Source organism: Verrucomicrobiota bacterium, assembly GCA_034440155.1.
GTDB lineage: Bacteria > Verrucomicrobiota > Verrucomicrobiia > JAWXBN01 > JAWXBN01 > JAWXBN01.
Genome location: JAWXBN010000128.1, coordinates 1 through 43,075, shown reverse-complemented (window position 1 = coordinate 43,075; position 43,075 = coordinate 1). Strand labels below are relative to the sequence as shown.

Annotated in this window: 41 protein-coding genes, 1 tRNA gene and 1 pseudogene; 22 read left to right on the top strand and 21 right to left on the bottom strand. The window is 48.7% G+C overall.

Features of this window, described 5'->3' with window-relative positions; genetic code table 11:
- The 11 genes from SGI98_13045 to SGI98_12995 form a co-directional block, all read left to right on the top strand.
- A partial coding sequence (locus tag SGI98_13045; protein ID MDZ4744329.1) for a hypothetical protein occupies positions 1-231 on the top strand: 231 nt, incomplete at its 5' end.
- A gap of 297 nt (positions 232-528) precedes the next feature.
- A tRNA-Ile gene (locus tag SGI98_13040) sits at positions 529-604 on the top strand.
- Positions 605-674: 70 nt separating this feature from the next.
- The gene (locus tag SGI98_13035) at positions 675-1,832 is read left to right on the top strand and encodes an aminotransferase class I/II-fold pyridoxal phosphate-dependent enzyme (protein ID MDZ4744328.1); all 1,158 of its coding nucleotides are present in this window, start codon (positions 675-677) and stop codon (positions 1,830-1,832) included.
- A gap of 168 nt (positions 1,833-2,000) precedes the next feature.
- Positions 2,001-3,986 carry a squalene--hopene cyclase gene (gene shc, locus SGI98_13030; protein MDZ4744327.1) on the top strand — a complete coding sequence of 662 codons (1,986 nt, stop codon included), beginning with the start codon at positions 2,001-2,003 and terminating at the stop codon, positions 3,984-3,986.
- A 259-nt stretch (positions 3,987-4,245) separates the two neighbouring features.
- Positions 4,246-5,661 (top strand): CorA family divalent cation transporter, encoded by a 1,416-nt coding sequence (locus SGI98_13025; GenBank protein MDZ4744326.1) that lies wholly within the window; start codon positions 4,246-4,248, stop codon positions 5,659-5,661.
- A gap of 216 nt (positions 5,662-5,877) precedes the next feature.
- Positions 5,878-6,126: a hypothetical protein gene (locus SGI98_13020; GenBank protein MDZ4744325.1), complete on the top strand. Its 249-nt coding sequence runs from the start codon at positions 5,878-5,880 to the stop codon at positions 6,124-6,126.
- A gap of 117 nt (positions 6,127-6,243) precedes the next feature.
- Positions 6,244-7,098 (top strand): DUF692 domain-containing protein, encoded by an 855-nt coding sequence (locus tag SGI98_13015; protein ID MDZ4744324.1) that lies wholly within the window; start codon positions 6,244-6,246, stop codon positions 7,096-7,098.
- Complete coding sequence (locus SGI98_13010; GenBank protein MDZ4744323.1) at positions 7,079-7,972, top strand: putative DNA-binding domain-containing protein; 894 nt, start codon at positions 7,079-7,081, stop codon at positions 7,970-7,972. Before SGI98_13015 ends, SGI98_13010 begins: the two co-directional genes overlap by 20 nt.
- A complete protein-coding gene (locus SGI98_13005) occupies positions 7,972-8,478 on the top strand; it encodes a DoxX family protein (GenBank protein ID MDZ4744322.1) in 507 nt (168 codons plus the stop codon). The genes SGI98_13010 and SGI98_13005 overlap by 1 nt, the downstream gene beginning before the upstream one ends.
- A gap of 24 nt (positions 8,479-8,502) precedes the next feature.
- Entirely contained in the window at positions 8,503-9,126 is a 624-nt protein-coding gene (locus SGI98_13000) for a sigma-70 family RNA polymerase sigma factor (protein ID MDZ4744321.1), read from the top strand.
- A gap of 17 nt (positions 9,127-9,143) precedes the next feature.
- On the top strand, positions 9,144-9,425 hold the full coding sequence (locus tag SGI98_12995) for a hypothetical protein (protein MDZ4744320.1): 282 nt from the start codon (positions 9,144-9,146) through the stop codon (positions 9,423-9,425).
- On the opposite strand, the gene SGI98_12990 is transcribed toward SGI98_12995, so the two are convergent.
- Positions 9,412-11,466, bottom strand: a complete 2,055-nt coding sequence (locus SGI98_12990; protein ID MDZ4744319.1) for an aldo/keto reductase — start codon at positions 11,464-11,466, stop codon at positions 9,412-9,414. The two genes, SGI98_12995 and SGI98_12990, sit on opposite strands and share 14 nt — an antisense overlap.
- Before the next feature lie 134 nt (positions 11,467-11,600).
- Here SGI98_12990 and SGI98_12985 point away from each other — a divergent pair, with 134 nt between their 5' ends.
- Complete coding sequence (locus SGI98_12985) at positions 11,601-12,434, top strand: AraC family transcriptional regulator (GenBank protein MDZ4744318.1); 834 nt, start codon at positions 11,601-11,603, stop codon at positions 12,432-12,434.
- 1 nt (position 12,435) lies between these two features.
- On the opposite strand, the gene SGI98_12980 is transcribed toward SGI98_12985, so the two are convergent.
- Positions 12,436-12,891 carry a cytochrome c gene (locus SGI98_12980; GenBank protein MDZ4744317.1) on the bottom strand — a complete coding sequence of 152 codons (456 nt, stop codon included), beginning with the start codon at positions 12,889-12,891 and terminating at the stop codon, positions 12,436-12,438.
- Between the two features lie 151 nt (positions 12,892-13,042).
- Here SGI98_12980 and SGI98_12975 point away from each other — a divergent pair, with 151 nt between their 5' ends.
- Together SGI98_12975 and SGI98_12970 are read left to right on the top strand one after the other, a co-directional pair.
- Positions 13,043-13,432, top strand: a complete 390-nt coding sequence (locus SGI98_12975) for an RbsD/FucU domain-containing protein (protein ID MDZ4744316.1) — start codon at positions 13,043-13,045, stop codon at positions 13,430-13,432.
- Between the two features lie 4 nt (positions 13,433-13,436).
- Complete coding sequence (locus SGI98_12970) at positions 13,437-15,683, top strand: LemA family protein (GenBank protein MDZ4744315.1); 2,247 nt, start codon at positions 13,437-13,439, stop codon at positions 15,681-15,683.
- 184 nt (positions 15,684-15,867) lie between these two features.
- Here SGI98_12970 and SGI98_12965 read toward each other — a convergent pair whose 3' ends face one another.
- Complete coding sequence (locus SGI98_12965) at positions 15,868-17,337, bottom strand: UbiD family decarboxylase (protein ID MDZ4744314.1); 1,470 nt, start codon at positions 17,335-17,337, stop codon at positions 15,868-15,870.
- A 257-nt stretch (positions 17,338-17,594) separates the two neighbouring features.
- Here SGI98_12965 and SGI98_12960 point away from each other — a divergent pair, with 257 nt between their 5' ends.
- Positions 17,595-17,807 (top strand): hypothetical protein, encoded by a 213-nt coding sequence (locus tag SGI98_12960; GenBank protein ID MDZ4744313.1) that lies wholly within the window; start codon positions 17,595-17,597, stop codon positions 17,805-17,807.
- On the opposite strand, the gene SGI98_12955 is transcribed toward SGI98_12960, so the two are convergent.
- Genes SGI98_12955 through SGI98_12945 form a run of 3 tightly spaced genes read right to left on the bottom strand, consistent with a single transcriptional unit; the run spans position 17,800 to position 20,326 of the window.
- Positions 17,800-18,759 (bottom strand): bile acid:sodium symporter family protein, encoded by a 960-nt coding sequence (locus SGI98_12955; GenBank protein MDZ4744312.1) that lies wholly within the window; start codon positions 18,757-18,759, stop codon positions 17,800-17,802. The genes SGI98_12960 and SGI98_12955 overlap by 8 nt on opposite strands.
- Entirely contained in the window at positions 18,759-19,292 is a 534-nt protein-coding gene (locus tag SGI98_12950) for an adenine phosphoribosyltransferase (GenBank protein ID MDZ4744311.1), read from the bottom strand. Before SGI98_12950 ends, SGI98_12955 begins: the two co-directional genes overlap by 1 nt.
- Before the next feature lie 29 nt (positions 19,293-19,321).
- Positions 19,322-20,326, bottom strand: a complete 1,005-nt coding sequence (locus SGI98_12945; protein MDZ4744310.1) for a sigma-70 family RNA polymerase sigma factor — start codon at positions 20,324-20,326, stop codon at positions 19,322-19,324.
- A 132-nt stretch (positions 20,327-20,458) separates the two neighbouring features.
- On the opposite strand from SGI98_12945, the gene SGI98_12940 reads away from it, so the two are divergent.
- Positions 20,459-22,282 carry an NADPH-dependent assimilatory sulfite reductase hemoprotein subunit gene (locus SGI98_12940; GenBank protein MDZ4744309.1) on the top strand — a complete coding sequence of 608 codons (1,824 nt, stop codon included), beginning with the start codon at positions 20,459-20,461 and terminating at the stop codon, positions 22,280-22,282.
- A gap of 165 nt (positions 22,283-22,447) precedes the next feature.
- On the opposite strand, the gene SGI98_12935 is transcribed toward SGI98_12940, so the two are convergent.
- The gene (locus SGI98_12935) at positions 22,448-22,837 is read right to left on the bottom strand and encodes a DUF2007 domain-containing protein (protein ID MDZ4744308.1); all 390 of its coding nucleotides are present in this window, start codon (positions 22,835-22,837) and stop codon (positions 22,448-22,450) included.
- 73 nt (positions 22,838-22,910) lie between these two features.
- Between SGI98_12935 and SGI98_12930 the strand changes: the two genes are divergently transcribed.
- Positions 22,911-23,429 (top strand): peroxiredoxin, encoded by a 519-nt coding sequence (locus SGI98_12930; protein ID MDZ4744307.1) that lies wholly within the window; start codon positions 22,911-22,913, stop codon positions 23,427-23,429.
- A gap of 52 nt (positions 23,430-23,481) precedes the next feature.
- Here the strand turns inward: SGI98_12930 and SGI98_12925 are convergent, their stop codons facing one another.
- From SGI98_12925 to SGI98_12910, 4 genes and pseudogenes are all read right to left on the bottom strand, one after another.
- Positions 23,482-23,841: a PIN domain-containing protein gene (locus tag SGI98_12925; GenBank protein MDZ4744306.1), complete on the bottom strand. Its 360-nt coding sequence runs from the start codon at positions 23,839-23,841 to the stop codon at positions 23,482-23,484.
- Positions 23,842-24,036: 195 nt separating this feature from the next.
- Positions 24,037-24,456 (bottom strand): excisionase family DNA-binding protein, encoded by a 420-nt coding sequence (locus SGI98_12920; protein MDZ4744305.1) that lies wholly within the window; start codon positions 24,454-24,456, stop codon positions 24,037-24,039.
- A gap of 323 nt (positions 24,457-24,779) precedes the next feature.
- Positions 24,780-25,586, bottom strand: a complete 807-nt coding sequence (locus SGI98_12915; protein MDZ4744304.1) for a hypothetical protein — start codon at positions 25,584-25,586, stop codon at positions 24,780-24,782.
- A pseudogene (locus SGI98_12910) lies at positions 25,582-26,003 on the bottom strand (helicase HerA-like domain-containing protein). The gene SGI98_12915 and the pseudogene SGI98_12910 overlap by 5 nt, the downstream one beginning before the upstream one ends.
- A gap of 244 nt (positions 26,004-26,247) precedes the next feature.
- Between SGI98_12910 and bioB the strand changes: the two are divergent.
- From bioB to SGI98_12890, 4 genes are all read left to right on the top strand, one after another.
- On the top strand, positions 26,248-27,228 hold the full coding sequence (bioB, locus tag SGI98_12905) for a biotin synthase BioB (protein MDZ4744303.1): 981 nt from the start codon (positions 26,248-26,250) through the stop codon (positions 27,226-27,228).
- A gap of 109 nt (positions 27,229-27,337) precedes the next feature.
- Positions 27,338-27,823, top strand: coding sequence for a hypothetical protein (locus SGI98_12900; GenBank protein MDZ4744302.1), 486 nt, complete (start codon positions 27,338-27,340; stop codon positions 27,821-27,823).
- A complete protein-coding gene (locus SGI98_12895) occupies positions 27,816-28,007 on the top strand; it encodes a hypothetical protein (protein MDZ4744301.1) in 192 nt (63 codons plus the stop codon). Before SGI98_12900 ends, SGI98_12895 begins: the two co-directional genes overlap by 8 nt.
- An 86-nt stretch (positions 28,008-28,093) precedes the next feature.
- The gene (locus tag SGI98_12890; protein ID MDZ4744300.1) at positions 28,094-29,029 is read left to right on the top strand and encodes a phytanoyl-CoA dioxygenase family protein; all 936 of its coding nucleotides are present in this window, start codon (positions 28,094-28,096) and stop codon (positions 29,027-29,029) included.
- Between the two features lie 797 nt (positions 29,030-29,826).
- Here the strand turns inward: SGI98_12890 and SGI98_12885 are convergent.
- The 9 genes from SGI98_12885 to SGI98_12845 all read right to left on the bottom strand — a co-directional run bounded on the left by SGI98_12885 (position 29,827) and on the right by SGI98_12845 (position 37,465).
- On the bottom strand, positions 29,827-30,261 hold the full coding sequence (locus SGI98_12885) for a type II toxin-antitoxin system VapC family toxin (protein MDZ4744299.1): 435 nt from the start codon (positions 30,259-30,261) through the stop codon (positions 29,827-29,829).
- Complete coding sequence (locus SGI98_12880; GenBank protein ID MDZ4744298.1) at positions 30,258-30,488, bottom strand: type II toxin-antitoxin system prevent-host-death family antitoxin; 231 nt, start codon at positions 30,486-30,488, stop codon at positions 30,258-30,260. Before SGI98_12880 ends, SGI98_12885 begins: the two co-directional genes overlap by 4 nt.
- A gap of 363 nt (positions 30,489-30,851) precedes the next feature.
- A complete protein-coding gene (locus tag SGI98_12875) occupies positions 30,852-31,151 on the bottom strand; it encodes a type II toxin-antitoxin system RelE/ParE family toxin (GenBank protein ID MDZ4744297.1) in 300 nt (99 codons plus the stop codon).
- Positions 31,151-31,381 carry an addiction module protein gene (locus tag SGI98_12870; GenBank protein ID MDZ4744296.1) on the bottom strand — a complete coding sequence of 77 codons (231 nt, stop codon included), beginning with the start codon at positions 31,379-31,381 and terminating at the stop codon, positions 31,151-31,153. The genes SGI98_12875 and SGI98_12870 overlap by 1 nt, the downstream gene beginning before the upstream one ends.
- Positions 31,382-31,576: 195 nt before the next feature.
- A complete protein-coding gene (locus SGI98_12865; GenBank protein MDZ4744295.1) occupies positions 31,577-32,434 on the bottom strand; it encodes a histone deacetylase in 858 nt (285 codons plus the stop codon).
- A 7-nt stretch (positions 32,435-32,441) separates the two neighbouring features.
- Positions 32,442-33,446 (bottom strand): 2-enoyl thioester reductase domain-containing protein, encoded by a 1,005-nt coding sequence (locus SGI98_12860; protein ID MDZ4744294.1) that lies wholly within the window; start codon positions 33,444-33,446, stop codon positions 32,442-32,444.
- Between the two features lie 14 nt (positions 33,447-33,460).
- On the bottom strand, positions 33,461-34,162 hold the full coding sequence (gene araD, locus SGI98_12855) for an L-ribulose-5-phosphate 4-epimerase AraD (protein MDZ4744293.1): 702 nt from the start codon (positions 34,160-34,162) through the stop codon (positions 33,461-33,463).
- A gap of 58 nt (positions 34,163-34,220) precedes the next feature.
- Complete coding sequence (gene araA, locus SGI98_12850) at positions 34,221-35,738, bottom strand: L-arabinose isomerase (protein ID MDZ4744292.1); 1,518 nt, start codon at positions 35,736-35,738, stop codon at positions 34,221-34,223.
- 44 nt (positions 35,739-35,782) lie between these two features.
- Positions 35,783-37,465 (bottom strand): ribulokinase, encoded by a 1,683-nt coding sequence (locus tag SGI98_12845; GenBank protein MDZ4744291.1) that lies wholly within the window; start codon positions 37,463-37,465, stop codon positions 35,783-35,785.
- Positions 37,466-37,874: 409 nt separating this feature from the next.
- Between SGI98_12845 and SGI98_12840 the strand changes: the two genes are divergently transcribed.
- Positions 37,875-41,972 carry a right-handed parallel beta-helix repeat-containing protein gene (locus tag SGI98_12840; GenBank protein MDZ4744290.1) on the top strand — a complete coding sequence of 1,366 codons (4,098 nt, stop codon included), beginning with the start codon at positions 37,875-37,877 and terminating at the stop codon, positions 41,970-41,972.
- Here the strand turns inward: SGI98_12840 and SGI98_12835 are convergent.
- Positions 41,950-43,005 (bottom strand): GntR family transcriptional regulator, encoded by a 1,056-nt coding sequence (locus SGI98_12835; GenBank protein MDZ4744289.1) that lies wholly within the window; start codon positions 43,003-43,005, stop codon positions 41,950-41,952. The genes SGI98_12840 and SGI98_12835 overlap by 23 nt on opposite strands.
- Positions 43,006-43,075 lie beyond the last annotated feature (70 nt).

Genomic DNA, 43,075 nt, shown 5'->3' with positions numbered 1-43,075 from the left:
GAAATAGGGAGGGTCGAGATTCTCGCTCGGACCAGCATGGGGGAGGAGAATGTTCTCAGTACTAAGTCAGCAGAGTGTGTAGGGCAAGCGGCCCTCACTTGCCACGGGTCAGAGTTTCACGGCGACATCCGACATTTGGTAACCGAGCCGGTCGCCCTACACAAAAGAGGTTTCTCGGCACACCGCAGCAAATTGCACCACGAAGCCACGAAGCGCACGATGATGAAATAGGGAGGGTCGAGATTCTCGCTCGGACCGTAGCCATGGGATCCAGCAGGAATATCACGATCAGGTTTCTCTTCCCTGTGCCGAGAAATTCCTTTTCCTTTGTGCGCTTCGCGTGAGCAACTTGCGCACCGTGTCGGGCAAGCGGCCCGCGACTTTTCCCAGCGACTTGCCCTCTAGGGGAACACACGCATCTGACTCGCCACCGGGCACGGAGAGCTAATTTCGCTCGTTTTGTTCTTTGCATTCCGCGCTGGACGAAAGGGCGTAAAGTGGTTAAAAAGGAAAAATCCTTCACAGGAAGGGCCTATAGCTCAGTGGTTAGAGCAGGGGACTCATAATCCCTTGGTCCAAGGTTCAAATCCTTGTGGGCCCACCAATTTCCCCCCTATCGCAATCCTTCTGGAATATTGCATCAGCGGGGGCAATCCTCTAAGAATGGGCGTCCTATGCCAGTGACTGCATCACGATTGAATGTTTTTACCGAGTCCGTCATCCGAGGGATGACCCGATTGGCGAATGAATACGGGGCGATTAATCTCGCACAAGGATTTCCTGACGGGAATCCGCCGGAGGTTTTGGTCCGGGCCCTTGAAAAAGCGGCGCGGGGGCCATTCCACCAATATGCGATGACTTGGGGGGCACCCCGATTCCGGGAAGCCCTTGCGCGGAAGATTAATCATTTTTCCGGTGTGCCAGTCGATCCTGACGGGAATCTGGTCGTGACCTGTGGAAGCACGGAAGCCATGATGGTGGCGATGATGACGGCTTGTAATCCCGGTGATAAAGTCATCATTTTTTCGCCATTCTACGAGAATTACGTCGCCGACACGATCCTTTCAGGAGCCGAGCCGATTTATGTGCCCCTGCATCCACCTGATTTTCGTTATGACCCGGAGCAACTTGCGCGGGCATTCGACCAGAAACCCAAAGCAATCGTCGTCTGTAATCCCTCGAACCCGAGTGGAAAAGTGTTTACTAGGGAGGAATTGTTTGAAATCGGTGACCTCGCTGAAAAGCATGATGCATTTATCATTACGGATGAGGTTTATGAACACATTATCTTTGCCCCGCACAGACACACGATGATGGCTTCACTTCCCGGATTTTTCGACCGGACAATCACGTGCAGTTCGCTCTCTAAAACGTATTCCATCACCGGATGGCGTCTGGGGTATGTCATGGCATCGAAACAAGTCATCGACCAAGCCAAAAAAGTCCATGATTTCCTGACAGTGGGTGCGGCGGCACCCTTACAAGAGGCGGCAGTGGTGGGTTTGGAATTACCGGATTCTTATTATACTGGACTGACAGAAGCATACACCCAGAAGAAAAATGTCTTTGTCGAGGCCGTGGAACAAACTGGACTTGAGTATACAAAGCCCGAGGGGGCTTATTTTGTATTGGTAGATATATCTCCCCTGGGTTTCGCTTCGGATACCGAGGCGGCGGAATGGATGGTCAAAACCATTGGCCTCACCGGTGTGCCGGGGTCGAGCTTTTTCCGGGAGCCGGTAAATCATTTGATCCGGTTCCACTTCGCCAAGGATGAAGCCGTTCTCCGTGAGGCGGGCGCGCGGTTACTTACGGTCAAAGCCTTGCGCTAATTTCGTGAGAAAGAATAGTCTTATTAATTTATAAAGTATTTAATAAGAATATGTTATGTTTTGATAGACTCACATTTAAAAAGAGCTGATAGGGGAGTGTTTTTTTGAGGGGAAAAGTGATGGTTAAGAAACCTTGAAAGACTCGCAGCAATTTGTTCTAATAAAAAAATGGCTTTAAAGTACAACACTGAATCTCATTCCCAAGTACGGACAACACTGAAGGAACCTGATATTATCTCTCTTCCGAGTATCGAGCAAAAAGTCGATACGGCCATGAAACTCGCCCAGGATCATATTTTAAAGCTTCAGCTGGAGGAGAAATACTGGTGCGGGGAGTTATTTGTGGATACCACTTTGGCCAGTGACCTCATGATCTGGATGGTTTGGCAGGATAAGGTCGATCCCGTACTGAAAGATAAGCTGGTTAAGCATTTATTGGACAGGCAGTTACAAGATGGTGGATGGACGATTTATCCAGGAGGACCGAGTGAAATCAATGCGAGTATCAAGGCCTATACCGCCCTGAAATTAGCGGGGTACAAAGCTGAAGAACCCCTCATGAAACATGCCCGTAATAATATTTTACGTCTTGGTGGCATCCCGAAATGTAATACCTATGCGAAGCTGGCCTTAGGCCTGATCGGGCAATTTCCATGGAAACATATCCCGGCGATCCCCCCGGAAATCATTCTCCTGCCTGATTGGCTTTTCTTTAATATTTACGAAATCTCCTCTTGGAGCCGGGCTATCGTCATCCCTCTGGCGATTATTAATGACCTAAAGCCCACCCGCGTTTTGCCGACAAATATGCAGCTCCATGAGCTTTTCCCGGTCGGCACGGAAAATAGCGATCTTTCCCTCAAACGGAGTAAAAAGCTTTTTAGCCTGCGTAATGGATTCCTGCTCGTGAATAAAATCCTGATAGCTTATAATAACCACCCGATCAAATTCCTCCGTCGCAAGGCCATTAAAAAGTGTGAAGCATGGATGGGTGAACGTATCGAGAAAGCCGACGGGATAGGGGGGATTTTCCCGAGTACCCTTTTTTCAGTTTTTGCCATGCAGGCAATGGGTTATCCTGAGGATCATCCTTGGTTGGTCAGCTCGATCAAGGCGATTGAAAAGCTCTACGTTAACGATACGCAGAATAATGATTTCAGAATCCAACCATGCCTTTCCCCGGTCTGGGACACGGCTATCGCGCTGATTGCCCTACGTGAATCCGGAGTACCTGAGAACCATCCCCAGCTGTCCAGGGCAGCTGAGTGGTTACTGGATAATGAAATTAAAATCAAAGGTGATTGGGTCCATAAGAATCCCTCCGCCGAACCCAGCGGTTGGGCCTTTGAATTCCGCAATGAACATTATGCCGATGTGGACGACACGGCCATGGTGCTCATGGCCCTCGACCGGGTCAAGACCCTCACCCGTGAAAACGATAAAGCCGCGGCGATCAAACGGGGGAGTCGTTTTATCATGAGTTTCCAATGTGCAGACGGTGGGTGGGCGGCTTTTGACAAGGATGTCATGAAGTCCTGGCTCGAGGACGTCCCGTTTGCGGACCATAATGCGATTCTCGATCCGTCCTGTAGCGATATCACGGCACGCATCTTGGAAATGTGCGGATTATTCCATTGGGACCAGAATCACCCGAATATTCGCAAAGCCCTCAAATACCTCAAAGACACTCAGGAAGAAGATGGTTCTTGGTATGGACGTTGGGGTGTGAATTATATTTACGGCACTTGGCAGGTATTGCGAGGTCTGTTTTATCTGGGCATTGATATGAGGCAGGACTGGGTCTTGCGCGCCCGTGACTGGCTGGAAAGTTGCCAAAATGATGACGGAGGCTGGGGAGAAAGCTGTCATACCTATGAAGACCCGACGACCCGTGGACAAGGACAGAGCACACCCTCACAAACGGCTTGGGCACTCATGGGACTCTGTGCCTGTGGTGACCTCGACCGTGATAGTATCCGCAAAGGAATCGAATATCTCATCCAAACACAAGAACCTAACGGAGAATGGAAAGAGGATGCGATTACCGGGACAGGTTTCCCTAGGGTATTCTACCTGAAATACGATTTCTACCGCCTCAGCTGGCCTCTCTTGGCACTGGCCACCTATAACAAAATGCGCCGCGGCGAACTCTAAAATTTCCTCAAACACAGATTAACCGCCAAGACGCGTGGGGGAGCCAAAAAAATACAGTTCTGAGTGCGAAGTGGGGCGGAGGAATCCTGAACTTCAGAATGTGTCGGGCCGGATTACTTTAACGTGTGACGGGCAAGTGGCCCTGCTTACTACGGGGTATTCGCTGAAAAGAGAGATTGATTTCATCGTTATTTGAGCGCAAATTGTGCGCCATGGGACTGATGGATGGTATCTGTAATCCGGCGGATTTAATCAATATATGAATATCAGAAAGTTGGCTGAAAAAGTGAAGCGGCTGTTGAGGGATGAGAATCAAGGGGTTCTTGCGATATTCGCCTTGGCACTGGCTATCCAGGATGTTTTTTTTACCACGGACTTAGAGTGGAGGGAGGTTTGCAAAACCGTTCAGTATGGTGTGATTTTTGTTTTTGCGATTGAGTACCTCGCTTCCTTTTGTCTTTCGAAGCAGAAGGCGAAGTATATCTTTACGGTCAGGCGTTTATTAGATATCGGGATTATCTCCCTGTGTTTACTTTCACTCCTGCCCAGTGTCTCGGATATGCTTGTCCATAGTGCGGCGCTCCATTTCTTGAGACTGACACCGATTCTTTTTTTTGGGTACCGCAGTACCCGCGAGCTTCTGCTTCCGGATACGTCTCTTGATGCGCATGGTGGTTCCGGGGAAATTGGATTTCACCGGTTAGAGGTCGGTTCAGACAAGACCGTGTCATTTGTCGACCTGAGTAAAAATGATTTTGTGGCTTGGATGAGTGACCCCGTCCGCGTGGGGAGTTATTGTGCCGATTTTGATGATTCAGGTTTGCTAGCGGAAAGCTTGGCCACCCCGTCCATGCCGGCTTCATTTATTCAAAGTGCTTTGGCGAAGACCAGCTACCCCCGTATTTCCCGGTTAGGCAGCACATTTGTCTTCTCCGGATCCTTACCTACCCTCGCGGAACATGATGCCCTCAATTTTTATATTGAGCCGGTCCCTTTCCTTTTTGTCTGTACGGCACAAAGCCTTCTCATTGTCTCCGCTGACCACCATTCAATTGTCCATACGGCTTGCCAACTTTTGACTGCTGAAGACTTTATTTCGGGTCAACCTTTACACGCCCGCCTGACGCTAGGTATGTTTAAGCTCTTGCTGGCACGTTATGAAGATATCGCGACCAGGCTGGAGAGCGAATTGCGCGGCTGGGAGATGCTGCCCCTCGACCGTCCACGGGACACGACTTATTTAAAGATTTATCACCTCCAGCAATCTCTGGCGGGGATGAAATCGGATTTGTGGCGGCTCCGTCATATCTTTGACAAGCTTGAAAATGGCAAGGTCAAGCTCCCCTTCGACAGTCCCGATTTTGCGTCGATGTACAATCTCTTTTCGGACACCTGTGATTACACGGCGGAAGCATTTAACCAGCTTTACGATAGTACCAGCTCGGGGTTAGAACTCCGGATGAATCTCATTTCATTCCAGATGAATAGGTTCATGGGATTACTGGCGGTCGCCACTGCCATTGCGATTATCCCGACCGCCCTTGGCGGTTTTTTAGGGATGAATGTCGAGGGGATAAATTTTCCTGTGACGCTCGGTAATGTTTGTTTTTGGGCAGCGATGCTTGTTGCGCTGGTCTTATATTTCATGAAAACCCGGGGTTGGTTACGTTTTTAGGTGGTTCTTTATGGATAGGCCCCATTCTTTTTTAAGAATCACATTTACGCTTCTTATTGGTAAACAGTCACTTACACGATAAATAAAAAATTCCTAAAGTTTTTTGTAAGGATTTGCACTGACCGGACACTTATTTACGAAACCGTGAATTTTTAATCATACGTTCACTTGGTCATCAAAATTAAACAAACAAATAATAGGACTCACATTATGAAAATGAATAAGAACCTTCTCGTCGCCGCTGCTATCGCAGGATTAATGACCGCAAGCACCGGAGCTGTAATGGCTATGGATAATAATATTGCAGGTACGACAAAACAGCTCGAGAGCAAAGATAGCTGTAAAGGCAAGGACGGTTGCAAATCAAAAGATGGCAGTAAAGACAAAGACAGTTGTAAGTCAAAAGATGGCAGTAAAGACAAAGACAGTTGTAAGTCAAAAGATGGATGTAGTGCAAAAAAGTAGTTTTTTGATTTAGAATCCACCCCTTCCTCGGTTTATGGGGGAGGGGGTTTTCAGACCTTTCATGGTTAAACTTCTCATTCATCACTCTTATCTAATTTTTTAAATTCAAACCATCACATGTCATCAAACCGCTTTAATGCATTTTCGACACTCGGTGTGGGTGTAGGATTAAGGGTTCCGCATTATGATCATATTTTGAGTGAAAAACCGCCGGTTGAATGGTTTGAGATTATTTCAGAAACTTACATGGGCGATGGGGGGAGTCCATTGGCGATCCTCGACAAGATCCTGTCTGATTATCAAGTCATTCAGCATGGGGTTTCCCTTTACCCGGGTTCAGTAGGTCCTCTTAACAAGGATCATTTAAAGAGACTAAAAAGACTTTTGAAAAGGACACATGCGCCTTGGGTCTCAGACCATATTTGCTGGGGGAGTGTGGACGGGACATATAGCCATGATTTATTACCGCTTCCATACACGAAAGAAGCCGTACGGATTGCTGCCGCAAAAATCCGACAAACGCAGGATTATATTGAAAGACCCGTGGCTATTGAAAATGTCAGTAGTTATGCGGAATTTCACGAGTCGACAATGACGGAATGGGAGTTCCTAACGGAAGTCGTGGAGATGGCTGACTGCGGGATATTACTCGATGTGAATAATATTTATGTCTCGTCGTTTAACCACGGATTTAATCCATTCGACTATCTCACGGGTATTCCTCCAGAACGAGTGGCCCAGATCCATATCGCAGGACATTCTCATTACCAAAAATTTATTTTAGATACCCATGACGCACCGGTAATTGACGATGTCTGGGCCTTGTATCAAAAAGCAATCGGGCTTTTCGGTCCGACCCCCACTTTATTAGAGTGGGACGATAAAATCCCCACCTTCGAGGAAGTCTGGGATGAAGCGAGGAAAGCCGAAAAATATTTGGAGGGTTCGTTTCATGGGCAAATTTTCGCTTAAACAATCAAAATTAAAGAAGACTCAAGTGCTTTGGATGGGAGCTTTGAGGGTTCCTTTGCTTGAAGGAGTAGATTCCATGCGCAATTTGCGCGGGTCGGATTTGCCGGCTTCATTCCAGGGACGTCAGGCGGTGGCGAAGGTAAAGGATGGTAAACGGATCACGGCAGTCGAAAGACTCGAAATTTATCGCAGACAGTATTGGTTCCGTATTACTGAATCATTGAGGGAGGATTTTGAAGGGGTTTCCATCATCTTGGGTGAAGCAAATTACCATCAACTAGTCGATGAATACCTGAAGAAAATCCCATCAAGATGTTGGACATTAAAGGGATTAGGAAAGTATTTTTCCGGGTATATCGCCAGGCACCGAGATCAATCAGTGCCTACTCATCTGGCAGCTCGTAACATGGCTGAGCTTGAATGGGCGATGATCGAAAGTTTTGATGCGGCAGAACACAACGGCAAACCCTTTCCTCAAACTGAAGAGGAAATTGCTCGTGCAAAATTCTATCTCACCCCGTCTGTGCGCCTAGTGAGGGCATCCTTCCCACTAGATCGCATTTTTGCACTGGCGAAGAAAGGTGGGCGAAAGCCTTTGTCATTATTATTAAAGGAGAATCAGGAACGTTACTTTGCTGTGTATCGAACGACTTCTTATCAGGTTCGGTGTAAGGAAATGTCATTTGTGGAGTATAGCTGCCTCCAGCAATTTGCTACTAAAGGGGTGACGTTAGGGGATGCTATTACTGCCTTGCCTCGGGATTTACCAGAGGGAGAACTGTTACTGATTCATTTTAAAAAATGGTTTGCTTCATGGAAAAAAGAGCTCTGGCTTGAATGCCGGACAAAACAATCAAAAGGGAGGGTAAAATAATGAACCTTAAAGATCAAAAACATGTTTGTCTCATATCATGCGCGTGTGATTTTACCCAAAAAGCAGGGGTAGCGATGCCATGGCTCCAATCATTTTTCCTATTGGCAGTCAGGCTTATTTGGGGATATGGTTTTTTCCGCACGGGTTTTGGAAAGTTACAGCATTTAGATCAGGTCACTGACTTTTTTAGGGGGCTTGGGATTCCTCTTGCCGAATATCAGGCGCCTTTTGTGGGGTGTTTGGAACTTGTCGGGGGGATATTGATTATTTTGGGACTCGGTACCAGATTGATCTCCATCCCACTCATGGGAACACTTATTGTTGCTTATTTGACGGCACACAGGGAGGAGCTTGGAATGCTTTTTAGAGATCCTGAACCTTTTATGTCTGCGGCCCCATTTTTATTTCTTCTGGCCATGGTCATTCTTTTTCTTTTCGGCCCGGGGTTCCTTTCATTAGATAAATTAATCAGGGGAAAAACCTGTAAAAAATATTCACAGACTTAATAATAACAGATAAAGATTGGCCTCATGGATATCACTAAATTTACACCACTACCCTTGAATGATGAGAATCAATGGGTGGATCTTCATGGGGATTATCTATTCCGTTATGCCTTGTCACGTGTCTCCTCGGAACATAATGCTGAAGATCTTGTCCAAGAAACATTTTTGACAGCATTAAAGTCAAAGGATGCCTTTGAGGGGCGCTCAACTCAGAGGACTTGGTTGACGGGTATTTTGAGGAATAAAATCATGGAACACTACAGGAAGGGTGCACGTTTCAAGGGTATTCCCGTGGATGAATCTTATGAGCAATGTAGCCATGAACTCATGGATAAGCATAAACATTGGGATTTAGATCCAAACCATTCCCCGGCTGATTGGGCACCATCACCTTCACAGTGCCTGGAAAATAGCGAATTTTGGGTAGTGATACAGCAATGTGTCGGTAAACTCCCGGTTAAAGCCTCTCAAGTGTATATCATGCGTGAGATTGACGGTTTGGATACATCTGAGATCTGTGCGGTAACAGGAGTCAGTGAGAGTAATCTCTGGGTACTGCTGCACCGCTGCCGCTTTTTACTGAGGCGTTGTCTGGAGCTGAACTGGTTTGTCTCTCCTGCAAAAGCCACCGGAGGTGATGACCAGTGATTAATCTTAGCAGAACAATGGTAGCCCCTGTTTTTTGGTTGCTCGACAAAGTCGCCATGTCTTGTGATGTGCATACGCAAATTGTTTCAGCATCATTTGACCGGCGGTTGACTTTATTCGAGAAAATCAAATATCATATTCATGGTATTGCCTGTCACTTCTGCCGACGTTATGAGAGACAATTAAATGGTATGCGCAAAGCAGCCAGGATAAATGCCCTCGAGTTCGGCCAACGAACCCACCGGACAATGTCTCCTGAAAGCAAGGCGAGGATAAAAGAATTGCTTAAAGGTGGTTAGTTTCGAGGTTCAGCCAAGAGAGTTCCTCTTGAGTAAGCTCCAGATGAATGCCGAGCAATGAAGTCCGGATTTCCTCGATTGTTTTTGGCCCGATCAAGGCGTAACAATTAAAGGGCTGGTTTAAGACGTATGCCAAAGCAATTTGTGTGGGCGTGACATTTCTTTTCTTCGCGAGGTCCTGTGCCCTTTCAAGCCTTTGGAAGTTCCCTTCATTAAACCAGACACGCGAGACTTCCCGGGTCCAGGCATCCCTCTCCGGCGGAGTATCGCGGTCAAAGGCCCCTGTAAAAAAGCCCGAGGCCTGGCTCGACCACGCCAAAAGGGGAATCCCTGTTTTTTTGAGCCATTCAATAGATGACTGGTCCGAGGAGCTGAAACAACTTCCCCACATCGGTTCGTTCCATTGGGCGAGGGAAAAGTGATTACTGATCGTGCTGAAGCCTTTTAATCCTTTTGCCTTGGCATAAGCATTGGCTTCATCGATACGAGCTGTGCTCCAGTTCGACCCGCCAAAGACCTTAATGCGACCGGCACGAACGAGTTCATTTAAACAGTCGACGAATTCGCTGGCGGGGATCAAGGGGTTATCCCTGTGAAGGCAATAGATGTCCAGATAATCGGTTTCCAAACGGTCAAGGGATTCGTGGAGTTGTTTGACCAGTGTCTCGGGATCACATCCCGGATCGTGGAAGGCCCGGTTTGTGCATGCCAGAGTGGCTCCTTTACCGAGAATGACAAATTGCTCACGCACCCCGCGCAAATTGATCCAATGACCAAGGGCTTTTTCGCAGTTTGGACCATAAACCCATGCGGTATCGGCCCCGTTGCCACCCTTTTCAAAATAGTGATCGAGGATAGCCGTGGTGTAGGCCATGTCATCAAAACGCAGGGACATCGACCCTATGATGACGCGGCTCAAGGGTTTGTCTAATCCATCGATCTTACCCATGGGAATATGATCTGATGAAGCAAATTGTAATGGTTTTCCCGAGAGGGTCGATTTTTTGAGAGTATCATCTTCTTCCACGGGGAATTTGATTCCGGCGGCTTTACGCCATTGATCAAGGGCTTTTTGCTGGCTGATACTGTCGGCCCATGTCATTGCAGGGGCTTGGGCTTGTGTGCGGCCTTCGAGGACTGAGTTTCCAAGAATATCCACTTCGTGGGTATAGAGGTTTTTGTCGCTTGTGACTTCGAAATTTTGTATTTCTTGTCCATCGAGTTGGATGGAGTATTTGCCATCGCTGAACCAAGGGCTTGGAATAATCATATGGCCTTTAGATCCGTAAATCCGGATGGAGTTATGTAGGGTAACCATGAGCCCGGAGGAAAGGTTTGCAATGATGTCCCCGGGGAATTTAGCAATGGCCGTGGACCATTCATCCACACCTGATTTCCCTACATGGGCAAAAGCGGATAACTCTACCGGATCGGCAAATTCCTTGCCGGCAGCTGCCCCAGCGATTAAGCGTGCCGCGCTGATGGAATAACAACCAACGTCCATGATACCACCATAGGATAATTCACGGGAAAGCCGGTTGCTAGAGGAGCCTTCCCCACAGTTAAAGGAGAACTGGGCTTCGATGAGACGGAGTTGTCCAATGGCTCCATTCTCGATGTCCTTGACCCAGGCGGCAGTGCCGGGATGGCAACGCCACATAAATGCCTCCATAAAGAATACTCCGTTAGCACGGACGGCCTCCAGCATGACCATAAGTTCTGCATAATTACTGGCGAGGGGTTTTTCGCAGAGGATATGTTTGCCCGCAGATGCAGCAGCCACGACCCATTGGCAGTGCACACTATTTGGGAGGGCGATATAGACGGCATCAATATTTTTATCTAAAAGTAGCTCCTCATAAGAGCCATAAGCCCTGACTGGATCCTTGAGCTCGTGTTTTTCGACCCATTCTTGGGCTTTGGATAGGTTCCTGCTGGCGATTCCAGCGAGGATGCCGGTTTGACTTGTAGGCATGGCCCGGACAAGTGCATCACTGATCATTCCTGTTCCCAGTATTCCCCAACGGATTTTTCTGCTCATCATTTTTATTTTTCTCCTGTGGATGTCCGAGTGTGATCATGCATGACAACGGGTGAAAGTCAGCGGAAAAGACTTGTACAAAATCATGAAATAATTGATCTTTTGCACGAAAAATAGCTTAGAATATAAAATATATGGAATTCCACCAATTTAATCCTGATTTTCTGGACTTAAAACTACTCATGGAAATGCCCCGCGAGGTCCGGGGATTATTCCGCAATCACGTCCATAGCCATGATTTTTTCGAGTTGGGACTTATCATAAAAGGTGAATGTGATTGTGAATATGGTCAGTCCTCACTCATCACCCTCAAGGAGGGGCAAGGGCTCCTAGTCCCCCCCGGTCAAGAGCATGTGGAGTCAAACCGTAAACAAGGCCTTCACCAGCTGGGCTGGGTGGGTTTCTCAGTGGGTTCCCCGGAATGGTCTGATTATCTCACGGGATCACTCTGTCAACGGGTTCTTTCGATGGAAGGTGATTTTGATGAAATACTGAGGGTTTTCCGTGCCTTGCAGAAAGAGCAAGGTGGGCGCAATTTGCACGGCCCGGCCCGGATACGGTTATTACTGATCGAGCTTTTGATCCTGATGGATCGCTCCCAGAGTAAAGGGTCCCCTACAAAGAAAATAAAAGCAGTGCAAACAAACAGGCACTCGCGGGTGCTGGCATCAGCAGCAGATTACCTCGAGTTAAACTATGGAAATCCGATGAGTATCACGCAAATTGCGCGTTACCACTCCTTGAGTATGAATCATTTTATCGTCCTTTTTACAAAGGAATACAAAGTCACACCTAAACATTATTTACAGCAGATCCGCTTGCGCAAGGCACTAGGAATGATCAGGGACGAAAAACGGCAGATAAAGGAGATTGGGATACTTTGCGGATTCAAGGATCCCGCCCGTTTTTGTCGGTGGATTAAAGCAGAGACAGGAAAAAGCCCGCGGCAATACCGGAAGGACGAGTGATTTAATTTCTCAGGGCTCTGACTTGTGCTGGTTGCACCGGAGGGGTCTCGATGCCTCCAAATTCTGCACGGATGTAAGTGCTGATAGCGGCGATATCCTCGTCTTTGAGATAATTAAGTGGGGGCATGGCGTTGCTGAATTTTTTACCATTTATAGTGCTGCTGCCTTTTTGGCCATTGAGGATCGTATTGACCAGTTGCGCTGGATTCTTTGCAGAGACCACGGGTGATTTATCCAAATCAGGTGCCAGTAGGCTGCCTGAGCCGCTGGAATGACAGACGGCACAATTCATTTTATATGCTACGGCCCCTGTTTGATAGAGTGTTTTGGCATCCATATCCGGGGGAGGAATTGTGGCGGTTTTCTTTTCGTCGGAACAGGCGCATACGATCATCGATAAAAAAAGCAGGGCTGCGAGACGGAAAAAAAATTGATCATAGAGTTTGTTTTTAAGCATGGTTGTTTTTTTTGGGGGGGTGGACACGACATTTGCACGGTCGAAATATCTCTTCAACCGATTATTTTATCAATTTATCGACCTATTGAAAGAACTTCTATTTTCTAGGATGATCGGTCTATAATCCATCAAAACAATAAGGGGGTTAACCATGCTGAAAACAGAAATTCTTAATCCACATATCCTTTTTCCCCTATCACGGATACGTCATACAAATGCCTTGGTCATTGCCGACCGGCGAGTTTCCTTTTTGGCCGGGATCGAAACAGTCGATATTACCTTGGTCGATGGTGTCCCGAGGGTCCTCCGGGCTTTAGAGGCTCTACGCGGGCAAGCGACTTTTGATCAGGCCTACATGGCTGAGGAGTTTATCTCCCATTACTCTCAGGAGACCCGGGAGCAATTTGCGCGGGCTTTGACAGGGATTAATGTGGATTATGAGTTCCATCCTGATTTCAAAAAGCGGGTGCCGCAGGCGATTGGTCTGATCCGGACCGGAGACACTATCCCGTATGCAAATATGATTTTGATTTCAGCCTGATCCGATGAAAGTTTTTTTTCTCATTTTAATGGCTTTGCTCTTGATCGGGGGTGGAATCCTCCTTCAAAGGTTCGGGTTTGATGCCATCCGTAAAACCAGGGAGTTGGCCCGGTTGCCTGAGGGTAAAGTCATCGGGGTTATTCCTGGAGAGGTCCACCTGCGCGGCACGACGAAAATCTTTAATGCCCAGGTTCATACACCCTACACGCATGCCCCGTGCCTCCACTATAGTTACACGCTAGAAGAAGAAACCAAGGATTCCGATGGGGACACTTCCTGGAAAGTCCGTGAGAGGAAATCGGAGTCTGTCCCGTTCCTCCTGAATGATGAAACCGGCCAAATCGTGATTAATCCCACGGATGGCATTAAATGGAATCTCACCCGCAACCAGGTGAATATCGACGGGAAATTCAGGCATACGGAAACATATTTGCAGGGAGGGGAGGTCATTACCCTCTTTGGGTTTGCCCAAGCTAATGAGCGGGGGATATTGCAAGTTGGATTCCAGGAACCCGGGGTTTATGTGCCGATTATTACCACGGGCACGGAGGTGGCGGAGCGTGTGTCGATTGTCTTTAAAGGAGTGATGATGGTCTGGGGGGCATTGGTTTGCTGGTCGCTGGCGACGGTGGTCTTTTGCGGGATACTCGGGGCATATCGGCCCATGGTATATCTGGTGATGCTGGCGGTGATATTAGGCGGCTCTTTGGCTTATTTCGGTTACACCATGATGCATCGCGACGCTATTGCCGCGGTGGAACGACTAAAGCACCAGGAAGAAATGGCCGATCTCATGGTACAGAAGGAGGATGGTTTGCCTTTGTGGGGAAATACCATGTCTCCGAGGCGCGTTGAAATCAGGAGTGAGCTCATTGCGTCCGCTAAAAGGACACGGGAGACTTTATACTCTTTTCCGGAAAATCTTTTCCTCCCGATGTGGGGGTTGTCAGGATTTGAAAAGCAGTTCCCATGTGTTGACTATCCCTTGGATAATGAGCTGCGTTGGAAACAGAAAACAGCTCGTTTTAGTTTTTTACTCGCGGGGAGTATTTGTGCGGGGGCTCTGCTTGTGGCCTTGATAGCAGCGTGGTTTGGATTTGGTCAGTTACGTATCCGCCGATTCATCGACAATGTGACGACGGCGAAACCTGCGGGTATCAGCTACGGACTCGCCGAGACTGTGGGAGTGGTTTCATTTGCCGATGATGACCAGAAATTAGTGGGACCTTTAAGCGGACAGACCTGTTGTTATTATCATTATAAGGTCGAGGAAAAGAAAGGCTCAGGTAAAAACTCCAAGTGGGTGACACTACAAGATGACAAAGAAGTAAAAATATTTTATTGCCGTGATGAGTCCGGTCAGATCAGGGTGGACCCCCAGGGTGCAAAGATTTTTACGAATCACCAGCTTGTCTCGAAAGATGGTGATATGCGATACACGGAAAATTGGGTTCAAGAAGGTGACCAAGCTTATATCCTCGGGGCCGCCCAAGTAGACCCGTTCACAGGGAGCTCCCTTTATATTACCAAACCGGATTTGAAGGAACCCTTTATCTTGGCGAACTTACCAGAACAGACAATCAAACGGTATTATGCGAAGGATGCCATCCTCTGGCATAACACCAGTATTAATACCCTGATTCTTTTTGCCCTCATGCTTTTTGGGTTTGCGGGGAGCTTTGCCCCGTCGAATCTCTTGCTGGCGGGATTAGTGCCAGTTGCTTATCTTGCCCTCGTCATGGTGGTGCTGGTCTTTAATGACCTCGTCGATTTGAGGCAAAGGGTGCGTAAAGCTTGGGCGAATATAGATGTGTCCCTGAAAAAGCGGGCAGACCTCGTCCCGATGCTGACGCAAATTGCAGAGGCCTATTTCCAGCACGAAAGTCCCGTCCAGGAGTCCCTGGCCCAAATGCGCAATTTGCTCGGGAGCCAGAAACAATTCTCCTCGGCGGAGGCTACGCAATTTGCACAGGCAGAGCACCATTTCACCACGAGTTTTATTGCTATCAGGGAGGCTTATCCTGATTTAAAAGCCAGCGAAGTCCTCAGCCAGACAGCCCGGACGCTGACATCACTGGAAAATGAAATCGCCTTGATGCGGGAAGGGTATAATAACAGTGTGGAAAATTATAACACCCGGTGCGGAAAGATTCCGGAAATCATTTATGCCAAACTTTTTGGATTCAGGCAGGCCGACTTCTTTAATGCCCCGTTTGAGATCCAACAGGTACCAAAAGTGAACCTGTCTTAAAGATGCCAGAGTTTATCTGGCAGTATGCTAAAAAAAAATGACATTGCGAAGAATGCTCCTCAAAAAAAACGAATCTTTCAAAGAGCCGAGTCAAAAACGACTTGGCTCACGAGTAGCCTAAAAAAGTAAATGACACCGAAGGGGAGGGGGAATCATATCAGACCAAGCCAATGAGCCGAACGCCTTACCAGCGCCAGTGTTTCAGCACACGCTCGCGGACGCTTTCGGGGTAGTCCCCTTTGAAACTTGAAATTTTGCAACGCCCCTGACCTTCCTCCGGCAACAAGCCGTCGTGCACGATTTTCGGCCCACGGGCTGCTTCACGTTCTTGGTGCGAATAACAGGTGAGAAGCGGTAATATCAGGCCCACTTCGACGTACTGTCGCTCGGTCGGGTGACAGCGCGTGGGGATCGCCCACAAAAGATCCTTCATGTTCGTCGGGTCGATGTCGTCATCGAGGATGTAAAGGATCTCCATGCAGTGTCCAAACAACGACCCCCAAATGATCGACGCTATTTTTTTGGAAAACTCCATGGAAGAAATTCCTGGTAACTTCTGGCGCCAATCGGGCGACACCGTCACGATGAGCCAGCTCACCGCAGTCTCAAATGGCGTCCAGGCCATGGTGACGGGCAGACCCGCCTCGCGCAAAAGCCCTAGACCCTCAACAGAAAAACCAAGCCCTGCGCAGGTGTGAAACTCGTCCACAGGTTTGCCCTCGGGAACGAAAGGCCAGATGGCGCCATCCCGGTAGGAAATGGATTTGATATGGTAGGTGGGTTGCATCCCCGTCTCGGTGGCCTGATAGCCTTGATATTCGCCGAAGGGCCCCTCCATTGAGTCGTTGACAAGCGAAACATATCCTTCGATGACGACTTCCGCGCTTGCTGGGACTTCCAGATCCACCGTCTCACACCGGACCACCTCGATCGGCTCGCCGAAATGAGCTCCCAAATAGTCGGATTCGCTGATCCAATCTTCCAGAGGCATTGCGGAAACGAATGGTAACCCCGGTTCACAGCCCTGGCAAAGGGCGAATGGCATTTCACGGCCAATCGCCACCCACATGTCCCAGATCATGCGGATATGCTGCGGCTTCTGGAAAAGTCCAGTCATACGTTTGCCATCGAGTTTCTCAATGCGAGCGATCGACCAGCTTGTCCATTTGGCGTCGGGTGAACGCACGACGATCGTCCCCCAGGTATTCGCATAGGGCCCACCGTCCCCCTCATGAAGCGTACCAATCGGGAAAATATCGAGCGTGGCCGCCTCTCCTCGTAGGATGTTCTGTTTAAACGGGGCATTCTCGACCAGCTTCGGAGGGATCTTTGGTTTACTCCGGCTCGCCACTAACGCCTCAACGATTTGTAACCAAGTGGCGTTGATCGGTAGGCCGACGGAAAGCGCGACACGTGCCGCCGGGTTATTCGGAAGGGAACTCAGGGCTCCTGGAGCTCCAAGGGCGCGCATTCCGGGTTTGGCTCCTTTAATATTGGTAAAAAGCGGTGCTGGAGCTGGAATCGGCTGGTCGTAACCAAGACGGGTAAACGCGGCCATTTCTAGGTAAGGGTCGACTTCATGGTCGATGTCGCACAAGTCTCCAAGTTCACGGAGGGTTTCGATGTATTCCCTGAGATCGCGAATGCGGTGCATAACCGCATGATATGGTTGCCGCCCTCAGAAAACTAGCTTATTATTCAGCAATATTCGCCGAGAGTCGTTTCTTGCTACGATCTTCTAATCGTGTTACTTATTGGTTCAATGTTGAACCCTGAAGACATTACCAAAGGCTGAGTGGTACCGGCTTGCTCCCATCGACCGTTGGAAGGAAACTGAAAAGCTTTGGTCATTTTTTATTCAAACGGGAGGTAGCCTTGATCCCGAACCCGATACACAAAGTCCTTTCCACGATGCAGGATTTTCAAGTGAAATGCCTGCTAATGGGCGGTCAGGCATGTGTTTTACACGGTGCAGCAGAGTTTAGGAGGAATACGGATTTCGCCCTGATGGCGGGTGATGAAGAGAAGGTGGTTCTTGGACTTGCGCAGGAGGAAATGATTTGCCCAGATATTGATCGCCGCTATTGGCTCCCGCTCAAAAAAAGAGTGAGAAGATTTAGATAGATTTAAGGGGTGAACTTTTATTTAGTCCCGCATCCTTTTTGAGACGCCAATAACCGGCTAGGGCACTGCCGATGAGCGAGTGGAAGACACTGGAAACGGCACAAGGTACGGCAGTTAGGGGATCGGAAAAGTTATTCCTCGCCAGCACCACGCCGAGTCCGGAATTCTGCATGCCGACTTCGACCGAAACGGTACGGGAGGATAACTCATCCAGCCTCATGAGGCGGGCGAAAATGTAACCCACGGCGAATCCTGTACTGTGGAGAGTGAATACCGCCAAGAGAAGTGTGGGGCCGGATTGACGGATAGCTTCTGCATTGAGTCCGATGATTTTGGCGACAATCAGGACCACGCCGAGGACAGCCACCAAGGGAAGCACGGGTAATGCGAATTTAACTTTTTCCCGAGCAAATTGATTCAAGAGTAGTCCTCCGATGACGGGAAGGACGACGACTTGGACCGTGTCAAAAAAGAGGTTCCATCCATTTACATAGACCATGGTACCAGCCAGCCATTTTGTCAGGAGCGGGGTCATGATTGCGGCCGCGAGTGTGCTGCACATGGTCATCACGACGGAGAGTGCTACATTGCTCCGTGCGATGTAACACACGATATTTGATGCCGTCCCGCCGGGACAACAGGCGACAAGGATCAGGCCTACTTTCATCGGGGTGGGGAGATTAAACACGCTCGCAGAGAGCCATCCCATAAATGGCATGATCGTGTACTGGGCGAAAAAGCCGATCGTAACGGCCTTTGGCATTTTACGGATCCCTCGGAAGTCATCAAAAGAAAGGGTCAGCCCCATCCCTAACATGATAATAGCCAAGGTGGGATTGATCCACTTGACATTATACCAATCAAAGAGTGAAGGCTGGATGAGTGCGAGTACTGCTCCGCTGAGCACCCAGACGGGAAAGAGATTGGCTAAGATGGCTAAAATGCGAGCCATTAATACTTCACGACGGAGTGAATCGGCAAATCGCCCAGCTTTTTGCGTCCTTCGAGGAATCCAAGCTCGACTAAAAATGAGATACAAGTGATTTTCCCACCGAGCTTCTCCACAAGGATGGCCGCAGCATGGGCGGTGCCGCCAGTAGCGAGAAGGTCATCGACGATAAAAACTTTGTTTCCCGGTTTGATGGCATCCTCATGGATCGCGACAATATTTTCGCCGTATTCAAGTTCGTAAGATTGCTCAATGGTTTTATAGGGGAGCTTGCCTTTTTTGCGAATGGGCACAAAACCGATGCCGAGATGGTAGGCGATAGCCGCACCAAAAATAAATCCACGGGCATCGATCCCGAGGATGATATCGGGGCGTTCGGCTAGGCAGGGCTCAGCTAAGGCATCGACAGCGAGTTTGAATGTGTCTGGGTTCAGCAGGACGGGAGTGATATCTTTAAAGAGGATGCCTGGTTTAGGGAAATCAACAATGTCACGTATGGTATTTGAAATGGTTTTGATCGTAATTTCGTCTGGCATAATAATTTCCGGCTTATCGGGGTGGTAGGTTAATCAATTGAAATGAATTGGCGGTCTTTTTTACCCATGGCCTTAAGCATTTTATTCAGGGCGATATTCTGGATTTGGCGTACACGCTCACGGGTGATCTTGAATTTTACCCCGACTTCTTCTAAGGTGCGTTCATTCGCCCCGTCCAAGCCGAAACGGAAATTGATAATCTCGCGTTCGCGTGCGTCTAGGATGGCTAATAATTCATCCAAGTCATCTTTGAGTTTTTTACTGCGGAGCATCTCGTAGGGATTGAGTGCGGATTCATCCTTGATAATGTCACCAAAATTCGCCGAGTCTTCGTCATTACTGATCGGGGCATCTAATGACGCCGGGCGGATTGCCGCTGTGCGTAGCCGTGCGATTTTTGTCACACTCATACTCATTTCATCGGCGAGCTCTTCATCGGTGGGTTCCCGTCCAAATTCCTCACTCATCCGTGCCGCGACCCGGCGCATCTTACTGATCTTATCCACCAAATGGACAGGGAGTCGGATTGTTTTACTTTGGTTGGCCAGAGCGCGTTTGATGGATTGTTTGATCCACCAAGAGGAATAAGTGCTCAGTTTTCCCCCTTTATTCGGGTCGAAACGTTCCACAGCCTTCATCAGACCGATATTTCCTTCGGAAATGAGGTCAATTAAGGGGAGTCCGAAATTTGAATAATCATGGGCGATTTTAACAACCAAACGCAAATTGCTCTTGATCATGCGTTCACGGGCTTGAGCGCCTTCTTCGGCAAGCTTTTGAAGAGCTGCTTTTTTGGCTTTATCCTTATCAGGAATAGTTTTTTTGACCGCTTTAGTCTTGGTAACGGTCACTTTTGCAGGGATTCCCTTGACCTTTTTAGTGAATTCCTTGATTTTTACTTCTGCTTCCACCCCTTTTTTGATGATTGCAGCCAGATCAATCTCGTCCTGAACGGTTAAAAGGGGGACTTTCCCGATTTCACGAAGATAAATGGTTATGCTGCTCTCACTTTCTGAATCAATAGGCCCAGCCATAGAAATACAATATTTAAGTTAACACTCTCAAAAGCCAAGAGATTTTTAGGCTTTTTTTGTAAAAAATCATCATATGTCCAAATGTATGGAAAGGAATCCCATCTATTTAGTGGGAATATTAATGTTAATGTGATGATCTCAATTGATTTTCTTTCGGAAGTCGTTCACTTTGTAGCGGAACAATCATCATTAGGAAAATACGTTATGTCGAATAACCCGGTAGAAGAACTCAAGGATAAGAGTAATTATTTACGCGGAACATTGGCCGAAACACTGGCTGACGCTTCAAAAACCCATTTTAGTGAGGAAGAAAACCTGCTCCTCAAATTCCATGGCTCCTATCAACAAGATGACCGCGATCTCCGCTCAAAGCTCAAAGCTGAGGGAAAAGACAAGGCGTGGAGTTTCATGCTCCGGACAAAAACCCCGGGTGGATCGATGACAGCGGCCCAGTACGTCGTTCACGATCAATTAGCCGATGACTTGGGCAATCGGACCATGCGTATCACGACACGCCAAGGCATTCAATTCCACGGGATACTCAAAGGCGGATTTAAGGAATGCGTCCAAAGAATCCATGAATCTGGGGTGACGACATTAGGAGCTTGTGGTGATGTGGTCCGTAATACGATGGGGCCTTCCTCCCCGATCAAGGACGATGCCCATGCCGAATGTTTGAGATTTGCTAATGAGATCACTGCTTATTTCCTCCCGCGCGCTGGGGCTTATGCCGAGATATGGCTCGATGGACAAAAAGTTGATTTGTCGGGGAAAACACCGGAAGAAGTGGAGCCCATCTACGGGAAACATTATCTCCCCCGTAAATTCAAAATAGGCATCGTGATTCCTCCCCGTAACGATGTGGATATTTACTCGCAGGATATCGGTTTTATCGCCCATGTCGAGGCTGGCAAATTGCTCGGTTATCATATCGTCGTCGGTGGTGGATTTGGGATGGCGCACGGGAATACCGCGACCCAGCCTTGCCTCGCTCAACCCCTCTTTTATGTGGCTAAAGAACACGCCCTCGAAGCTTGCGAAGCTATTGTGACTTTCCAGCGTGACCACGGTAATCGTGAAGACCGTAAACAATCCCGCTTTAAATATCTCGTATTACACAAAGGAATCGACTTTGTCCGGGATGGCGTCAAAGCACGTATGAAATCACCGACATCACCTTTTAAACCTATGACATTCACGACGGTTTCCGATGCACTCGGATGGAATGAACAAGGCGATGGGAATCTCTTTGTCGGGGTACATGTCGCCCAAGGCCGGATCAAGGATGGCGACGGGATTGATTACAAGGCGGCTTTCATTAAAATCGCCAAGGAGATTGGTTGCCCAGTCATGTTAACACCGAATTGTAATATCATTTTCCACGATATTACCGCTGAGCAAAAACCCGCAGTCGAAAAGATCCTCTCGGAAAACGGGGTTCCTCCGGTGGAAGGCTTTACCGAAGCCCGCAAGGTCGCCCATGCCTGTGTGGCCCTCCCGACATGCGGCTTATCCCTCGCGGAGAGTGAACGTGTCTTTAGTAGTGTCATGGACGAGATCGATGCGGTCCTGAAGGATTTGGGCATCGAGAAAGAGCCCATCCTCGTCCGGATGACCGGTTGCCCGAATGGTTGTGCCCGCCCTTACAATGCAGACTTTGCATTTGTCGGTAGGGCTCCAAATAAATATGCCTTTTATGTCGGCGGTTCATCCCGCGGTGACCGTTTGGCGGGCCTTGAGAAAAAATCCCTCGAACGTAAAGACATTGCCGCTACCGTGCGTACTTATTTGGAAGATTTTAAGGCGAACCGTAAAGCCGGTGAGAGTTTCACAGACTTCTGGGGTCGTACGAAAGTCACTGGCCCGGCTCCACACGCGGATCAATTCCACTACGAGCTGAAGGAGCGTGAATCACGTTTGGCCTCCTTAAAAGCAACAGGGACCCCTGCCGAATAGTCGCGCCTTCTAACTAATCTGGTTTTCCATAGAGCCGTCATCGTTTGATGACGGCTTTTTTACTGAATCAGAGGGTGTCATGTGGTATGGGTACTCATAGGAAAACAAATGTCGATATCGCTGATGAGCTGGTGAAACCCTCTCGGAAAGTTGTTACCCGTGTCATCATTTCCATTTGTGCCCGCAAGCAGTACATTCGTATTTTTTGCGGCTGAATGGCAAGGGAATATTGAGGATGGCGATAATCGCGGCGAGGGCTTTCCTCTTGAGTGTGGCATTAATGACATGATCACTGTCACATGTAGGACAGGTGAAACCTCTGAGGTAAGGGGAATCGTTTTCTTTGGAGATTTTCAGAATTTCCCGTGATTCGTCGAGGCAATCCTCAGGGACCATCAGGCGCACCCCTTGGTAAGCTGTAATCCAGACCCAGCTATTTTGCAGGGTGTATTCATCGGGAATAAAAGCCTCTATCCCTGCGGAATCAAGCATGGCCCGGGCCATGAATGCATCGTCGAGCGAATTGAATTGAGTGAGGAGCACCATGTCATTCATAAAGGAAAGAACCTTTCTTTTGGATGGCGAAAAAATGAAAATCAGGTTAAAATGACACTAGTTATTCTTACTGATGAATACAATATTTCAAAAAGGATTTATCGCAATGGGATTATTGAGCTTTTTTCTGGGGGGACATTTGCACGGGACGGAACTCAAGGTCGGGGACCCAGCTCCTATTCTGGATTCACTCGATCAGGATGGTAATACAGTGGATCTCGGCGAGGTATATGCAAAAGGCTTGACCCTAGTTTATTTTTATCCAAAAGCCGACACTCCAGGCTGCACGGCTCAAGCTTGTAGTTTGAGGGACGGATTTGAGATTCTAAGTCAAAAAGGGGTCGCCGTCATCGGAGTCAGTGCGGACACAGTGGAGGCTCAAAAGGGTTTTCAAGAAAAATATAAGCTTCCCTTTACCCTCCTAGCAGACAAGGAAGGAAAGGTCATCGATGCCTTTGGCGTACCCACATTATTAGGGATCCCCGCCCGCCAAGCCTTCCTCATCCAAGACGGCAAAATCATCTGGCTCGACCGCAAAGCCTCCACGAAAAAACAGGCGCAGGATGTGCTGGAAGTCCTCAAGACACTTTGAATTTAAAATGAAGTTCTCGTGACCGTGTTCAATGCGAGAGTTTAAGATGTCATCAATCTGCACCCAAATCATCGAGGACTTTTGATGAGAAGAGAGGTAAAGATTTTCCTCGATGAAGGAGAATGTCCTCGATTTTAGTCTTTTTCCTTCCAGCAATCCCCCCTAGACATCCCATTATGTGTTTGGGGTCCATTTCATATAAAATCAGAAGGTAGTCTTGGGGGTGGCAGACATCAATTAACCAAGGGGACGTGGATTCCTTGGAAAAATATTTCACATTAAACGTAAGGATCAGGGGGCACTGTCCCTTGATCGCGGCGGCGAGCACATGCCTGTCTTTGGGATCATTTGTGAGTACTGACTGTAAAGTTTGATATCCTTTGACTTCGCCTTCAGGAAAGGCGATTCGCACTTTTTCCTAAAAAAGTATCCGCCAGTGATTTGGGCCATTTGAGTTTTTCCACATGGGTGCGCCGGACTTCATCCATAATGTTTACAGACCAACAGGGTAGAAGCATTCGAGGCTTTTCTCCCAGCCACAATAAAAGATCACAAACCCCGAAGTTTACGAATACACAAGAGTCAATGAGGACACGGTAGTCAGCTCTCACTGGTCTCCTGTGTGGTCGGTATGGTAGAGGCCGGCCTTTTCCACCTCCTCGGCAAGTTCGTCCAGAGTTTTGCGCCGGGTCTGATCTCTCCGTTTTTCGAAGGCGAGAAGATCGGCAAAAGTGACCCTGCGATGGGTGCCCACTCGGTGATGGGGAATCTCAGCCTTTTCAATGAGATCAACTAGATGTTGTCGGGATACGCCTAAATAATTTGCGGCAGCCTGTGTCGTGAAAGCTTCTTCCTCCGGCACCATCACAATGGCTTTTTTTTCCGACATCAGCCGCACGATCCGAGCAAAATGCTCGAAGAGCGCTTCAGGCAGATGAATCTGATTCCCCTGCGAATCGATCAATGCAACATGCCCTTGTTTGGCGAATAATTTGGCCAGTTCAGCAATTTGCTCCTCTGGGATCATTGAGGGATCCAACCGATTTTTCCTTGTTGTCAGCATTCTTTTAACCTACAGGACACCGAGTCAAAATCAGAACTTCCCGCGGGGCTTCAATCACTTACAGGAGAGTAGCTTGCCACTCAAAAGGTTCATTAGGGAGCGGTGGCTTATTCATTGTAGTGCAGCACTTGCAAATAGTTCGGAATTTTCATTTTCCTTTTTTAGGATCATGGAAAGGTCCAGAGAACCCTGTTCAAGTGGTGCGAGAGGGGATGAGACAAGTCTTCAGTTGGTAGATTTTAAAAAAAATGGGTTTATCGAAAAACAGGACGGTCAGGGTGTGGACTTCAGCTTGGTGAGCCGGTCGGCGGCCTCTTTGAGGGGAGACGGTCGCTAGTAAATTTTAAGGTTTCGATGTAATACTTGATGGCCTCTTCTTTTTGGCCCATTTTCTCCATTTGATCGGCGACGAGGAAATTCCTTGCGGCGGAGAGTTCCCCATTGACCACATCCGAGCTGGTCGTGCCGTAGAATTGTCCGTTACGGATGAGCTCGAGCACCTTGGCCATACCGGGCCAGTTTTTCTCTTTGGCAAATTGCGCGAGCAAATTGTTCAGTGTGCTCTCAGGGGAACCGTCATTGGTCACTTCGATTTTTATGCTGAGGATTTTGGCGGCATACTGCGTTTGCATATTTAGGGCCAATGTACTGATGGCGTTTCGCCATTGGTGCTGGCCGCCGGGTTGTCCCATGCGGTTATAGGCTTCCACAGGACCGCGCGTTTTATTAATCATTTCGATGGCTTGTAAGTGGCGTGAATCATTGAGGAGCCCGTAGTATTCATTCCGGGTTTGGCTGGAGTCATTATTGGCGATTACCTGGATTTTATCGATTGTTTCAGAAAGATTGGCGACAGTGAGGGACGCGAGGAGTTTATCCGTTTCAGTCGTATCGTTTTTATTCTCTTTCATTTTGGAGGTAATCCAGCTTTGAGGAACTAACCGGGCGCGGGCATTTGTATACATAAAGTTACGGAGTTCATTCTTTGCTGGTTCACGGTTACCGACGTCGATCTGGGCGAGGTAATTCTGGTATTGGGTCAATGCAGCGGCCGCTTGGTCGAGCTGCTGGAATTGCCTATTGAGTTTAGGCATTCTCAGCAGCGTATTGGAGCATCACACGCAGGTCTTTGATGTCGAGGAGCAGGAGACCTTGGTCATCAGTCGCCCGGAAAATAATTTGCAGTAGCCCCGATTGTGTTTCATTTAGGTCGAGTATCCGCGGCAGTAAGAGAGGACCCATTTCGTAGATCGTGACACGAACCGGATGCCCTTTAATTCCCGTCCACATCCCAGAAGATGGTGGGACTGGCTTCCCCGATCTGTCCAGCAGCATCGAGCTTCAGAGACTCGAGGCGTTGGGCCATTTTTGGGGAGAGTTCCCCGGCCGTAGCTCACCTGGATAAATCACCTTTCACATCAGCAAGGAAAACAGGAACCCCAATCCGGCTGAATTCCTCCGCCAGAACCCGTCCCTGTCGCCCCACCAATCAGGCCATGGCGGTTTACCATAGACGGTAGCAGTCCGATTGTTTTTCCCTGATGAATCCCGACAGGCAAGCAGCTAGTTTCCATGCCCGTCAGGTTAATTCGGCCTCATCCTCATTTCCAGATAATTATTCTAGCCGTGAGGTGAAAAGTAATCTGATTTTGAGTAAAACAACGTTCAAAGATTTATTTTCTCTCTTTTATAGGCTAAGGATAATAAGTTGCCTTGACGATTGTTAACCAGATCGTGTTAGTATGTTAACAATCTATGAAACGTACTGTCACCCTCCCCGAGATCCGTTCTGTTTATCATCTGCCCCTTTTTGAGCTGATCGAAAAAGCGAGGAAAGTTTATAAGGAAAACTGGCATGCGACCGAGGTCCAGCTTTGCACATTACTTTCGATTAAAACCGGGGGATGCTCCGAAGATTGCGGGTATTGCGCCCAGAGTGCCAAAAATAACACGGGCCTGAAAGCCGAGAGACTCTTGCCGGTCGAAGAAGTCCTCGAAAAAGCCACCCTCGCAAAACAAAATGGGTCCACCCGTTTTTGTATGGGTGCGGCCTGGAAGGGAATCCGTGAGGATGATCCCCGTTTTGACGAGATTTTGGAGATGGTGCAAGGGGTGACAGGAATGGGGCTCGAAGCCTGTGTGACGCTGGGGTCCCTGACTGCGGGTGGAGCCCGCCGGTTAAAAGCCGCCGGACTCGATGCCTATAACCACAATATCGATACCAGCCCTGAATATTATGATAAGATCGTCACGAGCCACACTTTCCAAGATCGGCTCAATACGATTAAACATGTCCAAGAAGCCGGTATTTCCGTGTGTTGCGGGGGTATTATCGGCCTCGGTGAATCCGAGGATCACCGCCTGCAAATGCTCCAGGTGCTGACCACTTTTGAGCCCCAGCCTGAGAGTATCCCGATCAATGCGCTAGTCGCCGTCGAGGGTACCCCGCTGGAAAAGCAACAACCGGTCAACTCCTTTGAACTCATCCGGCTGATCGCGACCACCCGCATTTTTTTCCCACACGCAAAGGTGCGCTTGTCCGCGGGACGCACGAGCCTGTCGAAGGAAGCCCAGGCCATGGCGTTTTATTCGGGAGCGAATTCGATTTTTTACGGGGACAAATTACTCACCACACCAAATCCCGATGCCGACGAAGATCTGAAACTCCTCCGCGAACTCGACCTCCTGCCCGAGGCCCCGACCCCCGTGGCCGCCGAGCCACTTGCACCGGTGTAAGACAGGGATTTTCGAAGATTTTTTTCACATTCCAAGTAACCTATCAGTAATCAGGACAAATATAACATTGGTTGATGATTTGAAGGAATCTTGCTAAAGTCGTCTGATGATGGATATTGACCACATATTCAAAAGCCTTACTGAGGGGAAGGTCGACTATATCCTGATTGGAGGGGTTAATTTCCTGCTCAACCATGAGCCGATCCTGACTTATGATGTCGATATTTGGTTTCGGAACACAGCCGAAAATAAGGAGCGTTTGAATAACGTTTTAGCCGGGCTTGGAGCTAAATGGGGTGAGTCGGCCGAAACATTCAGGCCAATCCCGGAATCTCCGGAGTGGCTAGATCGACAAGTGATGTTTTGTGTGACAACTGATGCCGGGAGCTTAGATATTTTCCGCGAGGTCAAGGGGCTAGAAGGTTGTTATGAAGAGTGTTTTATTCGTTCTTCTGAAAAAAGGACTAATACAGGAATTTCCTACCGGAGTCTCTCAGATGGGGATATGCTGGCATGCCAGATGGCACTCGACCCCCGTGATCAGAAACTCGACCGTATCAAGGTATTAAAACTGGCATTAAAAATGGATGAGTAATCTCATGGATACATTGAAGGAAAAAGAAGAACTAAAAAGGAAGCAGTCTATCGGCAGCCTTGAAGAGTGGCGCAATATCCAGCAGGCCATCAACTGGGCTCTGGCCAATATGCGTCCCGAATGCCGCAAGGACCCTTTTGCCCACGAGAAAAAGATCAATGCCTCATTCCGTCAGGGACAGTGACAAACGTTAAGGCCACTTACTTTCAAAATAACTAACCCACTATACGATAAACCATAGAGAATCCCTATTAACCAAAAGGTCAACCTATGATGACGCAACCCTTACACATCTTATCTGCTGAACAAATGAACCAATGGGAAAAAGATGGATTTATCCATTTAAAAGGTCTCATTGAACCGGCTTGCATTGCGGCCATGAATCACATGATGGAAGAGATCGTTGATGAGATCATTCAAAAGTACATGGTTGAAGGAGTGATCACTGATGACCGCAAAGATCTTCCGTATGAAAAGCGATTAACGATTCTCAACATGAAAGCCATTGAGTTTGGCCGCAGTTTTCGTGCGGTGATTTCGCGTAAAGGGTTGTATCAGTTAAATAACGACCCAAGTTTGGTCAAAGCCTTACGAGATGTGATGGGCGATGAGATTTGTGGTGTACCTGCTTACAACGCGCGGCCTAACTTACCTCATAACAAAGTGATGACCGTACCTTGGCATCAGGATTTAGGGTATTACGGTGCCGCCGCTCAACAATGTAACCTCATCACGTGCTGGTTGCCTTTGGTTTCAGTGACCGAAGACATGGGGGCCATGCAAGTGATTCGGGGATCACATAAATGGGATTTTATTCCTCATTTTCAAGGTAAGAACGAAGGTGGATTTTTAGAAACTGAGGAATTGAAAAATTCTGAAGAGGACGTGATCACCTTCGTAATGGAGCCCGGAGACGTTTTGATGTTTAATTCATTTATGATGCATCGGTCAGTGCCCAATGTATCGGACAAGATTCGTTGGTCGGTTGACCTGCGATTTGCAGTCCCGGGTGAATATCTGGGCAAAGATGGGAATCTGATCTTCCATACCAAGAATGAAAAAGGGGAATGGGTGTCTCGCGAAGATTATTGGATAATAACCAGTCAAAACAAACCTGTGACGACGGAGGAAGATTGGCTCACGTGGGTTCAGGCTTGGTACGGAGATCAAATCCACCCGACCCCAAACAAGAAAATTTCTGGTTAGTTCCATTCACTAGGTCTAAATCGCTGCAAGGAAAAACTGAAAGATGCACTAAAGACTAAGTAGAGATGCCTCGACCTATGTCCACAAAGAAGCCTAAGGCCCCCTATGCCTCACCGCCCTCCCGCATCCATTGTCTGCGATACGACCTCACGTTCGCATCGTCGGACAAGAGGTGGATCAGGCTATGCAGCGATACAAGTAACAAAGGTAAAACAAGAAGGTGGAATCCCATGGATACATTGAAGGAAAAGGAAGAGATCAAAAGATAACAGTCTATCGGGAGTGGAGAAGAGTGGCGCAATATCTAGCAGGGCATCAACTGGGCTCTGGCCAATATGAGTCCCGAATGCCGCAAGGACCCTTTTGCCCACAAGTAAAAGATCAATGCCTCATTCCGCCAATATCAATGAGGGGCAGGAACTTCGGAGGAGCGATTTGCTCAAGCCCCGGAGGCCATGAGTAAAGTGTGGGAGATCGTTCACTCCATGGTTATTTCCGTATTTTTGCGACTATCCATTCTGGATCGCGTCGTCAATCGATCACGGCTCAAATGGTCAGAGTATCATCTTCTATCGTGTGGAAAAATGCGACTGAGAAGACGATAAAATCACTCAATGTGCTGGTGAATACCAGTCGAATGCGAGGCGGTCCCAATCTGACATTCACAGACAAGTCCGGTCATCCCGGCGCAATTTGCTGGAGGGACGTACTTCTGCACGTCCGTCGAAAAAGCCGCCTCAAGCTTTTCTGGAATCGCCGCGCAATTTGCCACGTGGTATTGGGGGAAAAGATTCTTTTCAAGGGATCACATTTTTCCCCGCGAGATTAAAAAGTGGAGCGGCGGTGAGTAGGTGTTTGTCATTGGAGTAAATCTCGGGGAAACCTTGCTCGCTGGCACAAGTGAGATGGATAGCATCAAAAGAGCGGAGGAATTGATCACTGGGAAGATGGGAAAAATGGTTACATGCCATTTTTGCAAGGGTATTGGTCATGGGGAACCATGTCCAAACTCCGTTTTTTTCGTCTGATTCAAAAAGTTTTACGACTTTTTTGTGCTCGGCTGTCGTGATTCTTTTTTCCCGCAGATGGCGATGGAGTCCGGAGAAGAATTCTATCCGTCCTAAAATGCAGGATGCCAGACCTGACGTGTTTTGAGCAAGCTCCAAGACATCGGGTGAGCCGGGCTCAGCCAAGTAACACTTTATTATGTAGCTCGTATCGAAATAAATCATCGGGCGTCCCGTTCATCAGAGACCAGAGGCGTTGAGTCGATTTTGACTTTGGGCAAATCGCTCAGCTTCCGTTTGGGCATTTTTGCGCCAATCAATTCAAAGGATTGAAGGGGTTTGAGGACGGCGATGGCTTGACCGCGTTGGGTAATTATGAGGGGTTCCTCCAAAGCCTGGCGGACATACTCCCCCGTTTTCATGTGGAGCTCCCGGATGGTGATTGTCTTCATGTGCTCAATGCGACACATTTTGAGGTCTCAGTCAAAAATACAAATTGCTCAAGCGGGAAAAGTGAACCGCCAAAGAAAAACAGTGCTCTGTGTGAAGTTGACGGAGGAATCCTGTAGGCTGATTGTGTAGGGCAAGCGGCCCTGCTTGCCGTAGAGTTCGATATTCAAGGAAATGTCCAACAATACGGCGCAAATTGTTTTAATTAATGGCTCGTTTTTGGTCTTATAACACCGCCTTTCTCGCGGTAACACATATTTCAGAAACTCGGTGCTTCGATCTTATAGCCTGCTTTCAGCCAGGAGAGAAACCAATCCGCCGTCTTTAAGACGGTGGTTGTCGCATCTCGAAACGCAGGCTGAACTCTACGACTTTGAATCTCCGGTGATCCAGTAGTTTGGTTTTCGCGAACTATGTGCAATCGCTAAGACCCATAGAGTATCATTTCGTAATACGTAGGGAATATAGTAGGGGAAAATGCGGAGATTAATGCGACGATAGCCCCCGGAGCGCATCCTGTATAATTTATGATGTTCGGACAGCCACAGGACATAACGGGTGACTTCATCTTTGAAGCGGTAACCCAGTCCGGTATGAGCATCTTCGTAATAGGAAATCGCGTCGAGAAACTCATCCCTTGCCAGCGGGACAAAGTTGATATCCATCAATTAAGACGCTTGTCGGCTTCGCTCATGACATCGTTGTAGGGAATTCCCGTCACAGAGCCGTTATCGATAGCCTTGATTCGAGCTTCGATCTCGTGCTCCCAGGCATCATCGACTCCCAGATCACCGCTCGACTGATCGATTTCCAGCAGAAAACCAGCAAGTGCGACTCTCTGGCGAGGGGGAAGCTGGAGAGCTTCACGGGTGAGTTCTTCAATGCTCGTTTTCATGCCTGTAGTATGACATCATAACGATTTACCGTCAACGCGGCTTTTTTGCCTATTTGGATTGTCGTAAAGTCTGGGTAGTCTTGGACAAGCCCCGTCGATCCCGGACGCAATTTGCTGCGGTAAATTCTAAAACTGTGTATTGAGCAGAACTTAGAACATAGAACCCCGCACGTAGCACTTCGCACGCTGCTTGGGTCAGCTCCATTCACTCAGGAAGGCGTCCATGATGAGAGGGAGGTCGCGGCTGTAACCGCCTTCCAGTATAGCCGCGGTAGGGCAGGCGGCGTTTTTGGCCCACATCCCGAGCTTGGCAAAGTCTTCCATTTCGAGGGTCATCTCGGTGATCGGGTCGCCCGAGTAGGCGTCGAAACCGGCAGAGATCAGGATCAGGCCGGGGTTAAAATCCAGTACCTTTTCCCAAGCGAGCCGGAGCTGGTGGAGGTGTTCTTTCCTCGGAGTCATCGGATGCACAGGCCAATTGGAGCAATTTGCGCGGGAGGTGGTTCCTGTGCCGGGGAATCCGGGATACTGGTGGACGGAGCAGAACCGGATATTGGGGTGGTTGAGGACGATGTCCTCGGTGCCATTGCCGTGGTGAGCGTCGAAGTCATAGATCGCCACGCGTCCTACGCCCATCTCGACGGCTTCGAGTGCGGCGATAGCGATGGAGTTCAAATAACAAAAACCCATAGCCTGGGTCCGGGTGGCGTGGTGGCCGGGAGGGCGCATGAGTGAAAATGTTTTCTGGCCTTTAAGGGCGCGATGTGTCGCGTCGAGGGCGGCCCCGACGGCATTACGTGCGATGCCGGTGATTTCTGGGTAAGCGGGTGTGTCGCCGTCGAAGTCATCTAGCGGGTGGTCGATATCCATGAGGAATTGCGGGCTGTGTGCGCGCAAAATGCTCCGGTCCCCGGCAGCCTGTGGTTTTACCCAGTCCCAGTCGGGATGTGTTTTCAGGAGATGGGCGGCGGATTCACGGACCCGGAAAGGGGCCTCGGGATGCCCTATTTTCTGATAGGAAGCACAGGCGGGATCATGGATGAGGGTGATCATTTGGGGCTTACTCGGAGAAACGGAAAAGGATTTTCCCTTTGCGTCCGGAGGTTTGGGCCTGTGAGAGGGCTTTCTTATATTCTTCCGGTGGGTAAATGGATTCGATAAATGTATCGAGGACACCTGATTTGAAGAGGCCTGCGATTTTTTCTTCTACAGCGGTTTGCTGGTCGCGCGGGGTGAGTTTCTTCCATTGGGTCAGCCAGAAACCGCGGAGTTCAAGATTTTTAAAAATCAGGAAACCATTAGGCACTTTCAGGGATTGTTTCGACATGGCCCCGTATGTGACCATCGCTGCGGAATTCCCGAGGGCACTGCAGACACGCAGGGCGCTGTCACCCCCGACGGCATTCAGACCGAGTTTAATCGTGGCTTTGCCGGTGAGTGCGGTAATTTGCTCGTCGGAGCCATCCTGATCCTCGACGACGACATCTGCCCCGAGGGCTTTGAGTGAATCGGCCACTTCGAGATTACGAACGAGGTTGACCGTGTGTAAGCCGAGGTGTTTGGCGATTTGAATGACATATTTGCCGACGGCGGAAGTGGCGGCATTTTGGATGACCCATTGGCCGGGGTCGAGCTTACGGAAAAAAGTCAAAAGACACCATGCCGTCAGGGGATTCACTGAAAAGACTGCGGCTTGCTCGGGCGAGAGTCCCCCGGGGAAAATCTCGATCTGGTCGGGGCGCACGGTTAAAAAACGGCGCCAGCCACCGACCCCGGCATGGAGGCGGACAAATTGTCCGGGTTGATAATGTTTCCGGGCATTCTCTCCGGCCACACAGATGCGCCCGACTCCTTCGAGCCCCGCGATCGCTGGGAGGACAGGTTTGAGCCCGTATTTCCCTTCGATATAATTAATATCACTGGGATTAATCGGACAAAGGATCATTTCAATCGTGATCTCATCCGGGCCAGCGACGGGCACGGGGATATCTCTGAGGGTAATGACTGCTGAGGGATCGCCGAATTGGTCGAATCCTAGTGCATTGGTGCTGGATGGGTGTGACATAAATATATATTTTCCTAACGATCTCCTTGGCCGTAGTAAGCACTGGGGCCGTGTTTACGTTTAAAATGTTTACTCAGGAGGTCCGGGGGGATATTCTTAATGTCAGGGGAGAGCTGGAGGGCTTTTATGGCCATCTCGGCGCAGATTTCCAGGGCGAAGGCATTTTCTACAGCTTTTTTACCGTGGGGTCCCCAGACAAATGGGGCATGGTGCCGGACGAGGACAGCGGACATGTCCCCGTGGTCGATATCTTTGAAACGTTCGACAATGACATTGCCGGTTTCGAGCTCATACCCGCGGGCGATCTCGTCGGCGGTCAGTGCCCGGGTGACGGGGATCTCACCATAAAAATAATCCGCGTGGGTGGTGCCAAAACAGGGGATGGGTTTCCCTGCTTGGGCAAAGGCGGTGGCGTTGCGCGAATGGGTATGGACGACCGCACCGATTCCCTTAAAAGCCTGGTAAAGGCGCAGGTGTGTAGGAGTATCGGAGGACGGGCGCAATTTGCCTTCGACAGTTTTACCTTCAAAATCCAGGACGACCATGTCTGTCGGCATCATCTGACGGTAATCAACACCGCTGGGTTTAATGGCGAAAACCCCTTTGTCCGTATCAGCGACACTGACATTACCGAAAGTCAGGTCGATGAGTTTAAATTCCGGTAAGAGCAAATTGCTCTCGAAACAGGCTTCTTTGAGTGAATCGTATGCGCTCATGGTATTTTTCTTTCTTTTTGAGGGGCCCGTTAATGGGGCACGGGCCTTATTTTAATGATCAGGCTTTGAACCCCGATGACAAGGTGTAATAGACCTCGTTATTACGGAGTTGCGCCTCGAATTCACGCAGGCGAGTGTCCTCGTCGATGACGACGAGTTCGATCCCGGCGATCTTGGCAAAGTCTTCCATGTGCTCGGTGGTGACCGAGTAGCTAAATCCGGTATGGTGGGCACCCCCGGCATAGATCCAGGCGGCACATGCGATCTTAAAGTCAGGTAGGCAATGCCACACGGCACGGGCGACAGGGAGTTTAGGTAGTTTTTTCGGGGGTTTAATGACTTTGACTTCATTGACGATTAAACGGAAACGGTTGCCGAGATCGATGAGTGATGCGTTGATTGCGCGTCCTGCGGGCACGTCGAAAACGAGGCGGACGGGATCTTCCTTGCCACCGATGCCCAGGGGATGGATTTCGAGGCTAGGTTTTCCGGAGGCGATGGATTCACAAATCTCGAGCATGTGTGCGCCTAGGACGAGGTGACCTTTCGGATCGAGATGGTAAGTGTAATCCTCCATAAATGACGTCCCGCCCTTGAGGTCGGCAGCCATGACTTTCATCGTGCGCAGGAGGGCGCAGGTTTTCCAGTCGCCTTCCGCGCCGAAGCCGTAACCGTCGGCCATGAGGCGTTGGACAGCTAGACCGGGTAATTGTTTGAGCCCGTGCAAATCCTCGAAAGTCGTGGTGAATCCTTTAAAGCCGCCTTCTTCCAGAAAAGCGCGTAGTCCGAGCTCGATGCGGGCCCCGTCACGGAGGGAAGAGTGGCGCGCTTGGCCTTTTTTTAAGGGTTTGGCGACATTGTATGTGGCCTCGTATTCCTTGCAAAGCGTGGTAATTTGCGTGTCGGAGACGGCATTGACATATTTAACGAGGTCGCCGATGCCGTACCCGTTGACGGAGTAACCGAACTTTGCTTCAGCGGCGACTTTGTCACCTTCTGTCACGGCGACTTGGCGCATGTTATCACCGAACCGGGCGATCTTCATCCCTTGTGAATCGGTCCAGGCCCGGGTCACACGCATCCAGGCCGCGATCCGGTCTTGGGTTTCGGTGTCGCTCCAATGTCCGACGACGACCTTGCGGTTCAAGCGCAGGCGTGTGTGGATGAATCCGGCTTCACGGTCACCGTGGGCGGATTGGTTAAGATTCATGAAGTCCATATTGATCGTGCCCCAAGGCAGGTCGCGGTTGAACTGGGTATGGAGGTGCAGGAAAGGTTTACGCAGGGTGGAGAGCCCCGAGATCCACATTTTCGAGGGGGAGAATGTGTGCATCCACAGGATGAGCCCCGCGCAATTTGCATTATGGTTAGCATCCTGGCAGAGGGAACGGATTTCCTCGGGGGTTTTCAGGACGGGTTTAAAAACAATTTGCTCCGGAATGCGGTTAGACTGGTTCAGGGCGGCGACGATTTTTTGGGAGTTCAGCGCGACTTGCTTGAGGGTTTCAGGCCCGTAGAGGTGTTGGCTTCCTGTGACGAACCAGATTTCGATGGGTTGAGTAGTGGTTTTTGACATAACGATGATATTTTTTTGAGTGAGGGGTTTAAAGAGTCGGGGGTTTAATCTTTAGATTGGCGTTGTTTGATATTGATGAGTTGTTTCATAAAAAGGGAGAGGTCATCCCCTTTGGTGACTCCGCCGAAATTGTCATGGAGTCTCATGTAGAGGAAGTACAGTTCATTATAGATATCCACGTTTTCTGCGATGGGTTTATAAGTAACATCCTTGAGTCCGGTCATTTTTGCCATGGCCGCGGGGAAGTCCGCGTAACCCCCTTTGGCAGAACCCGCGGCGACGGCAGCGGCCACGGCGCTGCCGAGGGCGCAGGTCTGGGGCGAACGCGATACTTTCATTTCGTAACCGGTGGCATCCGCATAAATCTGCATGAGCACCGCGTTTTTCTCGGCGATCCCGCCGCAACAAACCACGTCGGTGACCGGAACCCCGTACTCCTTAAAGCGCTCAAGGATCGCGCGGGCGCCGAAGGCCGTGGCCTCGACGAGGGCGCGGTAGATTTCGGCTTGGGAACTGTGCAGGGTTTGTCCGATTAAAAGTCCGGTGAGACGTTGGTCGACCAAGACAGTGCGGTTTCCGTTATTCCAATCAAGGGCGAGCAGGCCGGATTGTCCGGGTTTAAGCGCGGCCATTTCTTTTGTGAGCTCGCCGTGGAGGGAGTCTTGGCCCTTACAGACGACCTCGACAAACCATTTGAAAATATCGCCGACGGCGGATTGGCCGGCCTCAAGTCCGTAGAATCCGGGGAGGATGGAGCCATTCACGATCCCGCAGATACCGGGGATATCGGCGACTTTTTTGGTATTACTGACGACACCACAGTCGCAGGTGGATGTCCCCATGGCTTTGACGACGACACCTTCCTTGATGCCCACGCCGATACAACCCAGATGGACATCAAAAGCGCCGATGGCGATGACGATGCCTTCGGGTAACCCGAGTTTGACAGCCCATTCTTTCGTGAGAAGTCCCGCTGATTCATTCAGGTCATAGGCCTTGTCGTAGAGGCGGTCGCGCAATCTGCCCAGCTCGGGGCTGAGCATATTCAGGAATTCCTTGTCAGGCAGCCCATTCCATTCATCACAATACAGGGCTTTGTGTCCGGCGGCGCAGATCCCGCGTTTGATATTGGCGGGATTTTTCACCCCGGACAATACCGCCGGGATATAGTCGGAGAGCTCCACCCAGCTATAGGCCGCATGGAAAACTTTTGGGTCGACATTGAGGCAGTGCCAGATTTTTGCCCAGAACCATTCGGACGAATAGGTATTGCCGCATTTGGCGACATATTGGGGGCGCTGCTCGAGGGCTAGATCGGTGATTTTACCGGCCTCCTCCACGCTGGTGTGGTCTTTCCAGAGCCAGCACATGGCGTTGGGATTATTCTTGTGGTGAGGGTGGATGGCCAAGGGCACGCAATTTGCATCGACGGGAATCGGGCTCGATCCTGTGGTGTCCACGCCGATACCGATTACATTTTCCGGGGCAAATTGCGCATCATTTTGTGCGGCGAGCTTTAGGGCCTCACGCACGCTCGTCTCGAGACCAGCAAGGTAATCCGCAGGATGTTGCCGGGCGAGATTGTGGTCTTTGGGGTCGATGATGACACCTTGGTGGCCGTGGGGGTAATTAAAAACGTAAGTTCCGACTTCTTTGCCGTTATTAGTATCCACGACGAGTGCGCGGACTGAGTTTGTTCCGTAATCAACGCCGATCGTATATGCCATATTTACCTTTTTTGATGTGCTTTATTTTAGCGGTAAAAAGCGCCCACTCACTTGAATGCTTTTATGATGTAAAGGGAAATTAAAGGTTTTACTGGAGACAAGGGCAAGTCAAACCCACCTGATTCTTTCAGAATAAAGGCGAATCGTGTATAGACAATATGCTCTCTCCGTCAGAAATCAGTCACAAGCTCCTGAATCTCGTTTTTAAAGTCATGCCTATGCCTGCTGGAAGGGGGGTAATGTCTTTTTAAGTAAAGACATTATTGGGATAGGAGGTGGACATCGGTCGTGGCTTAGGTGTAAGTAAGGGAATTAAGAGTCTGGATGGTCTTTTCCTAACTACCAAAGCATCCATTGATAAAACGATAATTGCTCCCATGGATTCATGAGGGCAAGGGGTATCAATGCGATGAAAAATTATATATATACAGTCAGTTTGTTTTTAATGCTCATGGGTTATACGGAGGTGTCAGCCCGTGACTGGTATTTTGTCGAATCCGGCGGGGTGGATATATTTTCCGGTCCCGAGGCGTCAGTGGGCACGATCAGCAATCCCCTGACAGCCAGCCAAGCTAACCTTGACCAGTTTTTTGCTTTCAACTACGGCGGGAGCCGGAATCCTGATCCCGGTGACCAAGTTTATTTCCGTGCGGGCACCTATACAAATAGTATTTTTTTGGCACTTGCGAACTCTGGGGCTGCGGGGAACCCAGTGACCATCTCCTCTTACACGGGTGAGAATGCTGTTTTCGATCTCGGATACACGGGGACAACCGTAAATAATGCTGCTTCAGGCATCGGAATATTTGCCAATAACTACACGGTTCAAAACCTCGAAATAAAAAATTCGCAGGGTTCAGGTATCACTATCTCCAGTCAGGGCGGGGGCGGGAATAATATCAATATTTTGGATAACAAGATTAACAATATTACTGGCACGGGGATAGCGATCTATGGTGGGCCGGGCAATGCGCCATTTGCTACGGTGCCCACTAATATACTGATTCAGGGAAATGAAGTGCATGACACTGTGAGGATGAATAGTAACCATGACACATCAGGCTGGAATAATGCAATCGGTTCGGGTGGGAATAATGTCACGATCCGGCAGAACTCGGTATATAATAACTGGGGAGAAGGAATTATCGCCGGTGGGTCAAATAACGTGGTCGAGGAGAATATTGTGCGTGATAATTTCAGTGCAAATATCTATCTTGACGGGGCGGTCAATAGCACGGTGCAGAGGAATCTTACCATTAATTCTGGAAATACGAATTTCTACTGGACGGCATCGACCCCGACCCCCGGGGTGCTCGGACCGGCGACGGGAATCGCGCTGGCCGATGAGAATGGGGGAAGCTCTTTGCAACTCAATAATAACCTGATCACCGACAATTTTGTCATCGGTGGAAAAAGCGGGTTTTATTATGGGGATTTCCTCCAAGGGGGGGGCTTTGATAACTCCCGTCTGATCAATAATACTTTCTACTCGACGGATACGGATATGAATACCGTATCTGGCTTGATCCATTTTGATTTAGCAGGAGGGCACACCCACGATAATTCATTAGGAACAAATAATATTTTTTTCTTGGATGGCCCGGGGGGCACACTGGTCAGTGTCGCCGGGGGTACTAATGGGCTGTCCTTTAGCCAAAATTACTGGAGCCCGTCAAATACCGGACTCCTATCCGGAAGCGGGGATATGGCTTTAACTATATCAAATGCGACTACAATCCGCGGTTATGTGAATGCCCTGACAAATTCCTCCTCTTTTTCCACCTTGTTAAATGGCGGGCTGGGGGCTAGCACTGATCCTTCGATCTTTGGGGGAGCCCGTTTTAATTTTCTCAGTGGTATCCAGTCTATTCCCGAACCATCCGAGATTTTACTCATCCTCGTAGGAGGGTTAATGGTTTATTTGAAATTAACTAAATGGAATACCTTACTGCCGAGTCGTCGCCGGAGATCCATATTATTGAGAGTTTATCCTATTGTTATACGGAAAAATGCATTTCTAAATGTAATATTGATTACTCTCATAACAGGCGTCATGGTCGATGCACAGGTCATTAGCGATACACTTCCCTATACAAACATCGCATCAACATCTTCGAATTCTGTGACATGGTCCAATATTAAAATCGGCGGGGGCGGGTATGTGACAGGCGTACAGGTGCATCCTGATGATTCAAATATTGTTTATATGAAAACCGACGTTGGTGGTTTGTATCGGTGGAATGCCGCCGACACATCATGGACACCGATCACTGACAGGTTTACATACAAAGATAAGGACTTGTATGGGATAGAGGGTATGGCGATTGACCCGAACAATAAAGACTTTCTTTATTTTACGGCCGGAGTCAGTCATTACAGCACAAATAATGCATTATTTTTCTCACCGGATCGCGGAAATACACTGGAAAGAATCAATTTCCCAACGGCCCCCAATCTCACTTTTGTTTATACAAACGGACAGACTTATGGGGGTGTCGGGGGAAATGATCAGTATCGATGGGCGGGTGAAAGACTCATGGTTGACCCAAACAATTCTAATTATCTTTTTTATGCGACTCACCGTGATGGATTACTCAGATATGACCGTTCGACTTTAACTTGGGCAGAGATGGGGGGCGGATTATTGACGAATGCCTACACATCTGTTTTTGCCGATCATGCGGGGATTACTGCATTTCATATTGATAAAAGCTCAGGGACGGCGGCAGGGTCCATGACGATGTATGCAGGACTTTATGGGGCAAACAGTAATCAGGGCGGGATTTTTCAATCAACGAATGGCGGATCCAGTTGGCAAGAAATCAGTACTGGGCTCCAGCCGTTTAAACCCCTGTCTTTTGCCCAGGCTGGTGATTCATTGATTGTCGGGACTGATAATGACGGTTTGTGGAAGTGGAATACCAATACGGGAGTGTGGCAACAATATGGGGTAGATATTGGGGCAGCAAATAATGTCCTGAAAATCACCAATGCGACCACAGGCCAATTCAGAATGGAAAACTTCACGACAGCAGGGGACATCTCAGGCATTTCCGTGGATCAATCAAATCCTAATACGATGGTGATTAGTAAATATGATCCAGATCGGAATTCTTCACGGATCTATCGTACGGTTGATGGTGGTACAAACTGGGAACGTCTTGACGAGTTTGGTCCCGTCGATGTGATTGGCCGTCCGGGTTGGGATACGGCGTCCAGACGATTTACAGCAGGGGCCTCTGACATCCTGATAGATCCCAATAATCCTAATACCGTCTGGTTTACCGAATATGCAGGTATTTATAGAAGTACAGATATCAACAAGGCCAATGATGGAAACACCATGACCAGGCCCGTGTTCGAAGCTTTGCGCGACAATCATGAGGAGATCGTCGTCAGTGATTTAATCAAAGCTCCAGGTAAAGCATTGATTTTAACCGCTGCTGACATGGATGGTGTCAGGATCGTGGACCCCACTCTTGCGCCCGCCACGCAGCTGGGAGGGGCATCCTTGATTCAAAACTCCTATCAGGTCGATTTTTTCAAAGGAAATAGTGATGTTTTGTATCGCGGAGCCCATGGATATATTGGCACAGGGAGTAATGAAAGAGGGGTGGTGCTTAAATCTACAAATGGAGGTCTTAATTGGTCAGATATTTCGTCATCTTGGACTAATCACGCAGGGCAATACGCGGTTGCACGAAAAATCGCAATATCTGCTACGGACTCAAATCGTGTTGTCGCAATAGACAGCACTGGAAAGTTTTCATTTACAGTAGATGGCGGTGCGTCATGGTCCTATTCCACTGTGACGAATACCTTTGGGACTCCCATAATAATCAGTAATGGAAAGTTTGATACAAGTAAACCGCTCGTGGCGGATGGGGTGGATGAGGATTTCTTCTATGCGATAAGGCCGCGAGAGGGTATTGCGCCTGCACAAATATACCGGTCCACAAATGGTGGGGTGAGCTTCTCCTATATTCAAGACCATCCACGGTACATTAGTAGTGCCGACAGTTTCGGCTTAGTGACACAACTGGGTATGCAAGGCGAGTTTTGGGCCTACAGTTCGGGGGATCCTCTCTATCGATATTATGACTTTGGGGTGAATCGAGATACCATCAGCACGGTCACAAGTTCGATTTTATTCAGTTTTGGTGCAGCTAAACCAGGAAATAGTAATTATTCCATGTATCTATTTGGAAAAATAACAGGGTTTTCTGATATGGATCGCATGTGGCGATCGGATGATATGGGACTGACATGGTTATCGATGACCGACACTGTCTTTCCTCTAGGGTTTTCTCCCAATGTGCTTTATGGCGACTGGGATGAATACGGCAAAATTTATGTGGGCTCTTCCGGACGCGGTGCTTGGCTGGGGACTTTGGAGTCTGTGCCCGAGCCGTCAGTATGGGCGCAAATTGCGTGGGGGCTCAGCACATTGATTACCGTATTATACATCCGATCAAAGGCCGGGCTTAAGAAAAAGACTTTGGTTTGATCAGTAGTTTTTTCGGAATGTCCTCGCCGAGCCTTTTTTTCTCGAGGAGGGGAATGCATGTGGTGAAAATATTCCGGAGATCAAACCCGATTTTGATTACGGGATAAGATGTTTTATAGTTGGACGGGTAATTAAAATGGCTGATAATCAATGGAGCCTCGTGGCCACGCTCTTTCATGGATTGTAATTCATCACAGACCGGCTTCAGGAGATTGTCATCGAGGATAATCACAGCGTCCGGACGCACACTCTCGTGCATTTGGGTGATGATTCGAATAACGTTCTTTGTGTTTTGTTCATCCCCGCAAGGAAGAGAAAAAGAGTGGCTGGGTGAGTGGGGGATATTTTTTTGTTTGAGGACGTCCATGATTGATGACGACGAATTGTTTTCTGGGACGCACAGGAAGAAGGGGCGGCGGATATTCTTGATGATCATCTTTTCCGCGATTAATTCATAGAGTGCCTTAAAGTCAAACCAGACCAGGATGTCGAAAAAACCGTCCAAATCACATGAGGTGAAACACGCTTTTGGGTGAATTTTATTTTTCACAAATACGGAATTATGGAACAAATGGGGATGGTCACAAAATATATATCCAGCAAATTTCATTTTTTGAGTAACTTCATCCAAAAGTAAAAGATTATTATCTGACATCCCGATCTTACTTAGGTGAAAGGGAGTTAATCGACTCTGGAGATCGTCTTCGATCTCACTCGCGGCAAGGATGAGTGATCGGGTGAAAGATGATTGTTCCCATGAGTCCCTCATAGAGACAAGGGCGTAGTTTTTTTCAAAGGGTAAAGAATCAGGAACAAGACTCCCCCCTTTTTTTGAGGTTTTGATCCAACCGTCGGAAACGAGTTCCTTTATTGCTTTATTCAGGGTGTCTCGACTGACCTTATAAAGGGTGGCCAACTCATTTTGAGTCGGTATCTTATCACCGGATTTTAATTCGCCGGTATAAATGCGTTTTTTTAATTCATAGGTAATTAGTTCTATTTTACCTATTTTCAGCACAAATATAGATTTCAAGGTAATTCAGATTATTGTCAATGATTATATAATTTAGCGACATCAAACTTGATAAATAACTGTAATTAAT

Excerpts from the sequence above, each read along its gene's own strand:
- SGI98_13035 (MDZ4744328.1), top strand. The coding sequence starts at position 675 with ATGCCAGTGACTGCATCACGATTGAATGTTTTTACCGAGTCCGTCATC.
- shc (MDZ4744327.1), top strand. The coding sequence starts at position 2,001 with ATGGCTTTAAAGTACAACACTGAATCTCATTCCCAAGTACGGACAACA.
- SGI98_13025 (MDZ4744326.1), top strand. The coding sequence starts at position 4,246 with ATGAATATCAGAAAGTTGGCTGAAAAAGTGAAGCGGCTGTTGAGGGAT.
- SGI98_13020 (MDZ4744325.1), top strand. The coding sequence starts at position 5,878 with ATGAATAAGAACCTTCTCGTCGCCGCTGCTATCGCAGGATTAATGACC.
- SGI98_13015 (MDZ4744324.1), top strand. The coding sequence starts at position 6,244 with ATGTCATCAAACCGCTTTAATGCATTTTCGACACTCGGTGTGGGTGTA.
- SGI98_13010 (MDZ4744323.1), top strand. The coding sequence starts at position 7,079 with ATGGGCAAATTTTCGCTTAAACAATCAAAATTAAAGAAGACTCAAGTG.
- SGI98_13005 (MDZ4744322.1), top strand. The coding sequence starts at position 7,972 with ATGAACCTTAAAGATCAAAAACATGTTTGTCTCATATCATGCGCGTGT.
- SGI98_13000 (MDZ4744321.1), top strand. The coding sequence starts at position 8,503 with ATGGATATCACTAAATTTACACCACTACCCTTGAATGATGAGAATCAA.
- SGI98_12995 (MDZ4744320.1), top strand. The coding sequence starts at position 9,144 with ATGGTAGCCCCTGTTTTTTGGTTGCTCGACAAAGTCGCCATGTCTTGT.
- SGI98_12990 (MDZ4744319.1), bottom strand. The coding sequence starts at position 11,466 with ATGAGCAGAAAAATCCGTTGGGGAATACTGGGAACAGGAATGATCAGT.
- SGI98_12985 (MDZ4744318.1), top strand. The coding sequence starts at position 11,601 with ATGGAATTCCACCAATTTAATCCTGATTTTCTGGACTTAAAACTACTC.
- SGI98_12980 (MDZ4744317.1), bottom strand. The coding sequence starts at position 12,891 with ATGCTTAAAAACAAACTCTATGATCAATTTTTTTTCCGTCTCGCAGCC.
- SGI98_12975 (MDZ4744316.1), top strand. The coding sequence starts at position 13,043 with ATGCTGAAAACAGAAATTCTTAATCCACATATCCTTTTTCCCCTATCA.
- SGI98_12970 (MDZ4744315.1), top strand. The coding sequence starts at position 13,437 with ATGAAAGTTTTTTTTCTCATTTTAATGGCTTTGCTCTTGATCGGGGGT.
- SGI98_12965 (MDZ4744314.1), bottom strand. The coding sequence starts at position 17,337 with ATGCACCGCATTCGCGATCTCAGGGAATACATCGAAACCCTCCGTGAA.
- SGI98_12960 (MDZ4744313.1), top strand. The coding sequence starts at position 17,595 with ATGCAGGATTTTCAAGTGAAATGCCTGCTAATGGGCGGTCAGGCATGT.
- SGI98_12955 (MDZ4744312.1), bottom strand. The coding sequence starts at position 18,759 with ATGGCTCGCATTTTAGCCATCTTAGCCAATCTCTTTCCCGTCTGGGTG.
- SGI98_12950 (MDZ4744311.1), bottom strand. The coding sequence starts at position 19,292 with ATGCCAGACGAAATTACGATCAAAACCATTTCAAATACCATACGTGAC.
- SGI98_12945 (MDZ4744310.1), bottom strand. The coding sequence starts at position 20,326 with ATGGCTGGGCCTATTGATTCAGAAAGTGAGAGCAGCATAACCATTTAT.
- SGI98_12940 (MDZ4744309.1), top strand. The coding sequence starts at position 20,459 with ATGATCTCAATTGATTTTCTTTCGGAAGTCGTTCACTTTGTAGCGGAA.
- SGI98_12935 (MDZ4744308.1), bottom strand. The coding sequence starts at position 22,837 with ATGAATGACATGGTGCTCCTCACTCAATTCAATTCGCTCGACGATGCA.
- SGI98_12930 (MDZ4744307.1), top strand. The coding sequence starts at position 22,911 with ATGAATACAATATTTCAAAAAGGATTTATCGCAATGGGATTATTGAGC.
- SGI98_12920 (MDZ4744305.1), bottom strand. The coding sequence starts at position 24,456 with ATGATCCCAGAGGAGCAAATTGCTGAACTGGCCAAATTATTCGCCAAA.
- SGI98_12915 (MDZ4744304.1), bottom strand. The coding sequence starts at position 25,586 with ATGCCTAAACTCAATAGGCAATTCCAGCAGCTCGACCAAGCGGCCGCT.
- bioB (MDZ4744303.1), top strand. The coding sequence starts at position 26,248 with ATGAAACGTACTGTCACCCTCCCCGAGATCCGTTCTGTTTATCATCTG.
- SGI98_12900 (MDZ4744302.1), top strand. The coding sequence starts at position 27,338 with ATGGATATTGACCACATATTCAAAAGCCTTACTGAGGGGAAGGTCGAC.
- SGI98_12895 (MDZ4744301.1), top strand. The coding sequence starts at position 27,816 with ATGAGTAATCTCATGGATACATTGAAGGAAAAAGAAGAACTAAAAAGG.
- SGI98_12890 (MDZ4744300.1), top strand. The coding sequence starts at position 28,094 with ATGATGACGCAACCCTTACACATCTTATCTGCTGAACAAATGAACCAA.
- SGI98_12885 (MDZ4744299.1), bottom strand. The coding sequence starts at position 30,261 with ATGATTTATTTCGATACGAGCTACATAATAAAGTGTTACTTGGCTGAG.
- SGI98_12880 (MDZ4744298.1), bottom strand. The coding sequence starts at position 30,488 with ATGAAGACAATCACCATCCGGGAGCTCCACATGAAAACGGGGGAGTAT.
- SGI98_12875 (MDZ4744297.1), bottom strand. The coding sequence starts at position 31,151 with ATGGATATCAACTTTGTCCCGCTGGCAAGGGATGAGTTTCTCGACGCG.
- SGI98_12870 (MDZ4744296.1), bottom strand. The coding sequence starts at position 31,381 with ATGAAAACGAGCATTGAAGAACTCACCCGTGAAGCTCTCCAGCTTCCC.
- SGI98_12865 (MDZ4744295.1), bottom strand. The coding sequence starts at position 32,434 with ATGATCACCCTCATCCATGATCCCGCCTGTGCTTCCTATCAGAAAATA.
- SGI98_12860 (MDZ4744294.1), bottom strand. The coding sequence starts at position 33,446 with ATGTCACACCCATCCAGCACCAATGCACTAGGATTCGACCAATTCGGC.
- araD (MDZ4744293.1), bottom strand. The coding sequence starts at position 34,162 with ATGAGCGCATACGATTCACTCAAAGAAGCCTGTTTCGAGAGCAATTTG.
- araA (MDZ4744292.1), bottom strand. The coding sequence starts at position 35,738 with ATGTCAAAAACCACTACTCAACCCATCGAAATCTGGTTCGTCACAGGA.
- SGI98_12845 (MDZ4744291.1), bottom strand. The coding sequence starts at position 37,465 with ATGGCATATACGATCGGCGTTGATTACGGAACAAACTCAGTCCGCGCA.
- SGI98_12840 (MDZ4744290.1), top strand. The coding sequence starts at position 37,875 with ATGAAAAATTATATATATACAGTCAGTTTGTTTTTAATGCTCATGGGT.